The 57,671-nt window shown below is 63.8% G+C and carries 54 protein-coding genes and 3 tRNA genes (1 of these 57 running past the window's edge); 22 read left to right on the plus strand and 35 right to left on the minus strand.

Annotated elements, in window-relative coordinates; genetic code table 11:
• Positions 1–98: 98 nt before the first annotated feature.
• From GXP34_09975 to GXP34_09985, 3 genes are all read right to left on the minus strand, one after another.
• Positions 99–172, minus strand: a tRNA-Met gene (locus GXP34_09975).
• Positions 173–267: 95 nt separating this feature from the next.
• Positions 268–341 (minus strand) — tRNA-Thr (locus tag GXP34_09980).
• 28 nt (positions 342–369) lie between these two features.
• Positions 370–451 (minus strand) — tRNA-Tyr (locus GXP34_09985).
• A 200-nt stretch (positions 452–651) separates the two neighbouring features.
• Between GXP34_09985 and GXP34_09990 the strand changes: the two genes are divergently transcribed.
• Complete coding sequence (locus tag GXP34_09990) at positions 652–1,584, plus strand: DUF2157 domain-containing protein (protein ID NOY56298.1); 933 nt, start codon at positions 652–654, stop codon at positions 1,582–1,584.
• Complete coding sequence (locus GXP34_09995) at positions 1,581–2,300, plus strand: hypothetical protein (protein NOY56299.1); 720 nt, start codon at positions 1,581–1,583, stop codon at positions 2,298–2,300. Before GXP34_09990 ends, GXP34_09995 begins: the two co-directional genes overlap by 4 nt.
• A gap of 310 nt (positions 2,301–2,610) precedes the next feature.
• On the opposite strand, the gene GXP34_10000 is transcribed toward GXP34_09995, so the two are convergent.
• The gene (locus GXP34_10000; GenBank protein NOY56300.1) at positions 2,611–3,111 is read right to left on the minus strand and encodes a hypothetical protein; all 501 of its coding nucleotides are present in this window, start codon (positions 3,109–3,111) and stop codon (positions 2,611–2,613) included.
• The gene (locus GXP34_10005) at positions 3,112–3,978 is read right to left on the minus strand and encodes a zinc metalloprotease HtpX (GenBank protein ID NOY56301.1); all 867 of its coding nucleotides are present in this window, start codon (positions 3,976–3,978) and stop codon (positions 3,112–3,114) included.
• 163 nt (positions 3,979–4,141) lie between these two features.
• Between GXP34_10005 and GXP34_10010 the strand changes: the two genes are divergently transcribed.
• Complete coding sequence (locus tag GXP34_10010; protein ID NOY56302.1) at positions 4,142–7,204, plus strand: S8 family serine peptidase; 3,063 nt, start codon at positions 4,142–4,144, stop codon at positions 7,202–7,204.
• 136 nt (positions 7,205–7,340) lie between these two features.
• Here the strand turns inward: GXP34_10010 and GXP34_10015 are convergent, their stop codons facing one another.
• The 13 genes from GXP34_10015 to GXP34_10075 all read right to left on the minus strand — a co-directional run bounded on the left by GXP34_10015 (position 7,341) and on the right by GXP34_10075 (position 21,665).
• Positions 7,341–7,952 carry a hypothetical protein gene (locus tag GXP34_10015; protein ID NOY56303.1) on the minus strand — a complete coding sequence of 204 codons (612 nt, stop codon included), beginning with the start codon at positions 7,950–7,952 and terminating at the stop codon, positions 7,341–7,343.
• Positions 7,953–8,245: 293 nt separating this feature from the next.
• On the minus strand, positions 8,246–9,406 hold the full coding sequence (locus tag GXP34_10020) for a hypothetical protein (protein ID NOY56304.1): 1,161 nt from the start codon (positions 9,404–9,406) through the stop codon (positions 8,246–8,248).
• Positions 9,407–9,515: 109 nt separating this feature from the next.
• Complete coding sequence (gene glgB / locus GXP34_10025) at positions 9,516–11,396, minus strand: 1,4-alpha-glucan branching protein GlgB (GenBank protein NOY56305.1); 1,881 nt, start codon at positions 11,394–11,396, stop codon at positions 9,516–9,518.
• Between the two features lie 75 nt (positions 11,397–11,471).
• Complete coding sequence (locus GXP34_10030) at positions 11,472–12,959, minus strand: NADH-quinone oxidoreductase subunit N (GenBank protein ID NOY56306.1); 1,488 nt, start codon at positions 12,957–12,959, stop codon at positions 11,472–11,474.
• 3 nt (positions 12,960–12,962) lie between these two features.
• The gene (locus tag GXP34_10035; protein ID NOY56307.1) at positions 12,963–14,525 is read right to left on the minus strand and encodes an NADH-quinone oxidoreductase subunit M; all 1,563 of its coding nucleotides are present in this window, start codon (positions 14,523–14,525) and stop codon (positions 12,963–12,965) included.
• A gap of 32 nt (positions 14,526–14,557) precedes the next feature.
• Positions 14,558–16,567 carry an NADH-quinone oxidoreductase subunit L gene (gene nuoL / locus GXP34_10040; GenBank protein NOY56308.1) on the minus strand — a complete coding sequence of 670 codons (2,010 nt, stop codon included), beginning with the start codon at positions 16,565–16,567 and terminating at the stop codon, positions 14,558–14,560.
• Between the two features lie 4 nt (positions 16,568–16,571).
• A complete protein-coding gene (gene nuoK, locus GXP34_10045) occupies positions 16,572–16,877 on the minus strand; it encodes an NADH-quinone oxidoreductase subunit NuoK (protein ID NOY56309.1) in 306 nt (101 codons plus the stop codon).
• 70 nt (positions 16,878–16,947) lie between these two features.
• Positions 16,948–17,499 (minus strand): NADH-quinone oxidoreductase subunit J, encoded by a 552-nt coding sequence (locus tag GXP34_10050; GenBank protein ID NOY56310.1) that lies wholly within the window; start codon positions 17,497–17,499, stop codon positions 16,948–16,950.
• The gene (locus GXP34_10055; GenBank protein NOY56311.1) at positions 17,499–17,963 is read right to left on the minus strand and encodes an NADH-quinone oxidoreductase subunit I; all 465 of its coding nucleotides are present in this window, start codon (positions 17,961–17,963) and stop codon (positions 17,499–17,501) included. Before GXP34_10055 ends, GXP34_10050 begins: the two co-directional genes overlap by 1 nt.
• A gap of 164 nt (positions 17,964–18,127) precedes the next feature.
• A complete protein-coding gene (nuoH, locus tag GXP34_10060) occupies positions 18,128–19,105 on the minus strand; it encodes an NADH-quinone oxidoreductase subunit NuoH (protein NOY56312.1) in 978 nt (325 codons plus the stop codon).
• A gap of 100 nt (positions 19,106–19,205) precedes the next feature.
• Positions 19,206–20,372: an NADH-quinone oxidoreductase subunit D gene (locus GXP34_10065; GenBank protein ID NOY56313.1), complete on the minus strand. Its 1,167-nt coding sequence runs from the start codon at positions 20,370–20,372 to the stop codon at positions 19,206–19,208.
• A 20-nt stretch (positions 20,373–20,392) separates the two neighbouring features.
• A complete protein-coding gene (locus GXP34_10070; GenBank protein NOY56314.1) occupies positions 20,393–20,968 on the minus strand; it encodes an NADH-quinone oxidoreductase subunit C in 576 nt (191 codons plus the stop codon).
• Positions 20,949–21,665, minus strand: coding sequence for an NADH-quinone oxidoreductase subunit B (locus GXP34_10075; GenBank protein ID NOY56315.1), 717 nt, complete (start codon positions 21,663–21,665; stop codon positions 20,949–20,951). Before GXP34_10075 ends, GXP34_10070 begins: the two co-directional genes overlap by 20 nt.
• A gap of 578 nt (positions 21,666–22,243) precedes the next feature.
• On the opposite strand from GXP34_10075, the gene GXP34_10080 reads away from it, so the two are divergent.
• The 3 genes from GXP34_10080 to hypF all read left to right on the plus strand — a co-directional run bounded on the left by GXP34_10080 (position 22,244) and on the right by hypF (position 25,927).
• Positions 22,244–22,693, plus strand: a complete 450-nt coding sequence (locus GXP34_10080; protein ID NOY56316.1) for an aromatic ring-opening dioxygenase LigA — start codon at positions 22,244–22,246, stop codon at positions 22,691–22,693.
• A gap of 94 nt (positions 22,694–22,787) precedes the next feature.
• A complete protein-coding gene (locus tag GXP34_10085) occupies positions 22,788–23,642 on the plus strand; it encodes a haloalkane dehalogenase (protein NOY56317.1) in 855 nt (284 codons plus the stop codon).
• A gap of 35 nt (positions 23,643–23,677) precedes the next feature.
• Positions 23,678–25,927, plus strand: a complete 2,250-nt coding sequence (gene hypF, locus GXP34_10090; GenBank protein NOY56318.1) for a carbamoyltransferase HypF — start codon at positions 23,678–23,680, stop codon at positions 25,925–25,927.
• A gap of 351 nt (positions 25,928–26,278) precedes the next feature.
• On the opposite strand, the gene GXP34_10095 is transcribed toward hypF, so the two are convergent.
• Genes GXP34_10095 through GXP34_10110 form a run of 4 tightly spaced genes read right to left on the minus strand, consistent with a single transcriptional unit; the run spans position 26,279 to position 30,848 of the window.
• Positions 26,279–27,616: an alpha-galactosidase gene (locus tag GXP34_10095; GenBank protein NOY56319.1), complete on the minus strand. Its 1,338-nt coding sequence runs from the start codon at positions 27,614–27,616 to the stop codon at positions 26,279–26,281.
• A 5-nt stretch (positions 27,617–27,621) separates the two neighbouring features.
• Positions 27,622–28,512 (minus strand): carbohydrate ABC transporter permease, encoded by an 891-nt coding sequence (locus GXP34_10100; protein ID NOY56320.1) that lies wholly within the window; start codon positions 28,510–28,512, stop codon positions 27,622–27,624.
• The gene (locus GXP34_10105; GenBank protein ID NOY56321.1) at positions 28,509–29,492 is read right to left on the minus strand and encodes a sugar ABC transporter permease; all 984 of its coding nucleotides are present in this window, start codon (positions 29,490–29,492) and stop codon (positions 28,509–28,511) included. Before GXP34_10105 ends, GXP34_10100 begins: the two co-directional genes overlap by 4 nt.
• 9 nt (positions 29,493–29,501) lie before the next feature.
• Positions 29,502–30,848: a carbohydrate ABC transporter substrate-binding protein gene (locus tag GXP34_10110; protein NOY56322.1), complete on the minus strand. Its 1,347-nt coding sequence runs from the start codon at positions 30,846–30,848 to the stop codon at positions 29,502–29,504.
• 282 nt (positions 30,849–31,130) lie between these two features.
• Between GXP34_10110 and GXP34_10115 the strand changes: the two genes are divergently transcribed.
• Genes GXP34_10115 through galK form a run of 4 tightly spaced genes read left to right on the plus strand, consistent with a single transcriptional unit; the run spans position 31,131 to position 36,147 of the window.
• Positions 31,131–33,140, plus strand: coding sequence for a beta-galactosidase (locus GXP34_10115; GenBank protein NOY56323.1), 2,010 nt, complete (start codon positions 31,131–31,133; stop codon positions 33,138–33,140).
• Entirely contained in the window at positions 33,140–33,937 is a 798-nt protein-coding gene (locus tag GXP34_10120; GenBank protein ID NOY56324.1) for a DeoR/GlpR transcriptional regulator, read from the plus strand. Before GXP34_10115 ends, GXP34_10120 begins: the two co-directional genes overlap by 1 nt.
• On the plus strand, positions 33,934–35,004 hold the full coding sequence (gene galT / locus GXP34_10125) for a galactose-1-phosphate uridylyltransferase (protein ID NOY56325.1): 1,071 nt from the start codon (positions 33,934–33,936) through the stop codon (positions 35,002–35,004). The genes GXP34_10120 and galT overlap by 4 nt, the downstream gene beginning before the upstream one ends.
• Positions 35,005–36,147 carry a galactokinase gene (gene galK / locus GXP34_10130; GenBank protein ID NOY56326.1) on the plus strand — a complete coding sequence of 381 codons (1,143 nt, stop codon included), beginning with the start codon at positions 35,005–35,007 and terminating at the stop codon, positions 36,145–36,147. It begins immediately after the preceding gene.
• Positions 36,148–36,284: 137 nt separating this feature from the next.
• On the opposite strand, the gene hybE is transcribed toward galK, so the two are convergent.
• Entirely contained in the window at positions 36,285–36,719 is a 435-nt protein-coding gene (hybE, locus tag GXP34_10135) for a [NiFe]-hydrogenase assembly chaperone HybE (protein NOY56327.1), read from the minus strand.
• Positions 36,720–36,871: 152 nt separating this feature from the next.
• Here hybE and GXP34_10140 point away from each other — a divergent pair, with 152 nt between their 5' ends.
• The 10 genes from GXP34_10140 (at position 36,872) to GXP34_10185 (ending at position 45,891) form a co-directional block, all read left to right on the plus strand.
• Positions 36,872–37,999 (plus strand): hydrogenase small subunit, encoded by a 1,128-nt coding sequence (locus GXP34_10140; GenBank protein ID NOY56328.1) that lies wholly within the window; start codon positions 36,872–36,874, stop codon positions 37,997–37,999.
• Entirely contained in the window at positions 37,999–39,717 is a 1,719-nt protein-coding gene (locus tag GXP34_10145; protein ID NOY56329.1) for a nickel-dependent hydrogenase large subunit, read from the plus strand. The genes GXP34_10140 and GXP34_10145 overlap by 1 nt, the downstream gene beginning before the upstream one ends.
• Complete coding sequence (gene cybH, locus GXP34_10150) at positions 39,714–40,427, plus strand: Ni/Fe-hydrogenase, b-type cytochrome subunit (protein NOY56330.1); 714 nt, start codon at positions 39,714–39,716, stop codon at positions 40,425–40,427. Before GXP34_10145 ends, cybH begins: the two co-directional genes overlap by 4 nt.
• The gene (locus GXP34_10155; GenBank protein NOY56331.1) at positions 40,424–40,900 is read left to right on the plus strand and encodes a hydrogenase maturation protease; all 477 of its coding nucleotides are present in this window, start codon (positions 40,424–40,426) and stop codon (positions 40,898–40,900) included. Before cybH ends, GXP34_10155 begins: the two co-directional genes overlap by 4 nt.
• Positions 40,893–41,216, plus strand: coding sequence for a hydrogenase maturation nickel metallochaperone HypA (locus tag GXP34_10160; protein NOY56332.1), 324 nt, complete (start codon positions 40,893–40,895; stop codon positions 41,214–41,216). The genes GXP34_10155 and GXP34_10160 overlap by 8 nt, the downstream gene beginning before the upstream one ends.
• A 100-nt stretch (positions 41,217–41,316) precedes the next feature.
• Positions 41,317–41,577, plus strand: coding sequence for a HypC/HybG/HupF family hydrogenase formation chaperone (locus GXP34_10165; GenBank protein NOY56333.1), 261 nt, complete (start codon positions 41,317–41,319; stop codon positions 41,575–41,577).
• On the plus strand, positions 41,574–42,659 hold the full coding sequence (hypD, locus tag GXP34_10170; protein NOY56334.1) for a hydrogenase formation protein HypD: 1,086 nt from the start codon (positions 41,574–41,576) through the stop codon (positions 42,657–42,659). The genes GXP34_10165 and hypD overlap by 4 nt, the downstream gene beginning before the upstream one ends.
• Positions 42,660–42,661: 2 nt before the next feature.
• Positions 42,662–43,714, plus strand: coding sequence for a hydrogenase expression/formation protein HypE (hypE, locus tag GXP34_10175; GenBank protein ID NOY56335.1), 1,053 nt, complete (start codon positions 42,662–42,664; stop codon positions 43,712–43,714).
• 114 nt (positions 43,715–43,828) lie between these two features.
• Positions 43,829–44,914 carry a hypothetical protein gene (locus GXP34_10180; protein NOY56336.1) on the plus strand — a complete coding sequence of 362 codons (1,086 nt, stop codon included), beginning with the start codon at positions 43,829–43,831 and terminating at the stop codon, positions 44,912–44,914.
• A gap of 200 nt (positions 44,915–45,114) precedes the next feature.
• Positions 45,115–45,891 carry a methyltransferase domain-containing protein gene (locus tag GXP34_10185; GenBank protein NOY56337.1) on the plus strand — a complete coding sequence of 259 codons (777 nt, stop codon included), beginning with the start codon at positions 45,115–45,117 and terminating at the stop codon, positions 45,889–45,891.
• 1 nt (position 45,892) lies between these two features.
• Here GXP34_10185 and GXP34_10190 read toward each other — a convergent pair whose 3' ends face one another.
• From GXP34_10190 to GXP34_10225, 8 genes are all read right to left on the minus strand, one after another.
• Complete coding sequence (locus tag GXP34_10190) at positions 45,893–46,717, minus strand: iron transporter (protein ID NOY56338.1); 825 nt, start codon at positions 46,715–46,717, stop codon at positions 45,893–45,895.
• 167 nt (positions 46,718–46,884) lie between these two features.
• Complete coding sequence (locus tag GXP34_10195) at positions 46,885–47,208, minus strand: c-type cytochrome (GenBank protein ID NOY56339.1); 324 nt, start codon at positions 47,206–47,208, stop codon at positions 46,885–46,887.
• The gene (locus GXP34_10200; GenBank protein ID NOY56340.1) at positions 47,205–48,107 is read right to left on the minus strand and encodes a c-type cytochrome; all 903 of its coding nucleotides are present in this window, start codon (positions 48,105–48,107) and stop codon (positions 47,205–47,207) included. Before GXP34_10200 ends, GXP34_10195 begins: the two co-directional genes overlap by 4 nt.
• 19 nt (positions 48,108–48,126) lie before the next feature.
• Positions 48,127–48,630, minus strand: a complete 504-nt coding sequence (locus tag GXP34_10205; GenBank protein ID NOY56341.1) for a Rieske 2Fe-2S domain-containing protein — start codon at positions 48,628–48,630, stop codon at positions 48,127–48,129.
• A complete protein-coding gene (locus tag GXP34_10210; GenBank protein ID NOY56342.1) occupies positions 48,627–49,148 on the minus strand; it encodes a hypothetical protein in 522 nt (173 codons plus the stop codon). Before GXP34_10210 ends, GXP34_10205 begins: the two co-directional genes overlap by 4 nt.
• A gap of 2 nt (positions 49,149–49,150) precedes the next feature.
• Positions 49,151–49,900, minus strand: a complete 750-nt coding sequence (locus GXP34_10215) for a DUF4405 domain-containing protein (GenBank protein ID NOY56343.1) — start codon at positions 49,898–49,900, stop codon at positions 49,151–49,153.
• Between the two features lie 5 nt (positions 49,901–49,905).
• Positions 49,906–51,708 (minus strand): FAD-dependent oxidoreductase, encoded by a 1,803-nt coding sequence (locus tag GXP34_10220; protein ID NOY56344.1) that lies wholly within the window; start codon positions 51,706–51,708, stop codon positions 49,906–49,908.
• Positions 51,705–51,944, minus strand: coding sequence for a hypothetical protein (locus GXP34_10225; protein ID NOY56345.1), 240 nt, complete (start codon positions 51,942–51,944; stop codon positions 51,705–51,707). The genes GXP34_10220 and GXP34_10225 overlap by 4 nt, the downstream gene beginning before the upstream one ends.
• Before the next feature lie 364 nt (positions 51,945–52,308).
• Here GXP34_10225 and GXP34_10230 point away from each other — a divergent pair, with 364 nt between their 5' ends.
• Positions 52,309–53,784, plus strand: a complete 1,476-nt coding sequence (locus GXP34_10230) for a c-type cytochrome (protein NOY56346.1) — start codon at positions 52,309–52,311, stop codon at positions 53,782–53,784.
• A gap of 70 nt (positions 53,785–53,854) precedes the next feature.
• Positions 53,855–54,427, plus strand: a complete 573-nt coding sequence (locus tag GXP34_10235) for a molybdenum cofactor guanylyltransferase (GenBank protein NOY56347.1) — start codon at positions 53,855–53,857, stop codon at positions 54,425–54,427.
• Positions 54,428–54,507: 80 nt separating this feature from the next.
• Here the strand turns inward: GXP34_10235 and moaA are convergent, their stop codons facing one another.
• The 4 genes from moaA to narH form a co-directional block, all read right to left on the minus strand.
• Positions 54,508–55,530 carry a GTP 3',8-cyclase MoaA gene (gene moaA, locus GXP34_10240; GenBank protein ID NOY56348.1) on the minus strand — a complete coding sequence of 341 codons (1,023 nt, stop codon included), beginning with the start codon at positions 55,528–55,530 and terminating at the stop codon, positions 54,508–54,510.
• A 201-nt stretch (positions 55,531–55,731) separates the two neighbouring features.
• On the minus strand, positions 55,732–56,631 hold the full coding sequence (narI, locus tag GXP34_10245; GenBank protein NOY56349.1) for a respiratory nitrate reductase subunit gamma: 900 nt from the start codon (positions 56,629–56,631) through the stop codon (positions 55,732–55,734).
• Complete coding sequence (locus GXP34_10250) at positions 56,628–57,131, minus strand: nitrate reductase (protein ID NOY56350.1); 504 nt, start codon at positions 57,129–57,131, stop codon at positions 56,628–56,630. The genes narI and GXP34_10250 overlap by 4 nt, the downstream gene beginning before the upstream one ends.
• A protein-coding gene (gene narH / locus GXP34_10255) for a nitrate reductase subunit beta (protein ID NOY56351.1) crosses the window boundary here: on the minus strand, positions 57,131–57,671 show its 3' portion. The gene runs 974 nt beyond the window's last position; the window shows 541 of its 1,515 coding nt (coding positions 975–1,515); the start codon falls outside the window, past its right edge — the gene reads right to left on this strand; it ends in the stop codon at positions 57,131–57,133. The genes GXP34_10250 and narH overlap by 1 nt, the downstream gene beginning before the upstream one ends.

Genomic DNA, 57,671 nt, shown 5'->3' on the forward strand with positions numbered 1-57,671 from the left:
GTCTTCCCATGATCAATATGACCCATCGTCCCCACATTCACATGCGGCTTCGTCCGCTCAAACTTCGCCTTCGCCATCACAAAACCCTTTCCCGCTCGTAGCGGCGGGCAGACTCGAACTGCCGACCTCTCGATTATGAGTCGAGCGCTCTCACCAACTGAGCTACGCCGCCTCGATCTACTTCTCTTGCCCGAAGCGCTTCCCACCCGGACATGCCCACCCCTCGCCGGCCTGCTCTGAGAGCCGACCCGCTCTGCGGGGAGTGCGAGCCTCCTTCCGGACTCGAACCGGAGACCTCCGCCTTACCATGGCGGCGCTACTACCAACTGAGCTAAGGAGGCTAGGTTGTCACACCGCCGTGGCGGTGGGTGCCGGGAGAAGGATTTGAACCTCCGAAGGCATCGCCGGCAGATTTACAGTCTGCTCCCTTTGGCCGCTCGGGCATCCCGGCAGGCCCGAAGCCAGGTCGGGCGGACCGTAGATTAGCTGCCTCTCGGCGGTGCGAAAACCGGGGCAGGCCCAAGTCGGGGCCAAACGGTACCGAGGTCGACAGTCTCCCTCCGGCCATCCGCGCCACCTACCTGGTCGTGCCGGCCACAGGTTGCCACGGGTGTGCTTTCGGGGCATGATGAGATCGACGAGAGGGGTTCGATGCGAGATCTCGACGAACGTCTGACGAGATGGAAGCAAGCCGAGCTGATCTCCGACGAACAAGCCGCTTCGATCAGCCGATTCGAGGCAGCCGAGCAGCCACGCCGATCGACACTCATCGCAGAGGTTCTCGGTTATCTCGGTGGTGCCCTGGCGATCGTCGCCCTGTGGGTGTTCATCGCCCAGTTCTGGGGTCGCTTGGAGATCTGGGCTCAACTCACCCTGATCGGGGCGTTGACCATCGGTTTCCTCGCCGCCGGCGCCTGGTCACGCACCGGAGAGGGCGAGGCGGTCCGGCGCCTGTCGAGCTTCCTGTGGTTTCTCGGCATCGTCGGCGTCGCCGGGTGGTTCGGGGTCTTCTCCGATCGAATCATCGCCGTCCACGACGAGTTCCAGGTGCTGTGGATCACCGTACCGACGTTCGTCGCCGCCGCCTTGCTGTGGAAGGCGCTGCCCAAGGTCTTGCAGGTGATTGCCCTGGTCGGCAGTGTTCACGCCGTGGTGCTGAGCGCCTTCGCGCAATTCGACCCGTCGCCTACCGAGTGGTTCGGGCTGATCGTCTGGGGGATCGGCGTCGCCACCGTCCTGTTGGCATGGGGAGGAGCCCTGCAGCCGACGGGCACCTCATACGCCCTCGGCATCGCCGCGATCCTCATCGGACCAAGCATGGCGGCAGGCATGCTCGATACCGCCTGGCCGCTGTGGCTCGGTCTGGTCAGCGCCGCCGTGATGCTTGCGTCGAGCGTGCCCCTGCGCGAAGTGGTGCTCCTCGTCGGCGGAGCAGGCGCCGTCTTCGTGTTCCTCCCTCAGTTGATCTTCACCTACTTCGAGGAATCCCTCGGCGTGCCGGTGGCGCTGTTCCTCTCCGGCGTGGTGCTCATCGGCGCGGCCCTGCTGATCGCAAGGCTCCGTGAGGAGGTGGCCGGAACATGAAACGCGCCACACTCGCCATCGTCTTGTCGGTCCTGGTGCTGGCACTGGTCCTTACCGTGGTGCTGGTCTTCGGCGTCATCCCGTTCCCCGAGTATCCGTCACTCGCCGAGCATCCGGACCCGTCGATCCCCGGAACGGTGGTGTTCACCTTCGGCGACGACCCCCCTTGTCTCGAGGTCGTCCCCGCCGCCGGTGGGGTCCCCAGAGAGCTTCGGTGCGACCGGAACATCGCCGGCAACGGTCTGGCATGGACATCCGACGGGCTGATCGTGACGTTCGATACCTCCACCTACCCACCCCAGTATGCGCTGATCGACCCGGAGTCGGACCAGGTCGTCGAACGGATCGATGCCGGACCGACGGCGGGACCGGATCTTCTCTTCCCCAAGCCTGACATCGCTCGCCGGTCCGATGGAACAGTGCTCACCGCCGATCGTTCGACACGGGGCGCAACCCTGATGATCCAGGAACCGAACAAGGAATCGCGGCTGTTGCTCGAGGTGCGCGGTCCCCGCAACTACCGTTTCGAGATGGTGCGATGGTCCCCCGACGGTAACTGGGTGCTGGCGATCGACTCCGAGGAACGGCTCTTGATCGTGCGCGCCACCGGCGATCCCGAACCGCGAATCCTCGCGGAGGGCGTCGCGCGCTGGATGCCTGCTGCCTGGTATATCCCAGGGTTCACCGACGGAACCTTCCAGGTCCCCGGCCGGTAGGCAGGACAGTCCCACACTGCTCCCGGCGGTGGAGGTCCTCCAGGCCGCTCTCTGCTTCCCCTGCAGGAGACGTACTCAGGATCGCCTCCCCGGAGGAGAAGAGCGAGGAAGGGGTTCCGGTGCAGCCGGGCATACGGACACAACGGGTGATGGGCCGGCGACACCGGCTCGGGTGGCCGCCAGTTTCCTGTCACTATGAGCGTCGATATGCGACGCCAGCATTGACAGGAATCAGACCCCCGCTTTTCCTGTCACTATGAGCGTCGGTATGCGACGCCAGCATTGACAGGAACACGACGACGCGCCGGGATCAGGCCGTCGGACCGGCCTTACTCCACACCAGGAGGCCGGGAATCAGCATCATGGCGGCCAGCACCCAGTCGAAGCGTGCCGGCGCCCCCCGCCATCGATAGTCGAGGAGTGCTATCACGACGAGCGCGACACCGACGAAGATGAGCATGCGGGCCGAGCGACGAAGGATACGTTGCTTCCCGTCCGGCGTGATCGGCGTCAGCCCACTGCTTTCGGCGACGCTCTCGAGCGACCTCGAGACGCCGCGGGACATGAACGCCACCATGCCCGTCGTGTACAAGACGCCGATGCCGACCCAGGCGGGTCGCACGAGGATCAGGACCGCAACACCGAGCACGCTGAGCCCGATGGCGATCGGTATCGTCTTGCGGAGGTGCTCCATCGCCCACTCGGGACCGTTGAGCGCCGCCCGGGTGCTCACCATCCCGCCCCACAGCCCGCCGAGCACTCCGACGGTGGCGACCACATCGACGGCCACCTCGAGCGAAAGGGTGATCACCTACCGGTCCCCGTTCGCTATCTCTTCGAGGCGTCGGATCCGATCCTCGATCGGCGGGTGCGTCGAGAACAGCTTGCCAAACCCACCGCGATTCCGTCCCTTGACCGCCTTGAGTGGGTCGGCGATGAACAGCTGGCTGACCGCCGGATTGACGTTCATCGGAACGCGCGACGTCCCCATCTCGAGTTTACGCAACGCGCTCGCCAGATTGAGTGGCTGCCCGGTGAGTGTCGCTCCGGATGCGTCTGCCTGATACTCACGGGCACGGGAGATGGCCAGACGAATGATCATCGCCGCGATGGGGGCGAGGATGAGGCTCACCAGGGCAACGATCCCGCCGAGCGGGTTGTCACGGCTGCTGCGCCGCCCGCCACCGAACCAAAACGCCATGCGGGCGGAAATCGACAGGGCGGCGGCAAGCATCGCGGCGATGGAGCTGATGAGGATATCCCGATTGCGGACGTGTGACAGCTCGTGCCCGAGAACGCCCTCGAGCTCGCCACGGTCGAGGATCCCCAGAATGCCGGTGGTGACGGCCACGGCGGCGTGGCTCGGGTTGCGCCCGGTGGCGAACGCGTTGGGCTGTGGCGAGTCGATCACGTAGATGCGAGGCATCGGCATGTCGGCCTGGGTGGTGAGGTTCCGCACGATGGAGTAGACCTGAGGAAGTTCCTGCTCGGTGACCGGGCGAGCCCGTGACGCGGCCAGGGCCATCTTGTCGCTGAAAAAGTAGGCCACAAGGTTGATACCGACGGCGAAGATCAGTCCCACGTAGAAACCGCCGGAACCGCGAAACAAGGCCATCCCGAGATACCAGACCAACGCGGAGAGGAACCCGAGGAGGGCGACGGTCTTGAGGTTGTTCATGGACGAATGCTACCGCGCCGCCGGTATCAGCAGGAGATACGGATTACCCCCTCACTCTGTGTGCACCGCTCAACCGCCGAGGGTAGAGTCGACAATGGTCGCTGGGGGCGATCTCTGAGTGTTCCTCAGCGGGGGTACCTGAACGCAACTCGGGAGGAGCGCAGTGAAACGCTACATCATTCTCCTTGCCGTCATGGCTTTGACGGTAGGACTATTGGCAGCACCGGCAGGGGCGACAAACCCCCTGGACCGTGCGACACCACAGCGCGTCGGGGACAGGCCCGTCGTGCTGGACGAGACGTTGACGATGGCGGCGGGGAGCACCATCCAGGTGTTCGTCCAGATGTCCGAGAAGTCGGTCGCCGACTTCGTCGCGAGTGCGGTCGAGTCGGGTGCTCGCAGGCCGTCGCACAACGCCCAAATGGCCCAGAAAGCCAAGGTCGAACGCGAGCAGGCGGATGCCGAACACGACGTGACGGCTGCAGGAGCCACGGTGATCGCCTCGCTCGATGTGGGCGCCAACGGCTTCATCGTCGATGTGGCTCCGGGCGATCTGGTCAAGCTGGCCGAGATCCCCGGCGTGGTGTCGGTGGCACGGGTGACCACGTTCACGCCGGCCAACGAGACGAGCGTCCCGTGGATAGGCGCGCCGTCAGCATGGCATGATCTGTCGCTCACCGGCGCCGGTATCACCGTGGCGGTGATCGACACGGGTGTCGACTACGACCACAAGGACTTCGGTGGACTTGGCGCGGCCGCGTACGCCACGAACGACACGGCGATCGTCGAGCCCGGCAGCTTCCCGACCGCGAAGGTGATCGGCGGATACGACTTCGCCGGGACCTCCTACGACGCCGCCGGGATCCTGGGCTCGGCGACCCCGACTCCCGACCCCGACCCGCTCGACGTGTACGGCCACGGCACCCACGTTGCCGGCTCGGCGGCGGGTGAGGGCGTGCTGTCCGACGGGACGACCTTCACGGGTCCCTATGGTCCGGATGCCTACACGGCCAATACCTTCGAGATCGGTCCGGGCGTGGCACCGGAGGCGCTCATCTACGCCTACAAGGTGTTCGGCGATCAGGCGGGAAGCACCAACCTGACGTCGCTCGCCATCGAGCGGGCACTCGACCCGAACCAGGATGGCTCGATCGACGACCATGTGGATGTCATCAACATGAGCCTCGGCGCAGCGTTCGGCTCGCCGAACGACCCGTCGGCCATCGCCTCGGAGAACGCATCTCGCCTCGGCGTGGTGGTCGTGGCCTCGGCCGGCAACGAGGGCGACATTCCCTACGTGACCGGCGCTCCGGCCGTGGCGCCCGGCGCCATCTCGGTGGCGGCATCGGTCGACGGCGGCTACTCGGTACTCGGGATCCGGGTGAATTCACCTTCGGACGTGGCAGGACTGTACGAAGCGGCCGAAGCGGCGATCACACCGCCTCTGGACGACACCGGAGTCACCGGAGACCTGGCGGTGGCCTACCCGTTGAACGGATGCTCAACACTCGGCAACCCGAGCGAGATCAGCGGAAAGATCGCGTTGATCCAACGCGGATCGTGCTACTTCTCGGAGAAGATCCTCAACGCCCAGGCGGCGGGTGCGGTAGCCGTTGTGGTGTTCAACAACAAACCCGGCCCACCGATCGTGATGGGCGGAAGCAGCGGCGGAATCACCATCCCGGCGGTCATGATCAGCGACATCGACGGAGCCACTCTGAAGGATGTCCTCGATTCGGGGACACCGGTCAATGTGACCCTGAGCGCCGCATTCATCCTGCCGCGGCCGGATCTGGCCGACACACTCGCCTCGTTCAGCTCGCGGGGACCCGGCGTGACCAACCTGTTCAAGCCCGACGTGGCGGCTCCCGGGTTCGGGATCACATCCGCCGCGGTCGGTACCGGCACGCTCGGGGCGACGTTCAGCGGCACCTCGATGGCCTCGCCCCACGTGGCAGGCCTGGCGGCCCTCGTGGTGCAACAGCACCCCGACTGGTCACCGGCGCAGGTGAAGGCGCTGATCCAGAACGGCACCGTTGTGGGTCACGACCAGAGCGGCGCCACCTATCCGCTGGCCCGCCAGGGCGTCGGCGTGGTGCGAGCCGATCGGACGCTCGGCCTGGGCTCGATGGCGATGCCCGGTGGCGTGTCGTTCGGCTACCTGGACCCGACCCGGCGCGACCGTGAGGAGGCCGAGGTGAGGGTCACCAACTTCGGTGACACCACCAAGACCTACTCGATCACCGTAACGCCCAACCAGACGGTTCCCGGTGTCACGGTGACGGCGCCGAGCCTGGTGAAGGTCAGGGCGGGACGAACGAAGAAGATCGAGGTCAAGATCAGCCTCGATCCCGCGGCGATGCCGGCCGACTTCGGCTATTACTCCCAGACCGAGGTGGACGGGTGGCTCACCCTCACCAGCGGTACCGAGGAACTCCAGGTCGGCTACCTGGCGGTGCTCGATCCTGCGGCGAAGTTCGAGGTGCATAGAGCCGGTAGTGACTCGATCACCATCAGGAACTACTCGCGGACGATCGGGTTCGCCGAGGGCTTCACCCTGGCGGAGCGGGGCGGACAGTTGCTCGACAAGACCCCGTTCGCCATCGACGCCACCGGCTACCGCACGAACGCGTTCGGTCCGTACGACGTCGTGCAATTCGGCGTGTCGATGGACAGGGCCTGGAGTGCCCCGTCGGAGGGCGAGGTCGATATCTACCTCGACACCAACCAGGACGGGAGCCCCGACTATGTGCTGGTCGCAGCCGACCTCGGGTTCCTCCTCGGCAGTGCTCCCACCGGCCAGGTCGTCACGGCGCTGTTCGACATAGTGAACGGGGGAGGCTTCCTCGAATGGTACGCGGACGCCGACTACAACGACCGGGTGATGACGCTCACGGTCGATCGCTGGGGCCTGAGCGGCTTCCTGGCGCCCGACGACACCACCTTCGACTACCAGATGGTCGTGTTCGGATCGGCCGGTTCCGTCGATGTCCAGAGCGGGAGCATCGACCTCGCCGACGAGGTGGTGCCGAGTGTCGGCTCGTTCGGCCTGGCACCGGGTGAAAGGACCACGGTGGACCTGGCACCCGCCTCCGGAACGATGGTGTGGTTCTTCCCCAACAACGAGGAGAGGAAGCAGGTCAAGATCGTCGAGCTCGAAGAGGAATGCAGAATGGGCAGGTGCATGGACCACGGGAGCACGGACAGGGATCACAGGATCCGCTGATCCGTTCACGACCATGCGACGAGCCGGAGGGGCGCCGACAGGATCGGCGCCCCTCCCTGTGTCGGGCTTTCTTCGGCTTCGGCGGCCTCGCCGGGGACCGAGAGTCGAGCGGCCTGGCCGGAAGAAGAGCCGGCCGCTACTTGAAGGCGACGATCTGAGGTTCGCCGGGGAGTGAGCACACAACGAAGTTGCCGCTGGTATCGGCGTGGACCGAATAGGTGCTCTGCCCCACCTGGAAGTACATGAGATACCCGTCGATGATGACCTGCAGGTACACCATCCCCTTCTCCGGACAGCCCAGAGCCGAGCTCGGCCACTGCACCGCCATCGCCCCCAGAGAGACCACTTCGGCCTCGGAGACGTCGAGATCGGCTGCCAAACGCTTGCGCGCCGCCGATTCCAACGAGGCGGGCACGGTCGTGTCGGCCACGAACCACGACGGAACCGCGGCAGCGATCGGTTCTCCGATACGTTCGGAAGGCGGAACCGTCACGGTGGTAACCGTAGTGCTTTCCTGAGCGGTCGTGGTCGGTGCCGGTGCGGGCTCGGTGGTCGTGGTGGCATTCGCACCGGCCGCAGGTTCGACGGCCGTCGTGTTCGCAGCCGCCGTCGTCTCGGCCGTCGGTACCGTTGTCGCCGCGGGGACCACCGTCGTGGACGTCCCCGAGACGGCCGCAGGCACCTGGCCGGGTGCACCGCAGGCCGTCAGCACGATGGCGGTGACGATGACAAGTGTGATCGATCTCATCGTTCTCGTCTCCTGATGAACCACCACTTCGACGATCCCGACCGGTTCAACGGTTCCCGATGCTCCTGAATCCTACCCCGACGCGGTTCGGTGCACTCCCGGAAGCCAACGAGCATCGGCCATGCACACCGCCCGAGGCGATCGTTACCTCGAACAGAGATCGCCTTCGGACCGGTCCTTCGGTTTGCCCTGTCGTGACGCACCTGCCGGCATGATCCTCCCAGGACACCGCCGCCACTCGCTCGACGACCCGTCGAGCGGTGGAGTGAACCGGGCGGGACTTGCACGCCTTTTCACTTGTGTGCGATCAACACCCGGAAGTCGCCCAGACCGCGAGGATGCATGAGTGTCTCCGCGTTCGTCCGATCGGACCGCACTTTCAAGCGTTCCATGGGGTCACCGTCGCGAGCGAGGGCCAGTTCCTGTTCCCGCAGTCCGCGGACACGGTCGGCCAGACCGAGGGAAGCCAGGAACTCGTCCTGACGGTGCATCTCGGCCGAGGCTCCGGCAGCTTCGGCGACGGCCAGGAGTGCGCTGAAGTTCACATCGGCCGTGATATCGGTCTCACCCGGCTCTGCCAACGGATCGGGGCCGAGATGGTGCGCTCGGTAGGTGCGCAGCGTGCCTTCGGCACGACGGTGCTCCAACTTCTCGGCGGTCTCGCCATAGTCGACCACCACGACTGCTCCCCACACCAGCGCGTCGAGAGCCCGGCGGAGCCACTCGGATGCGGCAAGCTGCACCTCGACACGTCCCCCTTCTGGACAGGGCAGACCGAACCGATTCGCCCATGCGGTCACTTCCGGGCGCGCCGGATGTGGAACCGGCACGAGACGACCGTCCTCGACACCGACCCAACGCTCCTCCCACGTCTCGCCCTTGCGAACGGCGATGGAGACAGGCAGGTTGTCGAGCAGCTCATTGGCGATGATGACACCCGAGAACGGCGCAGGGATCTCGTCGAGGGATGAGACGATGTCCTGTCCGGGGAGTATCTCCCCGAGAGCCGCCCGGGCCGCCACGGAAGCCTCCACCGCCCACGCATCTACAGGATGCTCGAGCGAGGCGAGGAGCGGTCTCAGAAGGGAGCCGGAGCCGGCGCCGACCTCGACGAGGATGTGCCCGCCTCCAGCCGCCCCGGCTCCACACCTGCCCCCATCGCCGCCGGTTCGTTCCTCGCCGGGGCCTCTTCCCTCCGAGGGGGAAGAGAAGATCCGGTCGACGAACTTGGCGAGCGTCTCGCCGAACAGGGGGCTCACCTCCGGGCTCGTCAGGAAGTCGCCTTCCTTGGTCGACCGCAGCTTCCCGGAGCCGAAGAAACCGTCCTCAGGGTCGTAGAGGGCGATCGCCTGGAACTCCTCGAACGGCATCGGGCCTTCCTGACGGATCTGTTCGATCAGTTGATCCCGCAACGGCCGACGCCCCGAATCAGTCCTCACGACCGATCGAACCATGCAGCCTCGTGAACGTTGCCGCCGTATGTAACGAAACCGCGTTTCTCCACAAGACGGAGTATCCCATCAGATCGGCACAGATTGAGCGGCTCTCCTCCTCGCACCGGCATCACCCGGCATGCTTCAGAAAGACCGCGCCGAGGGGAGGTACGGTGACGTTGACCGAGAACGGCCTGCCGTGTGAGGGAGAGTCATGAGCCTCGATTCCCCCGAGGTTACCCATGCCCGAGCCGCCGTACACGGCTGCGTCACTGTTGAGGATCTCGGTCCACACACCGTCTCGCGGCACTCCCAACCGGTAGTTGTAGCGTGGCACCGGTGTGTAGTTCATCACCACGAGCACCATGTCGTCGGGACCTTTGCGAAGATAGGCCAGGACACTCGATCCCGGATCGTTCGCCTCGACCCACTCGAACCCCGCCGGGTCGCAGTCCATCTCGTGCAACGCCGGTTCCTCGCGGTACAGGCGCGCCAGGTCGGCCACCAGACTGCGCACCCCGCGGTGGGGCTCCCACTCGAGCAGGCTCCAGTCCACGCTCGCGTCGTGATCCCACTCGGACCACTGGGCGATCTCCCCGCCCATGAACAGCAGCTTCTTGCCGGGCTGACCGAACATCGAGGAGAACAGCAGGCGCAGGTTGGCGAACTTGCGCCAGTCGTCACCGGGCATCTTGCCGATCAGCGATCCCTTCCCGTGCACGACCTCGTCGTGGGACAGCGGCAGGATGTAGCTCTCGGTGAACGCGTACAAGCCTCGAAAGGTCAGCTCGTTGTGATGGAACCGACGGTAGATGGGATCCAGCGAGAAGTAGGCGAGCGTGTCGTGCATCCAGCCCATGTCCCATTTGAACCCGAACCCGAGGCCGCCCAGGTAGGTGGGGCGGGACACCATCGGCCAGGCGGTCGACTCCTCGGCGAATGTCTGCACGTCCGGATACGCCCCGTACACCTCCTCGTTGAAGCGGCGCAGGAAGTCGATCGCCTCGAGGTTCTCGTTGCCACCGTACCGATTCGGAATCCACTCGCCCTCTTTGCGTGAGTAGTCGAGATAGAGCATCGAGGCGACCGCGTCGACCCTGATGCCGTCGGCGTGGTAGCGGTCGAGCCAGGACAGCGCAGATGAGAGGAGGAACGAGCGAACCTCATTCCGTCCGTGGTTGAACACATAGCTGCCCCAGTCGGGATGGAAGCCCTGACGGGGATCGGCATGCTCGTACAGGTGGGTGCCGTCGAAGAGGCCCAGTCCATGCTCGTCGGTGGCGAAGTGTGAAGGCACCCAGTCCAGGATCACCCCGATACCGGCCTGGTGAAGCGTGTCGACGAGGAACATGAAGTCCTGCGGTGTCCCGAAACGCGATGTCGGCGAGAAGTAGCCGGTGGTCTGGTAGCCCCACGAGCCGCCGAACGGATGCTCCATCACGGGAAGGAACTCGACATGGGTGAACTCGAGTTCCCGCACGTACTCGGCGAGCAGCGGTGCCATCTCCCGGTAGCCGAGTGTGCCGCCATCCCCGCCCTTGCGCCAGGAACCGAGGTGCACCTCGTAGATGGCGATCGGACCGTCGGCACGGTTGTGGTCGCCCCGCGAGGCCATCCAGTCACCGTCCTCCCACTCGTAGTCGAGATCCCACACGACCGAGGCGGATCGAGGCGGTATCTCCGCGTAGGTTGCGTACGGATCCGCCTTGTACACCTCGTTGCCCGAATCTCGATTCCGAACCAGGTACTTGTACGTCTGGCCCTTCTCGACACCCGGTACGAACCCTGCCCAGATGCCGGAGTCGCCTTGGGGCTCCAGCGGGTTGGCCGTTTCGTCGTAGTCGTTGAAGTCACCGGCCACCGACACATAGCCGGCGTCGGGAGCCCACACCGCGAAACGACAGCCGTCATCGACCAGGTGCGCGCCCAGCTTCTCGTACAGGCGCGTGTGGGACCCTTCGTTGAAGAGGTAAAGATCGTCGGCAGTCAAGTCTTCGGGTTTGGCACTCATGCCGCCAGCCTAGGCTCCCGCTTCTCGTGACGCCTCGCGGGAATAATCCCTGTCAAACGTCACGAGAACGGGGAATTAGAAGCCGCCGGCCAGAACTTTCGTCGCATCCGAGAAGAACGTCACGATGCCCGGGACCGCACCGGCGACCAGCACGACCGCTGCGGTGATCCCCAGCGCCAGGCTCAACGCCATCGAGGTCGGGCGCTCCCGGATCTCGGCCTCGGGAACCGTCGCCGGGACCGGATCCATCCACATCGCCTTCACGACCCGTGCGTAGTAGTAGATCGCCACCACCGAGTTGAGTGCTGCAATCACTGCAAGCGCGACCGCCCAACCGCTCCCCGCGGTCAACGCGACCCGGAACATCACGAACTTGGCGAACCATCCGGCGAGCGGCGGGATCCCCGCCAGGCCGAAGAAGAACACGACGCCGAGAGAGGCGAGGCCCGGAGCGTAGGTGGCCATCCCCGCCCACCCGTCGATATCCCCCGACCCGGCCTTGCGGGAGCCGGCGATCACGAGGGCAAAGGCGCCCAGGTTCATGAACGCGTAGATCACCAGATAGGTCACGGTGGCGGCCACGGCGTCCCCGAGGCCCTCGGGTCCCACGTAGGGCGCGACCACGAACGGGACCAGCATGAACCCTGCGTGGGAGATCGACGAGTACGCGAGCATCCGGACGATGTTGTCCTGTTTGAGCGCCGACAGGTTGGCGAGCGTCATCGACAGCGCCGCCATCACCCACACCATCGGCGCCCACACCGCCGAGGCCGGGCCGAATGCCCGGTACGCGATCGCCATCAGCGCAACGAACCCGGCCGTCTTCGAGCTCACCGACAGGTACGCGGCAATCGGAATGGGTGCACCCTCGTAGGTGTCCGGTGCCCAAAAGTGAAACGGCACCGCCGACACCTTGAACCCGATCCCGGCAAGGATGAACAGCACCGCCATGATGAATGCCGGCTCATGCACGAGACCCCCGGCCGCGGCGGCGATCCGATCGTACGTGAGGGCCCCGGTGAGACCGTACACGAACGAAGACCCGTAGAGCAGCAGCGCAGACGCGAGGACACCCAGCAGGTAGTACTTGAGGGCAGCCTCATTCGACTTCAGATCGCCCTTACGGAACCCGGACAACACGTACATGGGAGTGGCCACCAGCTCGATCCCGATGAACAGGCTGATCAGATCCCGGCCGGACGCAAGCACCAGCGAACCGAGAATCGACAGCAACAGCAGGAAGTAGTACTCGCCTTCGTAGTAGCGGTCCGATTCCACGTACGAGAACGACATCAGCAACACGACGTAGCCCGCCATGAGGAACACACCCTTCATGACGAGTGCGAATGGATCGACGACATAGCTGCCGTCGAACAGGACCCTGACCCCGACCGGGGACAACGCCATCACGACCAACGGCACCGCAGCGAGCGTCGTTCCGATCACCGCGATGATGGCGGCCCAGAACTTGCGTTCCTTCGACAGCCACAAGTCGGCAAGCAGCACCACCATGGCGGTGGCCGCAATGATGATCTCGGGCGCCAGTGCCAGGTAGTCGATCACCCGTCAGCCCCCAAACGCCTTGGTCACCAGCGCCACGACGGCGCCGTTGGTTGCCCCGAACACCAACCGGGGGAACACGCCGATGGCCACGACGAACACCATGAGTGGCACCCATGCGCTCAGCTCGTAAGGATCGGCATCGACCAGTGCATGGCCTTCCCATTCGGCACTCGGCTCACCGAGGTTCACCCGTTGCAGCATCCACAGCATGTATCCGGCCGTCAGCACGGTGCCGATCGCGCCGAGCACCATCGCCGTACGGAATACGCCCAGGCTCAGACCTGCCGCCGGGTTGTACGATCCGACCAGCGACAGGAACTCGCCCCAGAAGCCTGCGAGGCCGGGCAGACCCAGCGAGGCGATCGCGGCAAAGCCGAGGATGGCGCCCATCTTCGGCATCAGCTTCTGGTTGCCGCCCAGTCGGGCCATATCTCGTGTGTGATAGCGGTGCGCCATCGACCCCGCCACGAAGAACAGCAGGCCCGTGATCAACCCGTGAGCGACCATCCCGATCACCGCCGCGTTGATGCCCACCACCGTGAGCGTCGAGATGCCCAGCATGACAAACCCCATGTGACCGACCGACGAGAACGCGATCAGCCGTTTCATGTCCGACTGAGCCAGACAGGCGAGCGCTCCATAGATGATCCCGATCACCGCCAGGACCGCAATGGCAGGCGCCCAGTGCCGCGCCTCCTGGGGAAGGATCGGCAGGCTGATCCGAATGAACCCGTACGAGCCGAGTTTCAGCAGGATTCCGGCCAACAGCACGGAACCCACCGTCGGTGCGGCCGTGTGGGCATCCGGAAGCCAGGTGTGCAGCGGCCACATCGGCACCTTCACCGCAAACCCGAGGAACAGGGCCCCGAAGACGAGGAACGCGAACGTGCCGCCGAATGCGCCTGACGTGCCGAGGTCGATCAGCTTCGGAATGTCGAACGTTCGGACGAAGGGCGCGGAGGCGCCGGAGCGGTAGTAGAGCGCCAGGAATCCCAGCAGCATGAACGCAGACCCGAACAAGGTGAACACGAAGAACTTGATCGCGGCGTAAAGACGTGTCTCCGCCTCGATCTTGAACCCGGGAACCTTCATCTTCGTCTTGTCGCCCCAGATACCGATCATGAAGTACATCGGGAGGAGCACCAGCTCGAAGAACACGAAGAACAGCACCAGGTCGAGAGCAACGAACGTTCCGTTCATCGCCGTGCCCAGGATCAGGATGAGGGCCATGAACGCCTTCGGGTTGTACGGCTCCGGCCAATGGTTGAACGTGTAGATCACCGCCAGCATCGTGAGCACGACCGACAGGGCCAGCATCGGCAACGAGATCCCGTCGACGCCGATGTGGTACCGGGCGTTGATCGAGACGATCCACGGAAGATTCGTGCCGAACTGGAATGCGGAAGATCCTGCGCCGTAGTTGAAGCGGGCGATCATCACGGCGGCGAGCACGACGGGCAGTGCGGTGAACGTCAACCCGAGCCCCTTGACAGCGGCCAGGTTCTTCTTCGAGGTGAGCATCACCGCCAGTGCTCCTGCCAGCGGCAAGAACACGACAAGCCCCATCCGTTATCGAACCATGCCATCTGTCCATCCTCCTAGGTGAATATCACGATTGCGATCACCAGTAGCGCCACACCGACAAGCGTCATGGCGGCGTACTGCTGCACCTTCCCGGTCTGCAACCGTCGTACCCGCCCGCCCGCCGAGCCGGTGACGATCGCTGCGGTGTTCACCGCCAGGTCGATGCCCTTCTGGTCGAGGTCCCCGTACACGAAACGGGAGATCAGGCGGGCGAGAACGCCTGCGCCGTTGACGACCCCGTCGATGATGTACGAGTTGCTCCAGTCGACTGCTCTGGCGATCGGCCCCTTGATCGGGTTGACCAGCATCGCCAGGTACAAGTCGTCGAGGTAGTACTTGTGCTCCAGGAACGGCCACAGTACCGGGATTCGCACCCGATCCCGCGCGACCTGCGTGTCCGCATCCGCGTAGTAGAAGAAGTAGGCGATGATCAGACCCGCCAGCGCAAAACCCAGCCCGGTGAGCATCACCGGCACATCGAACGCCTCCGGTGCAAACGAGGGGAAGGTGATGGCTCGCACGCCCACCCACTCGTGGAACCCCTCGTAGATGCCGGGGATGTTCACCCATCCTGCGACGAGCGCGGCGACTCCCAGGATCGCCATGGGAACAGCCATGACCGCCGGGGATTCGTGAACATGCGCGTCGCCCTTGTACGTGCCGAAGAACGTGAGGAACATGGCGCGCCCCATGTAGAAGGCAGTGATGAACGCCCCCAGGATCCCTACCCACATGGCAGCCCGATATCCGTTCTGACCGAGCGTCGCCAAGATCTCGTCTTTGGAGAAGAACCCGGCGAACGGGATGATGGCCACGAGAGCGAGCGTGGCCGAGGTGAACGACCAGAACGTCACCGGCATCTTCTTGCGCAAACCCCCCATATCGCTCATGTTGTTGGAGTGCACCGCGTGGATCACCGAGCCTGCGGTGAGGAACAACAGACCCTTGAAGAAGGCGTGGGTCCACAGATGGAACAGCCCGGCCGTGTACCCGCCGGCGCCGAGTGCTGCCACCATGTAGCCCAGTTGGCTCACCGTGGAATAGGCGAGGACGCGCTTCAGGTCGTCCTGGACGATCGCCAGCAGCCCAGCGATGAGGAGGGTGATGGTACCGATCACGACGATCAGTACCCTCATGTCGGCGGCCATCCCGGCATACAGGGGGTACATGCGGGCGATGAGGTACACGCCGGCGGTCACCATGGTGGCCGCATGCATCAGTGACGACACCGGCGTCGGCCCCGCCATCGCATCCGGCAGCCAGACGTGGAACGGGAACTGGGCGCTCTTGCCCATCGCCCCGATGAACAACAGCACGCCACCGAGCACCGCGACCGGTCGCAGAACGGCGGCGTTCGCCGTGGCCGCGTCGAGGATGCTCGAATAGCGGAACGAACCGACGGCAGTCCCGAGGATGATCGCCCCGATGATCAGGCCGATGTCGGCGACCTTGTTCGTATAGAAAGCCTTCATGCCGGCAGAGGAGTTCTCTTTCTGCTCCCAGTAGTGGCCGATCAACAGATAGGAGGCAATCCCGACGCCCTCCCATCCGACGATCAGCTGGATGAGGTTCGGGGCCGACACGAGTACGAGCATCGACCCGGCGAAGAACGTGAATGCGGCAAAGAACCATGTCACACGCACGTCGCCCTTCATATACCCGAGGGCGTACGTAAAGACCAGGAATGACAGGGTCCCGACGACGAAGTACATCATCGTCGAAAGCCCGTCGACGACCCATCCCCACTCGACGGTGACGCTGCCGATCTGTGCCACCTGGATGCTGTGTTCGTAGACGACTCCCTGGGTGATGTTGAGGATCAACAGCACCGCGGCGTAGACGAACACGAATCCCATCGCACCGACGGCGATCTCGCCGCCTTCGCGCGGCATGCGCTTGCCGAAGAAGATGATCGCAAGCATGGCGGCAAACGGAACGACGACGATCAGCCATGCCCACTGTGCGAGCCATCCGCCGGTGGTTGCGTGGACGATCTCTTCAGAAGCGAGGATCTGGGGTATCACGGCGTCACCACCTCATCAGATCGAGCTCGTCTACGTTCGCAGAACGTCGATTCCGGAAGATGAGCAGCACGATGGCAAGACCGATGCCGACCTCGGCGGCAGCCACGCTGATCACGAAGATCGCGAACACCTGGCCTCCGGCGAACGACGTGCGCAACGCGGCTTCGAAGGCGATGAGGTTGAGGTTGACGGCGTTGAGCATCAACTCGATCGCCAGCAGGACCATGACGGCGTTGCGGCGGATCAACAGGCCATACACTCCAAGCGAGAACATCAGCGCACCGAGGATCAGGTACTGGACGAGGGTCATTCGTGTCCTCCCGTCGGACGGCCGCGATGTTCGGCACTCGGCACCTCGTGCCCGGGGGATGTCGGCCGTGTCATGTCGTCTCCCCTTCATCGGCTTCGTCATCCGCAGGCGACTCGTCGGCCCGAGCGAGTGTGATCCCGCCGATGAGGGCTGCCAACAGGACGAACGAGACGACCTCGAACGGGAGAACGAAGCGACTCATCAACTGGTTGCCGATGAGCTCCGTTGCCGTCCCGGTGCCGACTTTGCTCACCATCCGACCTCCGAACGCCGAGATGGACGAGAACGCCATCACGGCGAACGTCAGCAGAGCTGCCGTGGCGGCCAAACCTTTGCGGGGGTTGTCGACTTCGGCTTTCGGGCCGGTCGGAGCCCTGGTGATCATGATGCCGAACAGGAAGAGCACGATTACGGCACCGATATAGACGAGCACGAGCACCCAGGCAACGAACTGCGCGCCGAGCACGAGGAACAGCCCGGCCGTGCCGGCGAGTGCGGCGACGAGGAACAGCGCCGCATGCACGATATTGGTCGCCGTCACGACCCGCAGGGCAGAGACGGCGATGAACACCGCCAGCACGAGGAACCACCAGTTGGAAGCTTCTGCGAACCAGCCGTCCATCACTTCTCCTCCAACGCCGGAGGCTCCGGCACCGTTGCGAGCCACTCGCCCAACTTGGCCTTGTCGTGCAGCAGCGACTGCATGTCGTACTCGCCGTATTCGTACTCGGGGCTCCAGAACAGAGCGTCGAAAGGGCACACTTCGACACAGATCCCGCAGTACATGCACAGTGCGTAGTCGATGTCGAAGCGGTCGAGAACCGCACGACTGCGCGGGCGGCCGCCCGGCCTGCTCGGCGGCTTCTCCTCCTTGTGCCCTTCGATGTAGATGCACCAGTCCGGGCAGTTGCGGGCGCACAGCATGCAGACCGTGCACGCTTCCTCATCGAGTGCGATGACGCCGCGGGCCCTCGTCACCGGGACTTCTTTCTCGTCCGGATACATCACCGTGACGGGCTTCGTGAACATGGTGCTGAAGGTCACCCAAAGACCTTTGAGAAGTCCCTTGCCGGTGTAGAGCGCCATCAGTGCCCCATCCCGTGGGTAGCGTGCGGACGGCACCGAGCCGTCGGTGTCGAAGGCGAGGACGCGGGAAGAAGACGTATCCGGCGCGGTGCTCGAAGGACGAGGGTGAAGCATCCGGCGTCGATGGCCTGCGGAACGTGGGCGATGCGTGCGAATCGGCGCATTCAGAACACCACCTTGAAGACTGCCGTGACGGCGATGTTGGCAAGCGCCAGCGGGACGAGCCACTTCCATGCGATCGCCTGCAGTTGGTCCTCCCGAAAGCGTGGGAACGTCCAGCGGAGCCAGATCACCAGGAATGAGAGCGCCAACGTCTTGGCGACCACGATGAATGGACCCGCCACCGGTGTCGTTACCCCCCAGAAGCCCCAGCCACCCAGGAAGAGGGTCGCTGCGATCGCCGAGTAGGCGAAGATGCCGGCGTACTCGGCGAGGAAGAAGAAGAGGAACCGGAACCCCGAGTACTCGGTGAGGTATCCGGTCACCAACTCGGACTCGGCGATCGGCATGTCGAATGGGGTTCGGTTCATCTCGGCGAGGGCGGCCAGCAGGAACAGGAAGAATCCGACGAACTGGGTGAACGCGAACGGCCATCCCTGAACGATCTGCGCTTCGACGATGCCCTGCATCGACATGGTGCCGGCCTGGATGACGACGCCCACGACGGCAAGCACCATCGGCAGTTCATATGCGATGAGTTGGCCACCGGCCCGCAGTGCGCCGATCAGTGAATACTTGTTGCCGGACGACCACCCGGCCATGAGCACCCCGAGCGTACCAACCGAGCAGATCGCCAGGGCGTAGAAGATGCCCAGGCCGAGATCGGCGCCGATGGCGTAAGCACTCGAACCGAAGGGAATGATCAAGAACACGGCAACGGTCGAGATCATCACGAGAACCGGCGCCAGAGAGAACACCGGACGGTCGGCGTTGTTGGGAATGATGTCCTCTTTCTGGAGGAACTTCAGACCGTCGGCGATGAGTTGCGCCCAGCCCCATCGGCCCCCTGCGTAGTACGGACCGACCCGTGACTGCATGTGCGCGGACAGCTTCAACTCGGCGTATCCGACGACGAGCGCCGTCGCCGGCACGATCGCGAAGACCACCACCAGCTTGATGACGAGTTCGAGACCGAAGCTCACCGGCCCACCTCCGGCGGGCCGAAGTCAACGGTCAGCAGTCGACAGTCGCCCGGCACGGTGTGGGGAACTGAAGACTGAATACCGATGACTGAGAACCGGCTCATCGATCCACGTCTCCCAATACGAAGTCGAAGCTGCCGAAGATGGCGATGAGGTCCGGAACCAACACCCCTTCGAGCAACTCCGGAAGCACCGAGATGTTCGAGAACGAGGCGGTGCGCACCTTGAACCGGTACGGGCCCGTGCCCCCCTCGGAGACCAGGTAGTAGCCCATCTCGCCCTTCGGGTTCTCGGCCCGCATGTAGATCTCGCCCTTCGGAAGCTTGATCACCTTCGGCACCTTGGCGATGATCGGCCCTTCCGGGATTCCGTCGATGGCCTCGAGAATGAGCTTGGCCGACACTCGGATCTCGTGGAGCCGCATGATGTAGCGGTCGTAGCAGTCCCCCGCTTCACCGGTCGGCACCCAGAAATCGAAGTCGTCATACGGCAGGTAATCCTCGGTCCTGCGAAGGTCGAACTCCGGGCCGGACGCACGCAGGTTCGGGCCGGAGACTCCGTACGCAGCGGCGAGTTCGGCGCTCATCACGCCGATGCCCTTCGTCCGGCCGAACAGGATCTCGTTGCCGACGATCAGATCGTACAGCTCGTCACAAACGGCGAGGACTTTCGCCATTGCCTCCCGAGTCTCCGCGTAGAAGCCCTTCGGGAGGTCCTGCACGACCTTCTTCTGGGTGGCACCGGCGCCGGCCACGGGTTTGATACCGCCGATCCGATTGAAGTTCGGATGGAACCGCCCTCCGGTCACCGACTCGATGAGGTCGAGCACTCGCTCGCGTTCACGAAAGGCGAAGAAGAACGGGGAAGCGGCACCCAACTCCAGCGGGTAGGACGCCATGAACAGGAAGTGCGATCCGATACGCGCCATCTCGGTGAGGATGAGCCTGATGTACTGCGCTCGCGGTGGTGGCTCGATCTCCATCAGGCGCTCTGCCGCGACCACGAACGGGATCTCGTTGGCATACCCGGACACCCAATCGATCCGGTTCAACAAAGCGATGATCTGCGGGTACGTGCGTACCTCGGCGAGTTTCTCGTACCCTCGGTGCATATAGCCGATCACCGGTTGAACGTCGACGATACGTTCTCCATCGATCCGGGCCTTGAGTCGCAGCACGCCGTGCGTCGATGGGTGTTGCGGGCCGATATTCAGTGTCATCTCGGGGGTTTCGAGCTCCAGTGACACTGCCGCTTCGGCAAGGTGCATCATGGCACGCGGGTCGACGTTCATGAGGTCGCCTCAGGCATCGGCTCGACGTCGACAGACCCGGGCCACGGCCGCAGCTCACGGCTCAACAACGGGAAGGACTTGCGCATCGGGTTGCCTTCGAACCCTTCCGGAAGGTAGATATTGCAGAGGTCCGGGTGGCCGATGAACTCGATGCCGAACATCTCGAACGCTTCACGCTCGTGCCAGTTGGCGCCCTTGTACACGGACACGAGACTGTCGATATGGGGGGTGTCTTTCGCAATGCCGGTCGTAAACGTGACCCGGCGCCCCTCGGTGATATCGGCGACAGTCGCGAGAATCTCGAAGCGCTCCACGACATGATCGGCGGGCGCGTCCCCAACCTGCACCTCGTTGGACCACTCGATCACCGACAGCCAGGAGAAGAAGACGAGTCCGAGATCGTTCTGCGCCTTTCGGAGTGCGTCGACCCAACGGTCCGGCTTCACGTGTGCCTTGACCGTGCGGTGACGCACCGCCACCGGATCGGCGAAACCCAGCACGTCGTACACGTGCTCCGCATAGGCAAAGAGGATCTCGTGGGGAGTCTGAACTTCAGACGGGCCGCTGCTCATGCTCTCTCCACTTCTCCTGCATGTCTTCTCCCTGGATCTTCTGCTGCAACAAGACGACGCCTTCGAGCAGCGCCTCGGGGCGGGGAGGACACCCAGGAACATACACGTCGACGGGGATGATCTGATCGACGCCCTTGGTGACCGAGTAGGAGTCCCAGTAGGGGCCACCGCTGTTCGAGCAGGATCCCATGGAGATGACGTATTTGGGATCGGGCATCTGCTCGTAGAGGCGACGTAGGGAGGGAGCCATCTTGTCGGTGAGCGTTCCCGCCACGATCATCAGGTCTGCCTGCCGTGGGGAAGCAGGAAACGGAATCACGCCAAAACGCATGATGTCATACCGGGGGGCGGCAGCGGCCATCATCTCGATTGCACAGCAGGCAAGGCCGAAGTTGAACATCCACAGCGAGTACTTGCGGCTCCAGTTCAGCAACCACGACACCGGCTTCGGTACGCCAAACTTGTCGATCACACCCACTTGAGGACCCCTTTGCGGATCGCATACACGAGACCGGCCGCCAGCACGGCGATGAAGATGAGCATCTCGACGAGACCGAACATGCCGAGCTTCTCGAGGATGAGTGCCCACGGGAAGATGAAGACGGCCTCGACATCGAATACGACGAACAGCAGGGCGTAGATGTAGTAGCGGACCTGACTCTGGCTCCAGTCTTCGCCGACGGGGTCGACGCCACATTCGTAGGTCAGCAACTTCGCTGCATGCGGGTTGGCGGGCCGGAGAGCGGAGGCGATTCCGAGGAAGAGAAGCACGAGGACCACGCCCAATCCAATGAAGGCGGCAACACTCACGTAGTCCTGGAAGTAAGCGCTCAACGCCCCACCCTTCTCGCCACGACGGGGCACGCCGCCCCGTCGTGAACGCAGTATAGGAATCAGAGTGAGGCCCTCCGAACTCGGCCGCATATCGCGGCTCGCGGCTCGCAGGCAGGATGTTTCCTCCCCCGGGAGACCGAAGGCCTGCGCCGGGCCGCTCCCCCTCCCGGCTTCGCCGTATCCTCCCCTCGCGGCGCGCTGCGGCCCGGAGGGACAGGCACGTTCCACCGGTTTGCGCACTGTCCACATGGCGCTTCGCGAAACGCCCCGTCATCGAGGGATCCCCGCCCACATCGCGTTCCGGCCGGGCTCCCCCAAACGGGGGAGCCCGGCTTGTGACCTTTGCAGAAGCACACGTGACCTTCAGCCGTGTTCGTTACCCAGGCCCATGTGATTCACTGGTCACAGATAACCACTCCCTATGGTTTTGGAGGATCCCTCATGATCGCATCGAAGAATGTTCGGATCATCGCAACGGTCGTCATCCTCTTTGGCCTCCTGTTCACACTCGCCGGAGCCGCAACCTGGTTGACGGTCCGGTCCGCTCTCGCCGACGAGCACATCACCGTATCGAAAGACGCGGCGAGTTTCGGCGGCAAGACGGTCACGGGTCCGCTCACGGCCTACGCTCAGGCCGAGATCATCAAGGAACACGCGCTGAAGGCGACCGGCGGCAAAACCTACGCTCAACTGGATCGTGAAGATCCTGTCCGGCAGACGGCGATGACCGCCTCCTTCCTGCGGGCGTCGCTGTTCACCTCCGTAGTTGCCTTCGGCGTGGCGGCCATGGCGATCGGACTCGGATTGGTCCTGATACTGATCGGTTTCGTGGTGCTCCAAACCGCTCGAGGCCTCGCAACCGTTCCCAGGAGGACCCCGGCTGTCCCGTAGCCGTTCTGGGCGAACCGGTCGGCAGCGACCCCCACCGGCCCGGTGGGGGTCGCTCTCGTGGGAAGCCTCCGGGCCATCCAGGTACCCTTGTGTCATGTACGACAAGAAACGAATCGAGATACTCGGTCACACGATGGCCTATGTCGAGGTCGGCCAAGGGAACCCGATCGTCTTCTTGCACGGCAATCCGACGTCGTCTTATCTGTGGCGCAACGTCATCCCCCACCTCGAAGGTCTTGGGCGGTGCATCGCCCCCGATCTGATCGGCATGGGCGATTCGGACAAGATTCCCGGCTCGAAATACCGGTTCGTCGACCATGCAGCCTATCTCGAAGGCTTTCTGCACGCCCTCGAGGTCCAAGACCGTGTGATCCTCGTCCTGCACGACTGGGGCTCCGGGCTCGGCTTCGAATGGGCAGAACGGCACCGCGCAGCCGTCAACGGCATCGCGTACATGGAGGCCGTCGTACGTCCCGTCACCTGGGAAGAATGGCCTGAGACGGCCAGACCGATGTTCGAGGCGATGCGCTCTCCTGCCGGAGAAGAGATCATTCTCGAAAAGAACGTCTTCATCGAACGGATCCTGCCGGCATCGATCATGCGCACACTCACCGAGGAGGAGATGAACGAGTATCGCCGGCCCTATCTGACTCCTGGAGAGGGCCGCCGGCCGATGCTGACCTGGCCACGGGAGATCCCCATCAACGGAGAGCCCGCCGATATGCACGAGGTCGTCTCGCACTATTCGAGATGGTTGTCGACATCGCTCGTCTCCAAGCTGTTCATCGATGCCGACCCCGGCATCATCCTCACCGGACCGCAACGGGAGTTCTGCAGGACGTGGCCGAACCAGGAGGAGGTGACGGTGCGAGGTCTGCACTTCATCCAGGAGGACTCTCCACACGAGATCGGTGAGGCGATCGCCCGTTTCGTCCGTAGGATCGGATAGTTGCAGCAGAACGTCACAAGAACGTGAGAGTTCGCATCGAGATACGGGGCGCAGTCCAGGGCGTGGGTTTTCGCCCCTACGTCTACCGCCTCGCTGCCGAAGAGGGCCTCGCCGGATGGGTGGTCAACGACACTCGCGGAGTGTTCATCGAGGTGGAAGGACCGGAGCGAGCGATCACCCGATTCATGGATCGCCTCCCGGTGGAGCACCCCCCACTCGCGCATGTCGAGTCGATACGCAGCGCCGGGACGGAACCTCTTGGCGAACGGAACTTCCACATCAGGGTCAGTGACTACCAGGGGGCCAAGACGGCATTGATCCTTCCGGATGCCGCGACGTGTGCAGCCTGCATGAGCGAGGTCTTCGATCCCCAGGATCGCCGTTTCCGCTACCCGTTCACGAACTGTACGAACTGCGGGCCCCGATTCAGCATCATCGCCGATCTGCCGTACGACCGACCGAACACGACGATGGTCGGATTCACCATGTGCGACCGGTGCCGCACGGAATACGAAGATCCGGCGAACCGCCGTTTCCATGCCCAGCCGAACGCCTGCCCGGACTGCGGACCGCAACTCGAGCTGTTGGAACGCGAGGGGGACCGGTTCCGTCCGGTTGCCCGAAGCGATGAGGCGCTGGCCGGAGCCGCAGCGGCGCTCGCCGACGGCAAGATCGTCGCAGTGAAGGGCCTCGGAGGGTTCCACCTGATGGTCGACGCCGCCGATGCGAGGGCGATCTCGATGCTGCGAAGCCGCAAACCTCGACCCGACAAGCCACTCGCGTTGATGGCTCGCGACCTCGACCAGGTCCGGACGCTCGTCGAGACCGATCGAGTTGCAGACGCTCTCCTCACCTCTCCTGAGGCACCGATCGTCCTGCTGCGCCGGAGGCCGGGGGCGCCTGCAGCCGGAAACGTGGCACCCGGCAACCCGACGCTGGGCGTCATGCTTGCGTACACGCCGCTGCATCATCTGTTGCTCGACGCCGTTGGTTTCCCGGTCGTCGCGACGAGTGGAAACCTGACCGACGAGCCGATCTGCACGAGTGCGACAGACGCGATCGAACGTCTCGGTCACATCGCGGACCACTTCCTCGTCCACGACCGCCCGATCCAACGGCACGTCGACGACAGTGTCACCTGGATTGTCAACGGTCACCCGAGCCTGCTGAGGAGGGCGCGCGGCTACGCTCCGATGCCGGTGCCGCTGTCGCATCCCTCCCCTCCGATTCTCGCCGTGGGTGCTCACCTGAAGAACACGGTCACTCTGGCGATCGGCGAACGAGCCTTCGTCGGTCAGCACATCGGGGACCTCGAGACGCCACAGGCGCAGGAGGCGTTCGAAAGAGTCATCACGGACTTCCTCCGAATCTATGACGTCACTCCGGAGGTGATTGCCCACGACCTGCACCCTGACTACGTTTCGACGCGATGGGCTCACGCCTCGAACCTGACAGATCGACTGGTCGCCGTCCAGCACCACCACGCCCACCTGGCCTCCTGCCTTGCGGAGAACCAGATCGACGGGCCGGCACTCGGGATCACCTGGGACGGCACCGGCTACGGGAGTGATGGGACCATCTGGGGCGGGGAGTTCCTCGTTGGTGACGCCTCGGGGTTCGACCGCGTGGCACACCTGCGAACGTTCGGACTCCCCGGCGGTGACGCAGCCGCCGCGGAACCGAGACGGGTTGCGCTGGCGTTGCTCTGGGAACATCTCGGCGAAGACGCCCTCGACCATCCCAAGGTTCGCCGGACGTTCACGGACGCCGAGCTGCTCCCTCTGAGCCGCATGCTGCAGACGGGATTTCGTACCCCTCGGACATCGAGCGTCGGGCGCCTCTTCGACGGCGTCGCTTCGCTGCTCGATCTGCACCAACGGGTCTCCTTTGAAGGACAAGCGGCGATGGCGCTCGAGTTTGCCGCAGATCCGACCGTCGATGATGCGTACCCCCGAATGGAAGGAACGGTCCTCGACTGGGGTCCGTTGCTCGATGCAATCATCGACGACCTCGCGCGAGGGGCTGCCACCGGCGTGATCGCCGCCCGGTTCCACAATGCGCTGGCAACCTCGATCGTCGGGGTCGCTCGGCGCATCGATACTCCCCGGGTCGCCCTCACCGGCGGATGCTTCCAGAACCGGCTGCTCACCGAACGAGCGACAAAGCTGCTTCGTGACGCGGGATACGAGGTGTTGCTGCACCGACTCGTGCCACCGAACGACGGCGGGATCAGCCTCGGACAAGTGGCCGTCGCAGCGGAGTATCTCCGTAGCGGCCGGCCGTGACAACCGGGGACGTTGTCCCTGGCGGGATGGTGTGACGCGGAGAGCCCTCCCAACGAGACCGCGGGTTGAACGACTCACGGATCCCATGGAGGGCCCTTGGCCTACGGCAGGACACGGCATCCGAATGCGCCGGTCGTCCCGCTCCATGGTGAAAGAAGTCCGTCCGTCGCAGCCTGCGATCGGCCGGATGTGGCGGACGCTCGGCCTCGAAGCCGTTTCTGATCCAGACCTCGTCGCCGGAAGTCCCCCATCGGCGAGGCTCACGACATCGTCACGCCGCGGATCGACCCGCTCGATGATGCTCTGCGTGAACGAAATGACCCGGATTCGGCCGTCAGGCCGCCGGCACCCTCAAGACACGAAACGTGCGGGCGGGGTCCGACCCAGGAGCGACCGGGTCCGCTCCAACCCCCAGGCATCGAGACTCGCCAGTCGGTCACTCGATGCCATCAGCCCACCACAACGTTCCACGTGTGCCGCCCACTCGACGCGGCGCTCGACCTCGGGTCTCACGATCAGGCAATCGGGGTCGTTCACCCAGAACCGTCCGTGCTGGAACGCTCGAGCTTCACCGGTGACCGTCGCGGCGAGGATCGACGGCTGGCTGAAATCACCGTCGGAGGGCAGGTATTCGGGCCCCGTATCGGGGCTCACCCGCATCGCGTCGAACAGCCCGATGCTCGGGAGGATGGGGGCCCCGCAACCCAGCAGGTACCCGTCGCCGATCGACGTGCGGATCATTTCGACGCCGCGCCGATAGGCCGCCAGTGGGGATTCGGAACCGTACCGCCCTCCCGGGATGGCTCCCGCATAGATGAAATCGATCTTGAAGTAGTCGATCCCCCAGCCGGCCATCGTGGAGAAGACGTCGTGGAGATAGGCCAACGCAGCGGGATGTGTGGTGTCGAGCGCATACAGATCGGTACCCCAGTTGTGACCGGCGAAGGCCGGCGCCCCGTCGACGCCCCGCACGAGCCATTCGGGATGGTCTGCCGCCAGTCGCGACGCGGGGTCTACCAGAAAAGGCGCCACCCAGATCCCCACACGGCGCCCGGCCTCGCGGATGCGACCGGCCAGCGCCTCGAGGGAGGCGAACCTTCCGGAGAGCGACAGCCAGTCTCCCAGGGCGGCCTGATAGCCGTCATCGATCTGGATGACGTCGATCGGGAGATCGAGGCGCTCGGCCATCTCGACGTTCTCCCAGATGTCGTCCTCGGTCACCTGGGTGAAATAGTGATACCACGAACACCACACCGTGGGGGCGGGTCGAGGGGCGGGCAGGGAATGTCGGGCCACGATGTCGTCTGCCCAGGCTGCCAATGCGCCAACGATGTCCTCCCCGTCACGGCGCCACTCGACATCTCCGTCCACATCCACCGCAAGCGTGGTCGGACCCGACAACGTCGCACGGATCGACGGCACCTGCTCCACCGGCGAAACGGCCGCGAACACCTGGACGGCGCCCCCATCGCCCGGATCCACCGCCAGGAGACCCTCGCCTCGGAATCCGGGCCCGTCCGAGACGGACTCGGGTCGGTAGCACAGGACGTGTCGCCGCTCCCCTACGGGATGTGGACCACGGTCGAGCGCCGGGTAGGTCCCCGACGGACTCCACGACTGCCACCCATGCTCGTAGATCCGGGCGGTATCCGGAGCGATCTCGATCTCCGCGATGCGTGTCACTGCCATAGACGTCATCCCTTCGTCGCACCGAGCGTAAGCCCCCGCACGAATTGGCCCTGGAGGGCGAAGAAGACGATCAGGGTGGGGATCGCCACCAGGATCGAGGCGGCGGCGATGAGGTTGTTGTCAACGAAGTAGAGCCCCTGGAGGTTGTTCAGTGCCGAGGTCACCGGGCGCTTGGAACCGGTGCTCATCAGCACGAGTGCCCAGAAGAAATCGTTGTAGATCCACGTGAAGAGCAGAGTCGCCAGCGCCGCCAAAGGCGGCCTGCTGAGAGGCAGAATCACGGATCGGTACTGGCGCCACACCGAAGCTCCATCCATGACGGCCGCCTCGCCCAATTCCATGGGGATGGTTTTCATGTAGTTCGACAGCACGAACACGCAGAACCCCACCTGAAACGCCACGTGGATGGCGATGATCCCGAAGAAGCTGTCGTACCAGACGCCGGTGTCGCTGAGAAACGACGGCAGTGGAAGCGCGAGGTACAGCCGGTACAGGGGTGTGATGATCACCTGCTGCGGCAAGAGATTCCCCGCGGTGAAGATCATGAGCAGGGCCAGGTTGAAGCGGAACGTGAACCTGCTCAGGGCGAAGGCGACCATCGTCGCCAGGAAGAGCGTAAGTATGACAGCCGGCACGGTGATCACGAACGAGTTCCAGAAGAAGTGCGGCAGATCGGCGTTGCGCCATGCCGTGGTGTAGTTGGCGATGGTCAGAACGCCCGGAAGCGACACGTACCCCCGCTCCGCCGTGTCGGAGTACGGTCGGAGCGACGTGTACAGCGCCCAGACCAGCGGGAACAACCAGACCAGCGACGTCACGATCAGGAATGCCTGGAGCACGACACGAGCCGGAGTGACCTTGCGGCGGCTCGTCGGCACGGTGTCGGCCCGGTTCATTCGGCCGCCTCCCGCCTGAATGTCCAGTACAGAAACGTGAGGATGCCGCTGAGCGAGATCACCAACAGAATCGTCCCGATCGCCGAGCCGAACCCGATCCGGCTGGCCTCACCGATGATGTTGTTCGTGACCAGCACCGACAACAGTTCGAGACCATTGGTCCCTTTGTTGATGATGTAGACGATGTCGAATGCCCGAAGGGCCTCGATGGTGGTGATGACGAGGATGACGATGTTGATGGGTTTCAGCACCGGGAACACGACCCGAAAGAAGCTCTGAATCTCGCCTGCCCCGTCGATGGCGGCTGCCTCCTTGAGTGTCGGATCCACGCTCTTCAGCCCGGCGACATACAGGATCATCACGTACCCGGCCTGCCTCCAGCTCGCCACGAGCAAGACGGCCCAAAGATTCAGGCTCGGGTTCCCGAGCCAGTCGATCAGATCGTTCGGCTGTGTCCGACCGATGAGGTTGTTGATGAATCCCTGATCCGGGGAGAAGATCAACTGGGCGATGAACCCGATGATCGCCAGCGACAGCACCACGGGGAGGTAGAAGGCGCTCTGGTAGATCCGTGACCCGGCCACGTCGCGGTCCAGCAGAACTGCGAGGAACATTCCGAACGGTGTCGCCAGGATGGCGAAGAAACCGAACCAGATGAGGTTGTGCCGGAGGGCGGGATCGAACGGCGGGTAGATCGTGAAGATGTTGCGATAGTTCTCGAGCCCGACCGGCTTGATGGCCGCAATGCCTCCGATTCCGTCCCACCGGGTGAACGACAACAGCACCGATGCCAGTGTCGGCCCCCACACCAACGCGACGTGGATGATGAGCGGAAACACGATCATCGCCGCCAGCACCCATCGGTCACCGCGTGTCAGCAGCGAGTGGCGGCGCTTCCGCACAAACACGGAGGTGACGCCTCCGGGCGTGGAGGCGTCACCTTCATGCACAGGCCGGATGGCGTGGGAGTCATCCGCCATCGGTAACCGTCAGCTCGCGAAGATCGAGACCTTTTGGGCCTGGATGCTCTTCTGGAGACCTGTAATGTCCTTCGGGTTGTTCAGGAACGACTGCAGTGCCGGGATCATCACCGTCGAGGCGAAGTCGGGTCGCGTATCGCGATCCATGAACTGGCTGATGTGTTTGGCACCAGAGATCAGCTCCGCCGCCTTCTTCTGAAGGGCGTTGTAACCGGTCGTGCTGACGTCCTTCGCTGCCGCAACGTTGTTCGGGTCCGACGCCAGGTACATCAGCTGGGCCTCGGGCGTGCCGAGGTACTCCAGCAACGCGACCGCCGCGTCCCGATTCGACGGGCTCTTGCTCATCATGAATCCGTCGATCGGCGCCTCGACCGAGTCCGTCCCGTACGTCGGGTTGATCTCCGGGAAGGCGAAGAAGTCCAGATCCGACCGGTCGGCATCGGGGAACTGCTGGCCGACGAACATGCCGAGCAGATACATGCCCGACTCCTTCTTCACCAGCGACTGGGCGGCCTCCTGCCAGGTTCGACCCAGAGCGCCGGGCTGCAGGTACTCCAACAGCCCTGCCCACTGCTCGAACACGTCGGTGACTTTCTTGTCTTCCCACGATTCCTTGCCGGCCATCAGGCCAATGTGGAAGTCGTATCCGTTGATTCGCATGTCAAGGTAGTCGAACGTACCCATGGCCGGCCATCCGTCCTTGTCGGCGAAGGCGATCGGAACCAGTCCGTCGCTCTTCATCTGGTCGCCGAGCTTCTTGAGTTCGTCCATCGTCTTGGGGATCTGATACCCCTTCTCGGAGAACACGCTCTTTCGATAGAAGATTGCCCACGGGTAGTTGTAGAAGGGGACGAAGTACTTCTTTCCATCCAGCCCCGTCGATGCTTGCGCCATGGCGGAGGAGTAGTTGGAACCGATCTTGGCCCACACATCGTCGATGGGTGACGCCAGCCCCTTTTCGGCGAAGAACTGCATCCGGAAGCCGGCGAACCAGGTGAACAGATCGTCGGGCTTGCCCTGGAGGTAGCTGTTGATCTGCTCCTGAAAGGTGTTGTGGTCGACGGTGTTGACGTTGACGGTGATGCCCGACGCCTGCTGGAAGGCGTCATACACTTTCTGATACGCGTCCTTCGGAACCTGGTCGGAGGCGTTCGATCCGACTGTCACACTTCCGGTGGCCTTCCCGCCTCCGGTGGCAGCCGTCGTCGATGTGCCAGATGTGCTCGAGCACGCCGCCAACAACCCTGGAAACGCAGCGAGGCCGGCAGCCCCGGCGATTCCTCTCAGTAGTTGCCGCCGGTTGATCTCCGGAAGCACCAAACCCGTATCGGCTCGCCAATCGTCTGTCCGACTCATCGCACATCCTCCTCATCGCGCCTGAATCCGATATCACACTTCCACTCAGATCCGCACACCACGTTAGGTTCGGCACGTCCCGCTCGTCAAGTGGTTCCCGAGGAAGACTTTTCGCGTTCAAGCAACAGAAAGACTATGATGTCTCTTGGTATCCGTTGGAAACGTAACCGGCCTGGCTCCACCACACACTTCATACGAATCGGTGGCAACACACACCGTGGCTTGACTAGCCTTGCAGATCATGTTGTTCGGCTATGTTCGATTATGGAAGATGAACGGTACATGATGCGTATCACCGACCGGCTGACGGGATTGGCGTTCGGCGGAGACTACAACCCCGAACAGTGGCCACCCGAGGTGTGGGACGAGGACATCGCGCTCATGATCGAGGCCGCGGTGACGATGGTCACGGTCGGCGTGTTCTCGTGGGCCATGCTCGAGCCGTCACCAGGCTACGTCGACTTCGGATGGCTCGACGACATCCTCGATCGACTGCACCGCGCCGGGATCGCCGTCGACCTCGCCACCGCCACCGCCTCGCCGCCGCCGTGGCTCGTCCGAACCCATCCCGAGATCCTCCCGATCACCCGAGATGGTCTCCGCCTGTATCCGGGATCGCGCCAGACCTGGTGCCCCAGCTCTCCCGTGTATCGGGAAGCTGCCGTCACGTTGGCCGCTCGGATGGCGAAGCGGTACGGCAACCACCCTGGATTGGCGATGTGGCATGTCGGCAACGAATACGGTTGTCACAACGCCCACTGCCACTGTCCGGTGAGCACGGTGGCCTTCCGGCGCTGGCTTGCGAAACGATACGGCTCGATCGGCGCCCTCAACGACGCATGGGGTACCACGTTCTGGAGCCAGCGATACCGTGACTTCGAGGAGATCCACACCCCACGCCTCAGCCCGACGTTCGTGAACCCCACCCAGCAGCTCGACTACGCCCGATTCTCCTCCGACGAGCTGCTCGAGTGCTTCCGGGCGGAACGAGACGTTCTCCGAGAGATCACGCCCGAGATTCCGATCACGACGAACTTCATGGTCATGCAGTTCTCCCGAAACCTGGACTACTGGCGATGGGCACCCGAAGTGGACATGGTGAGCAACGACCACTATCTCGATGCCGCCGATCCCGAAGCCCACGTCGAGCTGTCGTTCTCGGCCGATCTCACCCGCGGGCTGGCAGAGGGAAACCCGTGGCTGCTCATGGAACATTCGACCGGTGCAGTCAACTGGCAGCCGCGCAACACTCCCAAGATGCCGGGGCAGATGGCCCGAAACAGCATTGCCCACATCGCCCGCGGCTCCGAAGGAGCGATGTTCTTCCAGTGGCGGGCGTCTCGCGCCGGTACCGAGAAGTTCCACTCGGCGATGCTGCCTCATGCCGGAACCGACTCGCGGATATGGCGAGAGGTCGTCGAACTGGGCAAACTCGTCGCGAACCTGGCGCCGATCGCCCGCACGACGGTCGAGGCGGACGTGGCGATGGTATTCGACTGGAATGCGTGGTGGGCGACCGAGCTCGATTCACATCCCAGCACAGACGTGCGCTACCTGGACCGGGCCCATGCCTGGTATCGCGCGCTGTGGCAACACAACATCACGTGTGACATGGTAAAGCCGGGTGAGTCCCTGGAAGGGTACCGGCTCGTCATCGTCCCTACGCTCTACCTCGCGTCCGAAGCCGCCGCCTCGGAGGTAGGCCGATTCGTGAAGTCGGGGGGAACGGCGGTCATCACCTACTTCAGCGGGATCGTCGACGAGTCCGACCACGTTCATCCTGGCGCATACCCGGGGGCGTTTCGCCACCTCCTGGGCATACGGACCGAAGAGTTTGTTCCCCTCCGAGCCGACCAGACGATCGACCTCGACATCGGAGGAAAGGCCGACGTCTGGGCGGAGTATGTCCATCTGGAAGGAGCAGAGGCCGTCGCCAGATTCGTGGGCACACCGCTCGACGGATGGCCGGCCGTCACGAGCCATCGATTCGGCGATGGAACGGCATGGTACGTGGCTACGCGCACCGACTCCTCCACCACCATGGCCCTGGCCCACCGGATCCTGACGGCATCGGGAATCGACACGGCCGAATACGGCTCCGACGTGGAGGTGGTCACCCGGTCGGGATCCGGTGGTCGGTTCAGATTCATCATCAACCACGGCGCCGAGGACACCGCGATCGGCGTGGCAGGGCACGATCTCGTGACCGACCGCGCGGTCAGGCCCGCCGACACGGTCGCTGCAGGCGGCGTGGCAGTGGTGCACGAGGCGCCGGACGACGGAGACGACTGATGCTCCCACAACAACGACAAGCCTTGATCCTTGAACGTATCCGCGACTCGGGCGCGGTCCGGGTCTCCGATCTGGCCCGTGAGTTCGACGTATCAGAGATGACGGTGCGACGAGACCTCGATCTCCTCGAGGAACGCGGCCTCCTCGAGAAAGTTCACGGTGGTGCCACCCTGCTCGACGCCGGTACCGCCTTCGAGCCGTCCTTCGCCTCCAAGGCAACCCGCAACACCGCCGAGAAGCTGCACATCGGGCGGGCGGCCGCCGCGCTGGTAAGCCCGGGTCAGGCCGTTGCGTTGAGCGCCGGGACAACAACGTTCCAGGTGGCCCGCTTCCTGAGGGACGTCCCGGGCCTCACGGTCGTCACCAACTCGGTCCAGGTGGCCGAGGAGCTCCACCACAATCGAACAGGCGATCAGACCGTGATCCTCACGGGGGGCGTCCGGACACCGTCGGATGCACTCGTGGGGCCGTTCACGGTGGCAGCGCTGCGCCACATCCATGTGGACATCGTGTTCCTCGGCGTCCACGGTATGGACCTGGATGCAGGCTTCACGACGCCGAACATGCTCGAGGCCGAGGCCAATCGGGCGCTCATCCGAGCCGGCCGGCGTCTCGCCGTGGTGGCGGACCATTCGAAGTGGGGAGTCGTCGGGATAGCGACCATGGCCGCGATCGAGGATGCCGCCGTGCTCGTCACGGACCGCGGTCTATCCCAGGATGCTCTCGGTCCGTTGCGAGAGCGCATCGACGACGTCATCGTCACCGACCCGACCACCCTCGCCACCGAGGTGTCATGAACCGCACCAAGATCCTTCTCGCAGATGGGCGCGAGTTGTTCTACTACGACGAGGAGTCCGGTGTCACGCACAGACGTCGCGACCTCAGGGATCTCTCCCCGGTCGAAACGGTATCCGAGTTGCGGTGGGACCCGTTGGCATCGGAATGGATCATCCTGGCGGCCAACCGCCAGTCTCGGACGTTCCTCCCGCCGGCAGACCGATGCCCACTCGACCCGAGCCGCCCAGGACACCCCACCGAGATCCCCGATTCCTCATACGATGTGGCCGTGTTCGAAAACCGGTTCCCCAGCCTCGTCGAACACCCCACATCGCCCGACACCCGATCCGGCGACTTCCCGATCAGGCCGGGGCTGGGCCGCTGTGAGGTAGTGAGCTTCACAAGTGACCACGAGGGATCCTTCGCCACACTGTCACCCCGGCGGGCCCGGTTGGTCATGGATGTCTGGGCCGATCGCACCACCGAGTTGGCAACAATCCCAGGTGTCGAATACGTCTTCGTATTCGAGAATCGCGGTGAGGAGATCGGAGTCACCCTGCACCATCCCCATGGCCAGATCTACTCCTACCCCTTCGTGCCACCGGCGATGGTGAAGATGCTCGACTCCGCACGCGTGCACCGGGAGACCATCGGCGGCGACCTCTTCGCCCGGATCATCGAGCACGAGCGGAAGGCGCACATTCGGGTTGTCGCCGCGAACGACCACTGGGTGGCATTCGTGCCGTCGGCGGCCCGCTGGCCCATCGAGGTCCATGTGTACCCGCTCAGGAAAGTACCCGACATCCCATCGCTGGACCCGGACGAACGTTCGGCCTTCGTCGACCTGTACCTCGACCTGCTGCAACGCCTCGACCGCCTCTTCGACGCGCCCCTCCCCTACATCGCCGCCTGGTATCAGGCCCCACTCCACATCGATCGAGATCTGAGCCACCTCCATCTGCGGGTGTCCTCGATCCGCCGGGCGGACGACAAGCTCAAGTACCTCGCCGGGTCCGAGACCGCCATGGGTGCGTTCATCAACGACATCCCTCCCGAGGCCACCGCCGAGCGTATCCGGAGCGTGTGAGTGCAGCGCGTCGTCGATACATTCGAGGAGGCGTTCGGCCACCGTCCCGACGGCGTGTGGTCGGCGCCCGGACGCGTCAACCTGATCGGTGAGCACACCGACTACAACGATGGGCTTGCCTTGCCGTTCGCCATCCAACTTCGCACCTACGCGGCCATCGGGTTGCGACCGGACACGGAGGCAAGGGCCGTTTCGGTGCAGTCCCCCGACACGTCGGTGGCCACCGACGTGACGACAATCCGTCCCGGGACGGACCTCGGATGGGCGGGCTATGCGCTCGGAATGGCATGGAGCCTTGGTGTCGACCATGGGTTCGATGTCGCCGTCGACGGGCAGGTCCCGGTAGGTGCAGGCCTGAGCTCGTCGTCCGCACTCGAGTGCGCCGTCGGCTTGGGCCTGGCGGCACTCTCCGGCATCGAGATCGACCGGATGGATCTCGCCCGAGCCGCACAGCAGACCGAGAACCGGATCGTAGGCGCACCGACCGGCATGATGGACCAGGTCGCATCACTGGAAGGACGAGCAGGCATGGGGATCCTGTTCGACGTGGCCGCCGGCTCCATCCGACGCGTCCCCCTGGATCTCGACGCCGCGGGACTCGAGATCATCGTCATCGACACCCGCGTGTCGCACGCCCACGCCGCCGGCGAATACGCCACCCGTAGACGTGAATGCGAGGAGGCCGCCCGCCGGCTCGGTCGCGCCTCGCTGCGCGGGATCACCGTGAGAGAACTCGGTGCTGCCGGGCGTCGATTGGCAGACTCGACCCTGGTTCGTCGGGTGCGGCACGTCGTCACCGAGAATGACCGCGTCCTGCGAGTTTCCGACGCTCTCACCCACAATGACTGGCCGACGGTCGGCACCGCCCTCATCGAGTCACACCACTCCCTTGCCGACGACTTCGAGGTGAGCTGCCCGGAGCTGGACGCCGCGGTGGAAACCGCTCTCGATGCCGGAGCGATCGGGGCCCGCATGGTCGGCGGCGGGTTCGGAGGATCGGCCATCGCTCTCATCCCCTCTTCGATCCGGCGGCATGTCACCGCCTCGGTGGCGTCACGATTCTCGAGAGAAGCATGGCCCATCCCACGAACGTTCACCGCTCGGCCCAGCGCCGGGGCCCGTCTGGTGCGCCGATTCGGCTAGTGCCTCGACCGGCAACCGTTGCGGCGTTCTGTGGGCCGGGAACGTAGCTCGCAGCGTTCTCCGCCCCGACGCACCTGCCGGTGCGCCTTCGTTGTGCGGCCTTGCCATCGACACCCCGAACGTTGCCTGTCGAGGTACTAAAGACCGAGAAACCTTCGTCGGTCCGGGTCTGACGCCTCCGCCGATTCGTAGGCTCTCCGCACGGCGTCGCGAAACGGCTCCGCCAGAGAACGCGCCACAACGCGGGCCTGCTCCTGCGTTTGAAACGTCAAGATGTCTCCTACGAGATTGACGGCACCATAGGTTCCCAGCCCATCGATGCTGTTCCTCAGAACCTTGTAGGTCTTCGAGGCGACGGTGAGTTCGCCCGGATAGTCTTCATCTTCCGCGAACAACATGCCGATCAGCGTCCATGGAGCGATGAGGATGAGGGTGCCGATGCCTTCGACCTCGGCCGCCTCGACCACTTCGACACGAAGCCTCGAGTTCGTCGAAGGATCGCCCAAGAACACCCGCCTATGGATCCCCTCGAACGTTGCCTGGACCGAGTCGACGAGTGATGCAAAATCCATATTTCGAGTCTACTTCAGCCGACGCGGCGGTCATCAAACCGCTATGTTAGTTTCCAGTGGCCCTGGTTATGAGGCTACGAGCCCGTAGCTCAGGGCCCGGCATCTCAGGTTCGACGACCGGCGATTCGTACGCCGAGAGGGAGGGGAGAACCATGCCGGCCATGGAGACGCGCGAAAGAGCACTGGGTGACCGTCTGGCGCAGTTTGGCGTAAACCGCCGAACATTTCTCAAGTACTGCGCAACCTTGACTGCCGTGCTTGCGCTCCCTGCACGCTTCACCGAACGTGTCGCACGAGCACTCGAGTCGGTGGAGAAACCATCGATCATCTGGCTCGAATTCCAAGACTGTGCAGGGGATACCGAGTCGTTTCTCCGTTCGCGCAATCCGGGAGTCGGCGATCTCATCCTCGACCTGCTCTCTGTCGACTATCACGAGACGATCATGGCGGCTGCCGGGTTTCAGGCGGAGGCGGCCAAGGAGGCCACGATCGCCAAAGGCGGCTACATCGTCGTCGTCGAAGGGTCGGTGCCGATGGGCGACGGCGGCGTCTACTGCACGATCGGTGGGAAGACCGCCATCCAGATTCTCGAGGAGGCGGCGGTCGGCGCCGCAGCGATCATCAACGTGGGTACATGCTCCGCCTACGGTGGCCTCCCCAAGGCTGCGCCCAACCCCACGCGCGCCGTCGGCGTGGCCTCGGTGGTGAGCGGAGTCCCGATCATCAACCTGCCCGGCTGTCCGGCCAATGCGGACAACATCACTGCCACACTCGTCCACTACCTCACGTTCGGCTCGCTCCCGGCAACCGACTCGAAGGGCAGACCCCTCTTCGCGTACGGGACCCGGATACACGACGCCTGCGAACGCCGGGCACACTTCGACGCGGGCCAGTTCGTCCTCGAATGGGGCGACGCCGGGCACAAGAGGGGCTGGTGTCTCTACAAAATGGGCTGCAAAGGCCCCTCCACGTTCCACAACTGCCCCATCATCCGCTGGAACGAGGCGACGAGCTGGCCGGTCGGTTCAGGGCATGGGTGCGTCGGATGCTCCGAGCCCGACTTCTGGGACACCATGACCGACTTCTACGTCCGGCTTCCCAAGGTCACCGGTTTCGGAGCGGAAGCCACCGCAGACAAGATCGGGCTGGGAATCGCCGCAGCCACCGCCGTCGGGTTCGGCGCCCACGGCATCGCCAAGGCGATTCAGAGACGGGCGGGTCTCGGCTCGGAAGGTCCCGCTCCCGGCTCCATGGAAGATGACACGGACGGGAGCGAATGATGGCAACAATCGTGGTCGATCCAATCACTCGCATCGAGGGACACCTCCGCATCGAAGCAGAGGTCGCCGATGGTGCAATCACGCAGGCCTGGTCCTCCGCGACCATGTGGCGCGGCATCGAGACGATTCTCGAAGGCCGCGATCCTCGGGACGCCTGGTACTTCACGCAGCGCATCTGTGGCGTGTGCACGACCGTTCATGCGCTGGCATCGGTTCGTACGGTCGAGAACGCCTTGGACATCGTCCCTCCGCCCAACGCCCAGAGGATCAGGAACCTGATCGCCCTCAGCCAGTTCGTCCAGGACCATGTCGTGCACTTCTACCACTTGCACGCTCTCGACTGGGTGGACATCGTGTCTGCGCTGGATGCGGACCCACAGGCGACGGCCGAGCTGGCCGGCTCCATCTCCGACTATCCGCGCTCGAGCGTGGGCGTGTTTCGACAGGTGAAGAACAGGCTCGCCGCATTCGTCGAGGGAGGACAACTCGGTCCTTTCGCGGGAGGATACTGGGGCCACCCCGCCTACAAGCTTCCTCCCGAAGCGAACCTGATGGCAGTCAGCCACTATCTCGATGCGCTCGAGTTCCAGCGGGATTACATCCGCATCCATGCCCTGCTTGGAGGCAAGAACCCCCACCCGCAGACGTACCTCGTGGGTGGAATGGCAACGCCCATCGATCCCGACTCGCAGGCGGCGATCAACGCAGGCTTGCTCGCAGAACTGCGCAAGCTGCTGAAACGGGGACTTGCCTTCGTCCAGCAGGCATACATCCCCGACCTGCTCGCGGTTGCGTCGTTCTACAAGGACTGGGCTTCCATCGGCCGGGGGCTCGGGAACTACATGTCCTTCGGCGAATTCCCGACCGGGACCAACAATCCCGCGAAGGAACCGGACACGATGTACCTGCCGCGAGGCGTGATTCTCGGCGGGGACCTCTCCCAGGTCCACCCGCTGGATCCGACCAGGATCGCCGAGTACGTAACGCACTCCTGGTACTCGTACTCTTCCGGTGACGCCACGCCTCTCGCGCCGTTCAACGGAGAGACGGTGCCCAACTTCACCGGTCCGCAGCCGCCCTACGAGTTCCTCGACACCGACTCGAAGTACTCCTGGCTGAAGGCTCCCCGGTACGACGACACCGCCATGGAGGTCGGTCCTTTGGCGCGCATGTTGGTTGCGTTCGCCTCCGGCCACACACGGGTCCAGGAGATCGTCGGATACGTCTTGGACACACTCGGTGTAGGGCCCGAAGTCCTCTTCAGCACGCTCGGACGGACGGCGGCGCGCGGCGTGGAGACACTGCTTCTTGCGGAGCGCTCCCTGGAAGAGCTCGATCAGCTGATCGCCAACATCTCGACCGGAGATTACCGCACACATAACGGTGAGCGCTGGGACCCGAAGACATGGCCGGACGCGGCCCAGGGCTTCGGCATGCATGAAGCCCCCCGAGGCTCGCTGTCGCATTGGATCACGATCAAGGACAAGCGTATCGAGCACTACCAGATCGTTGTTCCCTCCACGTGGAACGGAAGTCCTCGGGACGCGAAGGGAAACCCCGGTGCCTACGAGGCCGCACTCGTGGGTACTCCCGTGGCAATCGAGACCCAGCCACTGGAGATTCTGCGGACGATCCACTCCTTCGATCCTTGCATGGCATGCGCAGCACACCTGATCGACACGGACGGCAACCCCTTGGTGGAGGTGCGGGTGTCATGAAGACGAAGGAAGCCCGTGTACGCGAAGTGCTCCAAGACCCGACGGTCGAGCGCACTCCGGGAATCGTGACCATCCGGGTGTGGGAACTGCCGGTACGCGTGCTGCACTGGACGGTTGTCGCCGCGGTACTGGTGCTGGCCGGCACCGGCTACTACATCGGCAACCCGTACATCCTCGTCGGCAGCGAACCAGGGTTCGTGATGGGTCTGATACGCTCCATCCACCTTGCCTCGGCGTGGGTGTTCAGTGTGGCCATCATCTGTCGCATCATCTGGTCGTTCATCGGCAACCGGTGGTCACGCTGGGATCAACTCGTGCCTGTTCACCGCGAGCGGCGCGTCTGGCTGTGGAAGACTCTCGGGTACTACCTGTTCCTCAGGAAAGAGCCGCCCCCGGCAGCAGGGCACAACCCTTTGGCGGGAGTCACCTACCTGGTCGTCTTCGTCATGTTCGTCGTGCAGATCATCACCGGCCTTGCCCTGGCCGCATTGGCCAATCCTCAGGGGGTGCTGTGGTCGACCACCGGTTGGGTCTTCAGTCTGTTTGCGATCCAGACGGTCCGCCTCGTCCACCATCTGATCATGTGGCTGACGATCGGCTTCGTCATCCACCACGTCTACTCGGCGGTGCTGGTCGATATCGAAGAGAAGTCGGGCTTGGTTTCATCGATCTTCACCGGCTACAAACGACTGCCGATCGATCGCCTGTGACCGATCGGGCACCGATCCTGGTTCTTGGACTTGGGAATGAACTCTTCACCGACGAAGGTCTCGGCATACATGCGGCCCGCCGTATCGAGGCCATGCAGCTGCATGGTGTGGACGTGCTCGATGGCGGCACCCTGGGCATCGCCCTCCTCCCCGAGTTGGAAGGGCGCGACGCCGTGCTGATCCTGGATGCGGTGATCATGGCGGAAGGATCACCGGGCACAGTCGTCAAACTCCAGGAGAACGAACTGGACCGGCCGGTCCAGATGCTGTTCTCCGCGCATCAGTTCGGGATCGGCGAGACGATCGCCGCTGCACGCCTCGTGGGCCAGGCGCCCGCCCGCCTGACGGCCGTGGGCATGGTCCCCTTCTCCCTCGAAACCGGATACGGACTGAGCGCCGAAGCAGATGAGGCGCTCGCCGGCATGATCGAAGAGGCGTTGGGGGTCTTGACGGAATGGGGAGTCGATGCATGAGCAAGGTCTGATCGCCGGCGTCGCCGCCGAAGTCGTCGAACGTGCCGGCGGCGGACGCGTGGGGCGTGTGGTCATTACCGTCGGTCCGGAGATAGACCCTCTGATCGTGACGACGGCATGGCAGTCGACGGTCATCGGAACGACGGCCGAGACGGCCGACCTCGTCGTCGAGAAGGCCCTCGATACGATGCAGTGCTTCACGTGTGGCATCGAATACGAAGGAGCGAAGCTCGATCCGTGTCCCAAGTGCGGCCTCGACGGCCTCGTGATCCGAGCTGCTCCCGAAATCGCCCTGAAGTCCTGGAGCCCCGCATGAGGACAAAGCCGTACGACTCCCTTGGCTCACGGCGCATCAGGTGTGACGAAGACACCCAGAAACGCGATCCTTCGGACAACGGCAGGATGGAGTGGCCCACATGTGCCTAGGCGTCCCCGGCAAGGTGCTCGAAATCACCCCCAACGATACGGGGATGACCATGGGGAAAGTCAGCTTCGCAGGGATCATCAAGGACGTTTGCCTCGCCTACATCCCCGAGGTGAAGATCGACGACTATGTGATCGTCCACGTCGGATTCGCCATCAGCAGAATCGACGAGACCGAGGCTCAGGAAGTGTTCCGGTTCCTCGACCAGATGGGTGACCTGGGCGAACTCGAGATTCCCGAGATCGGACTGTGAAGTACGTCGACGAGTACCGTAGCGAAGCCTCCGCGCGGCAACTCTTTGCCGCCATCCGTGATGCGACCACCCGACCGTGGACGATCATGGAGATCTGTGGAGGGCAAACCCACACGTTGATCAAGTTCGGAATCGACAACATGCTTCCCGACGAGATAACCCTCGTCCACGGCCCCGGCTGTCCCGTGTGCGTCACACCTTTGGAGATGATCGACAAGGCGATCGCCATCGCCAGACGTCCCGAAGTGATCTTCACATCCTTCGGCGACATGCTGCGCGTGCCCGGTTCCGACACGGATCTGCTGGCCGTGAAGGCGGAAGGCGGCGATGTGCGAATGGTGTACTCACCACTGGACGCCGTGAGGCTTGCCCAGCGGTATCCGGACCGACACGTCGTGTTCTTCGCAGTCGGATTCGAGACGACCGCCCCGGCCAACGCCATGGCGGTACGGCATGCGCGAGCGCTCGAACTCACGAACTTCTCGATCCTGTCCTCCCATGTCCTCGTGCCGCCGGCGATGGAAGCGATCCTCGGCTCCCCCGACAACCTGGTGCAGGGGTTCCTGGCTGCCGGACACGTCTGCGCGGTGATGGGCTATTGGGAATACGAACCGATCGCAGAACGGTACAAAGTCCCGATCGTCGTGACCGGGTTCGAACCGCTCGACCTCCTCCAGGGCATCTACATGGCGGTACGCATGCTCGAAGAAGGGCGTGTGGGCGTCGAAAACCAGTACGCGAGGGCTGTCGTCAAGGAAGGCAACGTCCCCGCCCAGGCGATGTTGCGAGAAGTATTCCGGCCCTGTGACCGACCGTGGAGGGGCATCGGGATCATCCCTCTGAGCGGGTTCGGTCTGAACCCCGAGTACGCGGCGTTCGATGCCACACTCCGATTCGACGTGGAGACGGTGACGGCCTCCGAGTCGGAGATCTGCATTGCCGGCGAGATCATGCGTGGCCTTCGCAAACCAAACGACTGCCCGGTGTTCGGGACCGACTGCACACCGGAACACCCTGTGGGTGCGCCCATGGTCTCGTCTGAAGGTGCCTGCGCGGCCTACTACCAATACGGGAGGGTCTGACCATGGATGTCTCCGGGCTCGGAGTGTGCCCGATTCCCATCACCGACTACCCGCATGTGCTCCTTGCCCACGGCGGGGGCGGCTCACTGTCGCAGATGCTGATCGAGCGGATGTTCGTGCCGACGTTCGGGAACCCGGTCCTGAACCAGCTTCATGATGGCGCCGTGCTCGACATGGAAATGAACCGGATCGCCGTCTCGACGGATTCTTTCGTGATCAGCCCGCTCTTCTTTCCTGGAGGCGACATCGGTTCGCTCGCCGTCCACGGCACCGTGAACGACGTCGCCATGTGCGGCGCAACCCCACGATTCCTCACCGTCGCGTTCATCCTCGAAGAAGGCCTTCCCATGGATGATCTGTGGCGCATCGTCTCGTCGATGAGGACCGCGGCAGACGGTGCCGGAGTCACGATCGTGACCGGGGACACCAAGGTCGTCGACCGAGGCAAGGGCGACGGCATCTACATCAATACGACCGGGGTCGGCGTCGTACCAGAAGGGATCGAAGTCTCTCCGGTGCGTGCCGAGCCAGGGGATGTCGTATTGATCTCGGGTCGTATCGCCGAGCACGGCATCGCCGTCATGTCGGTCCGGGAAGGCCTCGAGTTCGAGACGCGCATCGGGAGTGATTCGGCGTCACTCAACGGCCTCGTGGAGGCGATCCTCGGAGCAGGCGGGTCCCGTGTTCACGTCCTGCGAGACCCGACTCGGGGCGGCCTGGCAAGCGCAACCAACGAGATCGCCGGGAGCGCCCGACGCGGGATTCGACTCGTCGAGTCGACCATCCCGATCCTGGATGAAGTTCGGGGTGCCTGCGAGATTCTCGGGTTCGACCCTCTCTACGTTGCCAACGAGGGCAAACTGATCGCCATCGTCGCACCGGATGCCGCCGGGGCCGTACTTGCCGCAATGCAGACCCACCCCCTGGGAAGGGATGCTGCAGTGATCGGCGAGGTGACCGCGGAGCATCCTGGCCGCGTGTTCCTTCGAAGCAGTGTCGGCGGTAGCCGAGTCGTGGACATGCTGAGTGGGGAGCAGCTGCCGAGGATCTGTTGAGGTTCGGCTCCGCCGCCACCGTGCGGCAATCGACGCCAAAGTGCCCCCGCAAAACCCCCCGCCTCCAATCACCGAAAGCAGCCGCCGCCGATTGCACAGCTACTCTGCACCTCGATGCTCATCCCCGACTACGCCGGTGGTTCCCTCGCCAACCTCTCCGCAGAGCTGGAGCTACGACTCACCGGCGCCACCGCCGCGACGCCGATGCACTCCTCGCTCTCGACACTGATCCCCGAAGCGGGAACCTACGTGATCGTGCTCTTCGACGGGCTCGGCGATCATCAACTCGACCATCCTGCGGCCGCCACCCTGCGAGCATCTCGGGTCGACGCCATCGACGCGGTGTTCCCCACGACCACGAGCGTCAACCTCGCATCGCTCGTGACGGGCTTCACGCCGGTCCGCCATGGACTCATCGCCCACCAGTTGTTCATGCGCGGCGCGGTCGTCAACACGCTCAAGTGGAAGACCCTTGGCGGAAACCCCGTGGCATTCGACACGAGGAGCGTGCTACCGAGCCCGAACCTGTGGGAACGTCTCACCATGGCCGGCATCGAGCCGATCACCGTGCAGCCCGGTGCCTTCGAGTCCAGTCCACTCAGCCGTGCCCTGTATCGCGGATGCCGGTTCGAGCCTGCATGGAGCCACCAGGAACTCATCGACGCAAGCGTGCAACTCGCCGCCGGTCGGAAACGGCTCATCGTCACCTATGTTCCCAACGTCGACGTTGCGGCACACGTCCACGGGCTCGCATCGGGCGAGTACACGGAGGCGATGCAGGTCGCCGATGGTGTGTGGAGCAGCATCGCTGCCCGGCTGCCCGCAGACACGGTGATGATCGGAATCGCCGACCATGGCCTCGTCGACTATCCCGAGAGCGCCAAAGTCCAGCTGCGACGGCCTGAGGGCCTGCAGTACTACGGCGATCCGCGCGGCGTACTCGTGCGTGGCCCGGCACCGTCGGCGGAGGAACTCGCTGCGACGGTGCCGGCGACATGGGTGCCGATCGAGACACTCCGGGCCTGGTGGGGACACGAACACCCCCATGGCGATCTACGACGCCGCTCCCCCGTGGGAGCGTTGGTCCCCGATCGTGACCATGTGCTCCTGCCCAGCGGGATGGACAAGCGGATGGTCGGCTACCACGGCGGCTTGGATGAGCGAGAGGTGAAGGTGCCACTGTTGGTCGCCACAGGCTGAGGCACCGGGCAGACCGTTGAGCAATGGGACGTGTTCTCCCCCGCCCCGGCGCGCCCCTGCGGTACCTCCGGCCCGCGGCCCAACGCCGACCTAAGGTCGCGATACGGAATACCAGGCACCGGAGTAGCGAATAAGGGGAACGAAGCGAGCCTGTGTGCTCGAGTCGACATCCCCAACCGGAGATCGCCATACTGCGCCGCGTGGAACATCCTCCACTTCCCAGAGGAACCGTCGTCCTGCCCGGCACGAACATCGAAGGCGCATGGACGCGCTTCTATCCGTTCGAGGCGTTGCACCATCTCCATTCGATCTGCAACCCGATGTCCTCAGAGGATCTCGACCGCCTCGTCGATGTTCTCGATCCTCGAGACGGAGACCAGGCGCTCGACCTCGCATGCGGCCACGGCGAACTCCTCAGACGCCTTTCCCGGCGCGCCGCCATCGGGGGAACCGGGGTGGATCTCTCCCCGTGGGCGCTGCGACGAGCCACAACACACTCGACGGCGATTGCCTGGTGGCTCGGGGACGCCGCCGAAGTTCCCGAAGTGCCGGACTGGGAGATCGTGACCTGTCTCGGCGCTTCGTGGATCTGGGATGGCTTCGCCGGTACGGTATCTTCCCTCGCGGCCAGGGCCACATCCGGCGGTCGGATCGCCATTGGAGACCTTCGACTCGCGACGCCACACGCTCGCGAAGCTCTCGGCAACGCCCCTGAGGCGGCCTCGCCCACCGAGGACGAACAGCTCGCAACGTTGCGGAGTATCGGACTTCAACCGGTCGAACAGATCGTCCCGGACCCGCAAGCATGGAAGACCTACCACGACCTCGTCATCGAGTCTGCCGAGGCCTACGCCGCCAGACATCCCGAGGATCCGGCCGCAGACCACAGAGCCATGGCCCGAGCGTGGATGCACAACGACTACGAGCGTCTACGTGCCCACCTCGCCTGGACCGTGTGGGTGGCGCGCACGCCGTGAGTCATACCGCCGGCGCAGGCACAGGACGGCGGCCCGTCATCTTCAAGAAAGCGACGAGCACCGGGATCAGGTATGCCCAGTAGCCGCCGAGCGTCAGTAAAGACGGGTTGTACGAGATGCCGAAAAGTGCCTTGGCGAAGCTGCCGAACAGGCTCGTGGAAGGGTCGAGAAACCCGAGCGTCCACACGTGCTCGACGACCACCGGCAGAAAGCCGGCCTCCTGAAACTCGTGGATCCCCTTGCCGATCAGACCGGCGGCCACGACGACGATCAGAGTCCCCGTAATCCGGAAGAAGAGGCGCAGATCGATCCGGCGGCCTCCTCGATACACGAGATATCCGATGCCGACCGCAACGATCAGACCGAACAACCCGCCGACGAATTGAACACCCTGAGCCTCGACTCCCACCGCAACCGAAATCATGAACAGTGCCGATTCAAGCCCCTCTCGCAGCACCGCCACGAACGCAACCGCCGCGAGGCCAAGCATGCCGCCGGAGGCGAGAACGGACCCGGCTTCGTTCTCGAGGTGCGCCTTGAGTAGATGCGCCCTGCTCCCCATCCAGAAGATCATCCATGTCAGCAGTCCTACTGCGGCGAGTGCCACAGCCCCTTCCGCAATCTGTTCCGCACGACCTTCGAGCGATCCGATCGTCCGGAAGATCACTGCACCCGCGACCAGTGACACACCCGCTGCGGCAGCGGTCCCGGACCAAACCCAACGCACCCCCCGGTATTGCTTCGACCGCACGAGATAGGCAAGCAGGATCGCGACGATCAGGGCTGCTTCGACTCCTTCACGGAGCATCACCAGGAATCCGGCCATAGGACGACGCCTCCATCGCTGAAAGCATCAGCCTATTAGCACTACGCGCGTAGTGCGAACCATATGATCGCGCTCACGCCCTCATCGGGTTCGAGGTCGCGGGAACACCCCACCGCCTCGCCGGCACTCGGCACTTCCCCCTGAGGGGAAGACAAACCCTGGCGCTCTCAGCCGTTCTGGACGGATCGGATGTAGTCCAGGACCGCCCGGATCTCCTCATCGGAGAACGCCGGCATGGCCGTGCCCGCCACACCGTTCTCGATGGCTCCAAGTAGTTCTGCGTCGGGATCACCGGCCGCAGGCGAGTTCGCATCGAGAGCCTTACCGACACCACCCTCCAGATTCGCGCCATGACAGGCGGCACACTTCGCCGTGTAGATCGCCTTGCCATCGACGCCGCTCGAAGGCGCCGTCGTGGCGGTCGACCCGCCGCTCGAACACGCTGCTACCAGCAGCGCCAACACTGCAATGACAATGACCATGCGTCTCATGGATTCCTCCCCTTGGCAGGTCGAAACCTATCACGCAACACGGGTTTGTGGGGCCAACACCGCCTCAGGTCCTTGCTTCCTCCAACGCAGATCGGGAGAAACCGAGTCGGATCGAAGACATCCCCATCACTTCGGCTCGTTCCTCGCCGAGCCCACATCCCCCTGAGGGGAAGACAAACCCTGGCGCTCTCAGCCGTTCTGGACGGATCGGATGTAGTCCAGGACCGCCCGGATCTCCTCATCGGAGAGCCGCTCCACGCCGGCATGGCCGTGCCCGCCACACCGTTCTCGATCGTCCCGAGTAGTTCCTCGTCGGGATCACCGGCCGCAGGCGAGTTCGCATCGAGAGCCTTACCGACACCACCCTCCAGATTCGCGCCATGACAGGCAGCACACTTCGCCGTGTAGATCGCCTTGCCATCCGGTCCGGCTGCTCCAACGGTGGTCGTGGTACCGCCTCCGGTGGCGGACGGTGCCGCCAGTGGCTCCCGCCAGTTCGGACGATCGGGTGCGCCCTTTTCCAGCGAGCGCAGGTAGGAGGACAAGGCATTGATCTGTTCGAGGGTGAACGGACCGTTGAAGTCCTGCAGGTAGGCACTCATCTGCGTCCCCGGAATACCGACCGAGACGAGCGAGCGAATCTGCTCGTCTGACACCGAGCCGAGAAACTGCTTCGAATTGAGTGCAGGACCGATCCCCCCGGTGGCGTTCTGGCCATGGCAGGCAGCGCAGTTCTGCACGAAGAGTTCATCACCGGTGGCAATCAGATTGGCGACATGCTGCGCTTTTGCCTCCGCGCGCCTGTTCGGTTCGACCAGCCTGTAGGCGACAAACGCCAGCACGAGGAGCACCAGCAGACCGACACCCCACAGCATCCACCTGTTCGTAGATTCATCCATCTTCGGATCTGGTGGTCGTTCAGGCACTTTCTGTCCCCCCGCAGTTTGGGCCACGCAGCGGTTCATCGATCGTCTCGGGGCCGCGTGGAGGCCCGAGAGTCACCAAACCCGTGTCCACTTGAACGATGCCGTCGACGATCTCCACCGCGTAGCGATCCATGCCTCGGGGAGCAGGGCCCTCCCGCCACTCTCCAAGTCGGTTGAACTTCGAGCCATGGCATGGGCACTCGAACTCGCCAGACGAATCGCACCACGGCACCCGGCATCCCAGGTGTGGACATTTCCACGAGAGTGCCACGGTCTCGCCCTCGATTTCGGCCACATACCCACGAATGGCCGGCAACTCGGCGACATCCACGGTCGGGACGTCGGCGACGGGGCCTGCTTTCACCATTCCCCCGAAACCGGAGGTCTCGCCCGGCTTGAACATGTCCCAGCTTGTCCAGGCACCGGCAACACCAACGAGACCGAAACCCCATTTCCAGCCTCTGGCCAGCAGCTCTCTTCGGTTGATCTTGCTCATAGCTCTCCGTACCAATCCTTCCACGGCCAGACCCAACCCCAGTCGGGACCTCTGAACATGAACCCGATCAGCGTGAGCAGGATCCAGACGACCATGAAGATCGTGAACGTGGCGACGGCCACCTTACGGAATCTTGGCTGAAGGTGAGGGTTCCGGTCGATGTACGGCAACGCGGCCAAGCCGAGCACGATCGCGCCCGGCAAGAGGACTCCCGCCACCAGCGGATGGAAATGCGACAGGAGTTCCTGCAAGGCTGCAAAGTACCAAGGGGCCTTCTCGGGGTTCGGGGTCAAGTTCGGATTGGCGATCTCCCGCAGCGGAGCATTGAACACGACCGCAAGAAGCACGACGACTGCAACGACGACCAGAGCCGTCACGGCATGACGCACGAGCAGATGTGGCCACACCATCACCGGATCCTCCTCCGACAACACCTTCCGCTTCCCACCGGGCGGGATGCCGGGTACCACGCCAAGGACACGATGCCCCTTGATCACCTTCGGTTCCTGGTCGTCCATGGTCACCTCCCCACCGCTGCGACGTCCTCTTCGGCACGCTCCTCGTCGGTCGACTGCGTCAACATCGAGTCCTTCCTCCAACGCCAGAGATGGAACGTCACCACGATCACCAGCACCGTCGGCAGCACGGCGACATGCAGCACGTAGAAGCGGAGCAGGGTGGAAGAGCCGACTTCGGAACCGCCCAACAGGATCTTCTCGATGAGGCCTCCCAGCACCGGCACGAAACCTGCCATCGAGCTTCCGACCGTCACCGCCCAATACGCCAACTGATCCCAGGGAAGCAGATAGCCCGTGAACGAGAGCAGCAATGTGATGACGAGCAGGACGACTCCGATGACCCAGTTGAACTCCTTCGGCTTCTTGTACGCACCGCGATAGAACACCCGGGCCATGTGGATTGCCACGATGAGCACCATCAGGTGGGCAGACCAGCGGTGAACGTTACGCACGTATTGCCCGAACGGAATACTCGTCTGGATGCGCAGAATATCGAGGTACGCCGACGCCGGAGACGGCACATAGAAGAACATCAGATAGATGCCCGACAGCACGAGTGAGCCGAAGAGGACCAGAGCTGCAACACCCAGATACCACGAGTAGCGGAAGCCGATCTCCTTCCTCCTCATCTTCACGGGGTAGATGTGCAACAAGAAGCTCGCCCAGTGGCCGGCGGCACGGTCGCGCTCCGTCACGCGGTCGGGAGTCCTCCAGATGGAGCGCCCGATCGTGGACTCTCTCACTTGTTTCATCAGATTCATACTTGCACTCCCACTTTTGGCACCCCCACTCCCGTCCACAATCCCATGGACAGGGCGTCCGTCGGGCACCGCTCGATACAAAGCGCGCACCGAATGCATGCACGCTCGTCGAACATCAGCGCCGTCGACCCTGCCGGACCGGCCCCAACCTCCTCTGCCGGAACGAGCGAGATCACATCGATCGGACACACGTCGGCGCACAGCGCGCACAGCACGCACTCACTGGCGTCGAGGAGGATGTTGGCAAAACAGCGTAGGCATCGTTTGGCCTCACACCGAGCCATCTCCTCGGTGAACCCTGTCTCGACCTCCGTCAGGCCGATGCGACGATCGGTCGGAGTCGTGGGGACATCGATGCGCCCGATACGGTCGTAGATGTCATCGAGACGGTGAAACTGCTCCAGCCGGACCATCTGGCCTCTCTGTTGCTCCTGGATCTCGCCACCGAACGCCTTGTGGATCTGCGCCGCGGCGATCCGACCGTCGGCGATACCGAGGATCAGTGTTCGGGGCCCTTTTGCGGCGTCGCCACCGGCCCACACCATGGGTATCGACGTCTCGAGGGTGTCGGGATCGATCTGGATCGTCCTGCGGGGGGAGACCTGCGGACCGTCGGCGCCGAGCGCCTCGACATCGACCGACTGACCGATGGCCAGGATGATCGTGTCCGCCTCGTGCAGTTGAACATCATCGTGGTCGAACTTTGGCGCGAATCTCCCGTTCTCGTCGAACACCGACAGCACACCAATCGTTTCGAGTCCGGTAACGCGGCCACGAGTGTCCGTCAGGATGCGAGCGGGCCCGCGACGGTGCACGAACGCGATGTTCTCATTCACGGCCTCTTCGAGCTCGAACTCCGAGGCAGGCAACTCCTCGACCGATTCGAGCGAGATGACCTTCACGTGTGTCGCTCCGGCTCGAGCCGCGGTGCGGGCAACGTCGAGAGCTTCGGTGATAGCGGCCGTCTCTTCCACCTGTTCGAACCGGCTTTCCAGAGCCTTGGTCTCGTAGGCGTCGCGCCGCAACGCAGTCCGTGCGGCATCCATCGCCACGTCGCCGCCGCCGATGACGATCACCTTCTCGCCGATGTCCACCTCAAAACCTTGATTGGCGTTGAGGAGGAACTCGACGGCCTTCAAGACGCCATCTGCGTCGCCTCCGGGGATGTCGAGACCGCGTCCCAAGAACGCGCCGAACGACAAGAAGACGGCGTCGTGACGCTCTCGTAGTTGATCCAGCGTGACATCGGCACCGAGTCTCGTATTCAGCTGCACCTCGACACCCATGTCGACGATTGCACGGATCTCCGCCGCGAGCAGGCTTCGATCGAGGCGATATTCGGGAATGCCGAGAACCATCATCCCGCCGAGAACTCCCGTCGCTTCATACACCGTCACCTTGTAGCCGAGACGTCGCAGGTCGTGCGCCGCCGACAGCCCTGTCGGCCCACCACCTACGATCCCCACGCTGTAGGGGAGATCGACGAGTGGTGCTCCAGCCACTTCCTTGTACATGTCGCTGCCTGCTTCGACCCCGTACCTCTCGGTGACGAACCTCTTCAACGCCCGAATGGCGATCGGCCGGTCGATCTCCCCCCGGCGACACTCGTCTTCGCATGGTGCAGCGCACACACGACCGCAGACCGAGGCAAATGGGTTCGGCAACCGGGCGGTCAAATAGGCGAACTCGTCCTCACCGTCCGCGATGGCGGCCACGTATGCGCCTGCGTTCGTGTGAACGGGGCATGCGGCCAGACACGGGATGTTCTCGTCGTAGAACTGGAGGGGCCCGATCGTCATATCTTCTGCGCCTTCTGCAGGTGGCGAAGCGCCACCATACCGACCGCCAGCGCCGTAAACCAGACCCCCGAGACCACAATGTCCTGGACGGCTCTCGGGGCGCCGGAGATCGGGGCCACCTTGAACAGCACCGAAGGCAACCACACGGTCATGAGGAAGAAGGAGAAGAACAGGACGAAGGCGCGCGCATACGCGCCTTTCCAGGTGAACGATTCGTGACCCGGTTTCACGACCATGACCACGAATCCTTCCGAGCGGACGAGGGCTGTGAAACTACCCGACGGGACCCGAAGCCACCGGCCTCTCGATGCACCGCACCGTTGCACTCGAAGAGAACTTCCACCGTGGATGCGAGCAACATCAAGCGGACCATCGGTTCTCTCCCTCTCGTGAACGCGTGCATCATATCCCCGTGTCTGACCGTACCTCTGGCTGTCGTCTTCGAGCGCTCGGGAACTCGCAGATTCGAGCCGGCCATCCGAGCCTACCGCGCAACGGATCATCAGCGAACTCGAATACTATGACACGAGGATCCTTATTGATAAGATCCACCAATCCCTAGGCGATAACGGGGTCGAGGGAATAATGATCGGAGGGATCATGAGACGGACCCGCCTTTTCGCCGTGCTGTTTGTGTTCACACTTGTCGCTGCCGCCTGTTCGAGTACAGCCGAGACGACAACGACCACGACACCGGTACAGACGACGACAACGACGAAAGCCGCCACCACGACAACCGCCATGAAGGTCGCCCAAGGAGATGTCGTCAAAGGCGGCCTCTTGTACGACAAGTGGTGGAAAGCCCTCGGTATCGACGAGCCATCCGGCGACATGCCACTGTGGGCAACCCAGAGTACGAATACCCGATCCGGAGCCGCCACCTGGCGCTGCAAAGAGTGCCACGGCTGGGACTACAAGGGCGCCGAGGGTGTCTATGCCTCCGGTTCCCACGCGACCGGATTCCCCGGAATCTGGGATGCGCGGTCCAAGTCGTATGACGATTTGAAGGCCATCCTCACGACGGGGGATCACGATTTCTCCGTGATGGGCGACGCAGCCCTGGAGGACTTGATCACGTTCGTCCAACAGGGCCTCGTGGACACGTCGAAGTACATCAACGCCGACAAGACCCTCATCGGGGCCGATCCCGACCGAGGCGACGGACTCTTCGACAGTGCCTGTGCGGCCTGTCACGGTGCGGACGGCACGACGATCAATTTCGGTTCTGACGAAGAGCCCGAGTTCGTGGGTACCGTCGCATCGGACAACCCGTGGGAAGCGCTTCACAAGATTCGCGTCGGCCAGCCGGGCGCGGCGATGCCGGCGGCGCTGAACGGCGACTGGACCATCCAGGACATGATCGACGTCATTGGCCATGCCCAGACGTTCCCCACCGAGAAGACCGGGGAGGATCTGAGCGCAATAGCGTTGGGCGGCAGACTCTACGACAAGTGGTTCAAAGTCGCGGGCGTGGACGCGCCCGACGGCGACATGCCGCTGTGGGCAAACCAGTCCACGAACACCCGTAGCGGCGCCGATACCTGGCGCTGCAAAGAGTGCCACGGCTGGGACTACAAGGGTGCCGACGGTGTCTATGCCTCCGGTTCCCACGCGACCGGATTCCCCGGAGTCTGGGATGCACGAGACTGGACCAGCGAACAGATCGTTGCCCAGATCTCCGGCAAGAACGACCCGAATCACGACTTCTCGCCGTATCTGTCCCATGACCAGCTGCACGCACTCGCCGTGTTCATCACCAACGGCATGTTCGACAAGTCGACGCTGTTCGATCCGGCCACGAAGACACCCACGGCAGGCGATGCCGCCGAAGGGAAGAAGCTCTACGACGCAGGATGCGCGGCGTGCCACGGTGCGGACGGCACGCAGATCAACTTCGGTGACGACGCCGAACCCGAGTATGTGGGGACGGTCATGGTCGACAACCCGTGGGAAGGTTCGCACAAGATCATGTTCGGCCAGCCCGGAACCGGTATGCCGACCGGGATCGAGAGCGGCTTGAGCATCGAGCAGCTTCTCGACCTGATCAAGTACATGCAGACGTTCCCGACCAGCTAGAGACCCTCGCCAACATCGACAATTGCGGCCCCCGGATTGCCGGGGGCCGCTGCTTTGGTAACGTCGCCCCATGGCACTCGGAGTCATCCTCGCCGGCGGAATGTCACGACGCATGGGAACCGACAAGGCACTCGTCGACGTGGCCGGACGCCCCATGGTCGAATGGGTTGCCGCAGCACTCCACCGCGTGTGTGACACGACGATCGTCGTCGGCCGCGAGGATCTCGATGGCCTGCGATGTGTGCCGGACACACAGACGCGCGTTCGTGGCCCGCTCGCCGGCCTCGTGACTGCGCTCGGGTCGGCGCACGGCCAGGCCGTCCTACTGGTTGCAGTGGACCAACCCTTCCTTCGATCCCAGACGATGCAGAGGCTGCTCGACCTGGCTTCGAACGAGGCAGTGGTACCGATCGATGGAGCCAGGCAGGTGACCTGCGCCGTCTATCCGGCCTCCTGGGCATCCGAGACGATCGACGAGGTCGAATCCGGCGGCTCGATCCAGTCGCTCCTCGACCGGCTGGCACATCGCCGGGTCGAAGAATCGGAGTGGCGCGCGTGGGACGAGGATGGGCGCTCCTGGTTCAGCGTCGACACTTCCGGGGCACTGACCGAAGGCCTGGCCCGGTACGGGCCCCCCGGATAGCAGCCGGCAGGGACACTCGCCCCGGTTGCCCACTCCCACGCCGGGTACCGGATACGAAGCACGGGCAGGCGAAGCCTGGCCTATCCCCCGATATAGCTCATCTCCACTCTGGGCAGGTCCGAGGTCCGCGACGAGCGGAGTTCCGAGTATCGGTCATCACGGCGCTCCCATAGACGTGTGATCTGCGCCGAGATCTCGTCATCGGACGCGCCGGACCGCAGTGGGGACCGCAGATCACGACCAGTCGTCGCGAACAGGCATGTGTACAGCGACCCGTCGGCCGAGACCCGAACCCTCGTGCACGAGCCACAAAACGGCATCGTGACGGAAGCGATCACCCCGATCTCACCACCACCGTCGACGTAGCGAAAGCGCCTGGCGACCTCTCCCGGGTAACGCGGCGCCAGCGCTTCGATTGGATAGACCGCATCGACCGTCTCGATGATCTCGCCGGCGGGTACCACGTCATCGAGACGCCAGCCGTTCGTGCCTCCCACGTCCATGTACTCGATGAACCGCAGGATGTGACCCGTGCCCCGGAACTCTCGTGCCATGTCGACGATCGTATGATCGTTGATACCACGTTGGATCACGGCGTTGATCTTCACCGGTCCCAGTCCGACCTCTGCTGCGACGTTGATCCCGTCCAGAACCCTGGCGACAGGAAAGTCGACGTCATTCATCGCACGGAACACGGTGTCATCCAGCGAATCGAGACTGACGGACACCCGATCGAGACCGGCGTCCTTCAAGTCGGCCGCATGCTGGGCCAAGAGAGCCCCGTTTGTCGTCAGGGTGAGATCATCGATTCCATCGATCGCACTCAGGCCGGCAATCAGATGACCCAGATTCCTCCGCAGTAGCGGTTCGCCACCGGTGATACGAACCTTGCGAACCCCGAGTCCGGCGAAGATCCGCACCAACCGCTCGATCTCCTCGAGGCTGAGCAGGAGATCCCGGCTGAGAAACTCCCACTCCCGATTGAAGATCTCCTTCGGCATGCAATACGTGCAACGAAAGTTGCAGCGGTCGGTGACCGAGATACGCAGATCTCGAAGGCATCGCTCAAACGTGTCCGCTATGGCAGTACGGTCATCAGTCATCAGTCATCAGTCTATGTTCGGACCGCAGTATGCAGATCCGATCCGCCTGCGGCAAAACGCCCAGCGCCTTGGCCGGTGACATTCGTGGTGTCGATGCCGAGGCAGGGGCGTCGGGTCGACACGGATCGACCCGTCCCATTCGTTCGAGTCGAGTTGTCGGGTCGATCCGATGTCGATCGCAAGACCCGCACAACGACGGCGCTAGATCCTGGCGGTCCGTTGTGCCCAGCGCAGACCGAAGATCACGAAGGCCAGCAGGACCAGCCAGGTACCGCTGGCCGCGAGATCCTGCACCAGACGCGGGGCGCCCGACAGCGCCGAGCTCTCCAGCAGCGCCGAGGGCAGCCAGACGGTACCGACTGCGAAGACAACGACGATGAGCACACCCCGCAGCCAGGCCGAGCCCCAGCTGATCCCCGACAGCCTCGGGACTTCTCTCCGCACCCAGACGACGATCTGCCACGGCCGTATCAGGTATCCGAGCGGCACCGTGATGATGTGTACCAGCCGGGAGAAGGGGAAGAGCGCGAGGAAGACGAAGAACAACACGACGTGCGTCTGCGTAATGAACGGCATCGAAGCCAACAGATCCGCACGGGGCTGAAGCGACAGCAGTGAGCGCACGTAGGGGACCATCACGCCGAGCCCCCACACCGACCCGAACCGGTACAACACCGCGGTCAGCACTCCAGTGAGCACCTGGAAGCCGACAAGTGTCAGCACGATGCCATCCATCAATGAGGTCACCGCGCGGACTCTGTGCTCCGTCAGACGTCGATACCCGAGCACGAGCAGCCCACCGAGTGCCCAAACGCCGAGAGCGAACCCCGTGGCCTCCAGCAGGTAGAGGCGGACCGGAGCCCTATTCCAGACGAGGAATGTCTCCGGTACCACCAAGGCAACGAGGTGGGCGGTGAGGATGACCACGACCCCCCAGTGGAACGACACCGAGCCCCAGAAGAGCTTCTTGCGCTCCAGCAGTTGCGAGGACAATGACGACATGGTGAACGGACGGCGAACGGCACGATAGAACGTGCCGATCACCGCCACGGCGGTCGCCACGTACGGGAAGATCACGAACAACAACAGGTTCCAGTTCATGCGGCACCTCCAACGGGCATCGATACCGCCCTCGTCGCCTCGAGAAGGAAGCGGTAGGGGTTGTCGGGTTCGGCCTTGGCGAGCGCCTTCACCATCCGATCCAGGGCATTCGGAAAGATCTCGACCAGACCCGGCAGCGGCTCGGACGCCACGGCAAGGTAGCGCAGCACGGGGTCGAGATGGTCCGACAGTTCTCCGAGCGGGTCGATCCCGGCTTCCTTCTCGACCCGCTGCATGTCTGCGAGGAACGCTCCTCGCTGGTAGCTGTCCTCCCAGATCACGTAGCCCACATAGGGAACGAACAGGGGCGAAAGGTCCAGCGTCCGGGTGTGCAGCTCCTCCCAGCCCTCCTGACCGAGAGATCCGATCACGTCGACGAATCGACCGAAGTGGCGGCGAATCGACGAATCCTCGACCGAGCCCGCGGCCGACCGCAGGAACTCGAGACTTTCCGGGCCCGGATAGCGAAACCCGGCGGCGAGCGCATCCAGATCGGTCATCATGCCCCCCTCACCGGGGCCTGGAGATAGCCGAGACCGGTCTCCCCCTTTCGGGCAAGCGGATCGCCGTAGATGGCCTCCTGAGACATCTCTCGGTGATAGGGAGGAAACACGAACCGATCCTCGATCGTCGGCAGTGTCGTCAGGCGATAGATCACTTCTGCCTCTTCAACGGTCGTGCCCGCCTCGGCGAGGACCTGAACCGTCGCGTCGTCGATGACCCCGTCCACACTCTGGCGACGCTTGTAGATACGGATGGCGAGCATCTTGCGGAGGATCCGGCGGATCGGCTCCTCGTCGCCGAGTGAGAAGAGATTCGCCAGGTACCGGATCGGGATCCGGGCCTTGTCGAGGTTCTCGAAGCGCTCGAAGTCGACCTGTTCGGGCGGAAGATCCAGCTTCACGAGACCCTCCTCGATCACGGAAACGACCGGCGAGAGCGGCGGAACATAGAACATCATCGCCATCGTCCGGAACTCCGGATGCAGCGGCAGCGCTATGCCCCATTCCTTCACGAACTTGTAGACCGGTGACGCCTGG

Source organism: Actinomycetota bacterium, assembly GCA_013152275.1.
Classification (GTDB): domain Bacteria; phylum Actinomycetota; class Acidimicrobiia; order Spongiisociales; family UBA4744; genus BMS3Bbin01.

Bases quoted from the DNA above. Each gene is read 5' to 3' on its own strand.
- GXP34_10065 (NOY56313.1), bottom strand. From the start codon at position 20,372: ATGCACCTTGCCGAAGCGGCAGTGTCACTGGAGCTCGAAACCCCCGAG.
- GXP34_10105 (NOY56321.1), bottom strand. From the start codon at position 29,492: ATGGCGGATGACTCCCACGCCATCCGGCCTGTGCATGAAGGTGACGCC.
- GXP34_10230 (NOY56346.1), top strand. From the start codon at position 52,309: ATGAGACGGACCCGCCTTTTCGCCGTGCTGTTTGTGTTCACACTTGTC.
- GXP34_10215 (NOY56343.1), bottom strand. From the start codon at position 49,900: ATGAAACAAGTGAGAGAGTCCACGATCGGGCGCTCCATCTGGAGGACT.
- GXP34_10250 (NOY56350.1), bottom strand. From the start codon at position 57,131: ATGACCGATCTGGATGCGCTCGCCGCCGGGTTTCGCTATCCGGGCCCG.
- GXP34_10220 (NOY56344.1), bottom strand. From the start codon at position 51,708: ATGACGATCGGGCCCCTCCAGTTCTACGACGAGAACATCCCGTGTCTG.
- GXP34_10195 (NOY56339.1), bottom strand. From the start codon at position 47,208: ATGAGACGCATGGTCATTGTCATTGCAGTGTTGGCGCTGCTGGTAGCA.
- GXP34_10070 (NOY56314.1), bottom strand. From the start codon at position 20,968: ATGAGCAGCGGCCCGTCTGAAGTTCAGACTCCCCACGAGATCCTCTTT.
- GXP34_10180 (NOY56336.1), top strand. From the start codon at position 43,829: ATGCTCATCCCCGACTACGCCGGTGGTTCCCTCGCCAACCTCTCCGCA.
- GXP34_10075 (NOY56315.1), bottom strand. From the start codon at position 21,665: ATGTGGCGTCGACCCCGTCGGCGAAGACTGGAGCCAGAGTCAGGTCCG.
- GXP34_10140 (NOY56328.1), top strand. From the start codon at position 36,872: ATGCCGGCCATGGAGACGCGCGAAAGAGCACTGGGTGACCGTCTGGCG.
- hybE (NOY56327.1), bottom strand. From the start codon at position 36,719: ATGGATTTTGCATCACTCGTCGACTCGGTCCAGGCAACGTTCGAGGGG.
- GXP34_10015 (NOY56303.1), bottom strand. From the start codon at position 7,952: ATGAGATCGATCACACTTGTCATCGTCACCGCCATCGTGCTGACGGCC.
- glgB (NOY56305.1), bottom strand. From the start codon at position 11,396: ATGAGTGCCAAACCCGAAGACTTGACTGCCGACGATCTTTACCTCTTC.
- GXP34_10055 (NOY56311.1), bottom strand. From the start codon at position 17,963: ATGGCGCTCTACACCGGCAAGGGACTTCTCAAAGGTCTTTGGGTGACC.
- GXP34_10235 (NOY56347.1), top strand. From the start codon at position 53,855: ATGGCACTCGGAGTCATCCTCGCCGGCGGAATGTCACGACGCATGGGA.
- GXP34_10120 (NOY56324.1), top strand. From the start codon at position 33,140: ATGCTCCCACAACAACGACAAGCCTTGATCCTTGAACGTATCCGCGAC.
- GXP34_10110 (NOY56322.1), bottom strand. From the start codon at position 30,848: ATGAGTCGGACAGACGATTGGCGAGCCGATACGGGTTTGGTGCTTCCG.
- GXP34_10005 (NOY56301.1), bottom strand. From the start codon at position 3,978: ATGAACAACCTCAAGACCGTCGCCCTCCTCGGGTTCCTCTCCGCGTTG.
- GXP34_10145 (NOY56329.1), top strand. From the start codon at position 37,999: ATGGCAACAATCGTGGTCGATCCAATCACTCGCATCGAGGGACACCTC.
- GXP34_10200 (NOY56340.1), bottom strand. From the start codon at position 48,107: ATGGATGAATCTACGAACAGGTGGATGCTGTGGGGTGTCGGTCTGCTG.
- cybH (NOY56330.1), top strand. From the start codon at position 39,714: ATGAAGACGAAGGAAGCCCGTGTACGCGAAGTGCTCCAAGACCCGACG.
- GXP34_10115 (NOY56323.1), top strand. From the start codon at position 31,131: ATGATGCGTATCACCGACCGGCTGACGGGATTGGCGTTCGGCGGAGAC.
- GXP34_10225 (NOY56345.1), bottom strand. From the start codon at position 51,944: ATGGTCGTGAAACCGGGTCACGAATCGTTCACCTGGAAAGGCGCGTAT.
- hypE (NOY56335.1), top strand. From the start codon at position 42,662: ATGGATGTCTCCGGGCTCGGAGTGTGCCCGATTCCCATCACCGACTAC.
- GXP34_10095 (NOY56319.1), bottom strand. From the start codon at position 27,616: ATGGCAGTGACACGCATCGCGGAGATCGAGATCGCTCCGGATACCGCC.
- moaA (NOY56348.1), bottom strand. From the start codon at position 55,530: ATGACTGATGACCGTACTGCCATAGCGGACACGTTTGAGCGATGCCTT.
- GXP34_10080 (NOY56316.1), top strand. From the start codon at position 22,244: ATGATCGCATCGAAGAATGTTCGGATCATCGCAACGGTCGTCATCCTC.
- GXP34_10165 (NOY56333.1), top strand. From the start codon at position 41,317: ATGTGCCTAGGCGTCCCCGGCAAGGTGCTCGAAATCACCCCCAACGAT.
- GXP34_10085 (NOY56317.1), top strand. From the start codon at position 22,788: ATGTACGACAAGAAACGAATCGAGATACTCGGTCACACGATGGCCTAT.
- GXP34_10160 (NOY56332.1), top strand. From the start codon at position 40,893: ATGCATGAGCAAGGTCTGATCGCCGGCGTCGCCGCCGAAGTCGTCGAA.
- galT (NOY56325.1), top strand. From the start codon at position 33,934: ATGAACCGCACCAAGATCCTTCTCGCAGATGGGCGCGAGTTGTTCTAC.
- GXP34_10190 (NOY56338.1), bottom strand. From the start codon at position 46,717: ATGGCCGGATTCCTGGTGATGCTCCGTGAAGGAGTCGAAGCAGCCCTG.
- GXP34_10100 (NOY56320.1), bottom strand. From the start codon at position 28,512: ATGAACCGGGCCGACACCGTGCCGACGAGCCGCCGCAAGGTCACTCCG.
- GXP34_10035 (NOY56307.1), bottom strand. From the start codon at position 14,525: ATGGGGCTTGTCGTGTTCTTGCCGCTGGCAGGAGCACTGGCGGTGATG.
- GXP34_10050 (NOY56310.1), bottom strand. From the start codon at position 17,499: ATGGACGGCTGGTTCGCAGAAGCTTCCAACTGGTGGTTCCTCGTGCTG.
- GXP34_10205 (NOY56341.1), bottom strand. From the start codon at position 48,630: ATGAGCAAGATCAACCGAAGAGAGCTGCTGGCCAGAGGCTGGAAATGG.
- GXP34_09995 (NOY56299.1), top strand. From the start codon at position 1,581: ATGAAACGCGCCACACTCGCCATCGTCTTGTCGGTCCTGGTGCTGGCA.
- GXP34_10020 (NOY56304.1), bottom strand. From the start codon at position 9,406: ATGGTTCGATCGGTCGTGAGGACTGATTCGGGGCGTCGGCCGTTGCGG.
- nuoK (NOY56309.1), bottom strand. From the start codon at position 16,877: ATGACCCTCGTCCAGTACCTGATCCTCGGTGCGCTGATGTTCTCGCTT.
- narI (NOY56349.1), bottom strand. From the start codon at position 56,631: ATGAACTGGAACCTGTTGTTGTTCGTGATCTTCCCGTACGTGGCGACC.
- GXP34_09990 (NOY56298.1), top strand. From the start codon at position 652: ATGCGAGATCTCGACGAACGTCTGACGAGATGGAAGCAAGCCGAGCTG.
- GXP34_10210 (NOY56342.1), bottom strand. From the start codon at position 49,148: ATGGACGACCAGGAACCGAAGGTGATCAAGGGGCATCGTGTCCTTGGC.